Annotated in this window: 55 protein-coding genes and 1 pseudogene (1 of these 56 only partly in view); 22 read left to right on the top strand and 34 right to left on the bottom strand. The window is 61.3% G+C overall.

From position 1 onward, the window contains the following. Nucleotides 1-241, top strand: partial view of a LutC/YkgG family protein gene (locus OKW29_RS09105; RefSeq protein WP_429290809.1) — the final stretch only. The gene continues 359 nt to the left of window position 1, outside the view; only the last 241 of its 600 coding nucleotides appear in the window; its start codon lies off the left edge, out of view; it ends in the stop codon at nucleotides 239-241. A gap of 318 nt (nucleotides 242-559) precedes the next feature. After that, nucleotides 560-709 (top strand): annotated as a pseudogene (locus OKW29_RS09100) (SAM-dependent methyltransferase); the annotation flags it as partial. Nucleotides 710-759: 50 nt separating this feature from the next. On the opposite strand, the gene OKW29_RS09095 reads toward OKW29_RS09100, so the two are convergent. Further along, on the bottom strand, nucleotides 760-1,218 hold the full coding sequence (locus OKW29_RS09095) for an Lrp/AsnC family transcriptional regulator (protein ID WP_187631826.1): 459 nt from the start codon (nucleotides 1,216-1,218) through the stop codon (nucleotides 760-762). Nucleotides 1,219-1,342: 124 nt separating this feature from the next. Between OKW29_RS09095 and OKW29_RS09090 the strand changes: the two genes are divergently transcribed. Then, a complete protein-coding gene (locus OKW29_RS09090) occupies nucleotides 1,343-1,879 on the top strand; it encodes an RBBP9/YdeN family alpha/beta hydrolase (protein WP_429290808.1) in 537 nt (178 codons plus the stop codon). A 167-nt stretch (nucleotides 1,880-2,046) separates the two neighbouring features. Here OKW29_RS09090 and OKW29_RS09085 read toward each other — a convergent pair whose 3' ends face one another. The 5 genes from OKW29_RS09085 to OKW29_RS09065 form a co-directional block, all read right to left on the bottom strand. After that, nucleotides 2,047-2,691, bottom strand: coding sequence for a hypothetical protein (locus OKW29_RS09085; RefSeq protein WP_184062635.1), 645 nt, complete (start codon nucleotides 2,689-2,691; stop codon nucleotides 2,047-2,049). Nucleotides 2,692-3,111: 420 nt separating this feature from the next. After that, nucleotides 3,112-5,382, bottom strand: a complete 2,271-nt coding sequence (locus OKW29_RS09080) for a filamentous hemagglutinin N-terminal domain-containing protein (RefSeq protein ID WP_429290807.1) — start codon at nucleotides 5,380-5,382, stop codon at nucleotides 3,112-3,114. A 509-nt stretch (nucleotides 5,383-5,891) separates the two neighbouring features. Next, on the bottom strand, nucleotides 5,892-7,745 hold the full coding sequence (locus tag OKW29_RS09075; RefSeq protein WP_429290806.1) for an FAD-binding protein: 1,854 nt from the start codon (nucleotides 7,743-7,745) through the stop codon (nucleotides 5,892-5,894). 316 nt (nucleotides 7,746-8,061) lie between these two features. Then, on the bottom strand, nucleotides 8,062-8,493 hold the full coding sequence (locus OKW29_RS09070; RefSeq protein ID WP_090807180.1) for a hypothetical protein: 432 nt from the start codon (nucleotides 8,491-8,493) through the stop codon (nucleotides 8,062-8,064). Between the two features lie 312 nt (nucleotides 8,494-8,805). After that, nucleotides 8,806-9,183 carry an STAS/SEC14 domain-containing protein gene (locus OKW29_RS09065; RefSeq protein ID WP_429290805.1) on the bottom strand — a complete coding sequence of 126 codons (378 nt, stop codon included), beginning with the start codon at nucleotides 9,181-9,183 and terminating at the stop codon, nucleotides 8,806-8,808. Between the two features lie 606 nt (nucleotides 9,184-9,789). Between OKW29_RS09065 and OKW29_RS09060 the strand changes: the two genes are divergently transcribed. Beyond that, nucleotides 9,790-9,966: a hypothetical protein gene (locus OKW29_RS09060; protein WP_167368717.1), complete on the top strand. Its 177-nt coding sequence runs from the start codon at nucleotides 9,790-9,792 to the stop codon at nucleotides 9,964-9,966. Between the two features lie 460 nt (nucleotides 9,967-10,426). Here the strand turns inward: OKW29_RS09060 and OKW29_RS09055 are convergent, their stop codons facing one another. The 5 genes from OKW29_RS09055 to asnB form a co-directional block, all read right to left on the bottom strand. Beyond that, the gene (locus OKW29_RS09055; protein ID WP_429290804.1) at nucleotides 10,427-10,792 is read right to left on the bottom strand and encodes a nuclear transport factor 2 family protein; all 366 of its coding nucleotides are present in this window, start codon (nucleotides 10,790-10,792) and stop codon (nucleotides 10,427-10,429) included. Then, complete coding sequence (locus OKW29_RS09050; protein WP_429290803.1) at nucleotides 10,789-11,151, bottom strand: hypothetical protein; 363 nt, start codon at nucleotides 11,149-11,151, stop codon at nucleotides 10,789-10,791. The genes OKW29_RS09055 and OKW29_RS09050 overlap by 4 nt, the downstream gene beginning before the upstream one ends. A 47-nt stretch (nucleotides 11,152-11,198) precedes the next feature. After that, nucleotides 11,199-12,578 carry an FAD-binding oxidoreductase gene (locus OKW29_RS09045; RefSeq protein WP_221307582.1) on the bottom strand — a complete coding sequence of 460 codons (1,380 nt, stop codon included), beginning with the start codon at nucleotides 12,576-12,578 and terminating at the stop codon, nucleotides 11,199-11,201. A 539-nt stretch (nucleotides 12,579-13,117) separates the two neighbouring features. Then, the gene (locus OKW29_RS09040; RefSeq protein ID WP_429290529.1) at nucleotides 13,118-13,597 is read right to left on the bottom strand and encodes a nuclear transport factor 2 family protein; all 480 of its coding nucleotides are present in this window, start codon (nucleotides 13,595-13,597) and stop codon (nucleotides 13,118-13,120) included. A gap of 301 nt (nucleotides 13,598-13,898) precedes the next feature. Beyond that, on the bottom strand, nucleotides 13,899-15,734 hold the full coding sequence (gene asnB, locus OKW29_RS09035) for an asparagine synthase (glutamine-hydrolyzing) (RefSeq protein WP_429290802.1): 1,836 nt from the start codon (nucleotides 15,732-15,734) through the stop codon (nucleotides 13,899-13,901). A 459-nt stretch (nucleotides 15,735-16,193) separates the two neighbouring features. Here asnB and OKW29_RS09030 point away from each other — a divergent pair, with 459 nt between their 5' ends. From OKW29_RS09030 to OKW29_RS09010, 5 genes are all read left to right on the top strand, one after another. After that, on the top strand, nucleotides 16,194-17,621 hold the full coding sequence (locus tag OKW29_RS09030) for an FAD-dependent oxidoreductase (RefSeq protein WP_429290801.1): 1,428 nt from the start codon (nucleotides 16,194-16,196) through the stop codon (nucleotides 17,619-17,621). Nucleotides 17,622-17,705: 84 nt separating this feature from the next. Beyond that, complete coding sequence (locus OKW29_RS09025) at nucleotides 17,706-18,506, top strand: class I SAM-dependent methyltransferase (RefSeq protein WP_429290800.1); 801 nt, start codon at nucleotides 17,706-17,708, stop codon at nucleotides 18,504-18,506. 375 nt (nucleotides 18,507-18,881) lie between these two features. Next, on the top strand, nucleotides 18,882-19,151 hold the full coding sequence (locus tag OKW29_RS09020) for a hypothetical protein (protein WP_184062652.1): 270 nt from the start codon (nucleotides 18,882-18,884) through the stop codon (nucleotides 19,149-19,151). Between the two features lie 450 nt (nucleotides 19,152-19,601). Further along, entirely contained in the window at nucleotides 19,602-20,960 is a 1,359-nt protein-coding gene (locus tag OKW29_RS09015; protein ID WP_429290799.1) for an FAD-binding oxidoreductase, read from the top strand. Between the two features lie 56 nt (nucleotides 20,961-21,016). Beyond that, nucleotides 21,017-21,472, top strand: a complete 456-nt coding sequence (locus tag OKW29_RS09010) for a thioesterase family protein (RefSeq protein WP_184062656.1) — start codon at nucleotides 21,017-21,019, stop codon at nucleotides 21,470-21,472. 331 nt (nucleotides 21,473-21,803) lie between these two features. Here the strand turns inward: OKW29_RS09010 and OKW29_RS09005 are convergent, their stop codons facing one another. Next, nucleotides 21,804-22,703, bottom strand: coding sequence for an alpha/beta fold hydrolase (locus tag OKW29_RS09005; protein ID WP_429290798.1), 900 nt, complete (start codon nucleotides 22,701-22,703; stop codon nucleotides 21,804-21,806). Nucleotides 22,704-22,728: 25 nt separating this feature from the next. After that, nucleotides 22,729-23,637 carry an alpha/beta fold hydrolase gene (locus OKW29_RS09000; RefSeq protein ID WP_429290797.1) on the bottom strand — a complete coding sequence of 303 codons (909 nt, stop codon included), beginning with the start codon at nucleotides 23,635-23,637 and terminating at the stop codon, nucleotides 22,729-22,731. An 86-nt stretch (nucleotides 23,638-23,723) separates the two neighbouring features. Here OKW29_RS09000 and OKW29_RS08995 point away from each other — a divergent pair, with 86 nt between their 5' ends. Then, nucleotides 23,724-24,110, top strand: a complete 387-nt coding sequence (locus tag OKW29_RS08995) for a MerR family transcriptional regulator (RefSeq protein WP_429290796.1) — start codon at nucleotides 23,724-23,726, stop codon at nucleotides 24,108-24,110. 262 nt (nucleotides 24,111-24,372) lie between these two features. Next, nucleotides 24,373-25,365: an IS5 family transposase gene (locus OKW29_RS08990; RefSeq protein ID WP_187631889.1), complete on the top strand. Its 993-nt coding sequence runs from the start codon at nucleotides 24,373-24,375 to the stop codon at nucleotides 25,363-25,365. Between the two features lie 119 nt (nucleotides 25,366-25,484). Here OKW29_RS08990 and OKW29_RS08985 read toward each other — a convergent pair whose 3' ends face one another. Together OKW29_RS08985 and OKW29_RS08980 are read right to left on the bottom strand one after the other, a co-directional pair. Then, nucleotides 25,485-26,753, bottom strand: a complete 1,269-nt coding sequence (locus OKW29_RS08985; protein WP_429290795.1) for an MFS transporter — start codon at nucleotides 26,751-26,753, stop codon at nucleotides 25,485-25,487. Nucleotides 26,754-26,813: 60 nt separating this feature from the next. Continuing rightward, on the bottom strand, nucleotides 26,814-27,569 hold the full coding sequence (locus OKW29_RS08980; RefSeq protein ID WP_429290794.1) for an SDR family NAD(P)-dependent oxidoreductase: 756 nt from the start codon (nucleotides 27,567-27,569) through the stop codon (nucleotides 26,814-26,816). A gap of 211 nt (nucleotides 27,570-27,780) precedes the next feature. Here OKW29_RS08980 and OKW29_RS08975 point away from each other — a divergent pair, with 211 nt between their 5' ends. The 6 genes from OKW29_RS08975 to OKW29_RS08950 all read left to right on the top strand — a co-directional run bounded on the left by OKW29_RS08975 (nucleotide 27,781) and on the right by OKW29_RS08950 (nucleotide 33,103). Then, complete coding sequence (locus tag OKW29_RS08975; RefSeq protein ID WP_429290793.1) at nucleotides 27,781-28,368, top strand: nuclear transport factor 2 family protein; 588 nt, start codon at nucleotides 27,781-27,783, stop codon at nucleotides 28,366-28,368. Next, nucleotides 28,368-29,453 (top strand): maleylacetate reductase, encoded by a 1,086-nt coding sequence (locus OKW29_RS08970; protein ID WP_429292465.1) that lies wholly within the window; start codon nucleotides 28,368-28,370, stop codon nucleotides 29,451-29,453. Before OKW29_RS08975 ends, OKW29_RS08970 begins: the two co-directional genes overlap by 1 nt. A gap of 10 nt (nucleotides 29,454-29,463) precedes the next feature. After that, nucleotides 29,464-30,330, top strand: a complete 867-nt coding sequence (locus OKW29_RS08965; protein ID WP_429290792.1) for an intradiol ring-cleavage dioxygenase — start codon at nucleotides 29,464-29,466, stop codon at nucleotides 30,328-30,330. A 45-nt stretch (nucleotides 30,331-30,375) separates the two neighbouring features. Continuing rightward, the gene (locus OKW29_RS08960) at nucleotides 30,376-31,185 is read left to right on the top strand and encodes a sugar phosphate isomerase/epimerase family protein (protein ID WP_429290791.1); all 810 of its coding nucleotides are present in this window, start codon (nucleotides 30,376-30,378) and stop codon (nucleotides 31,183-31,185) included. A gap of 36 nt (nucleotides 31,186-31,221) precedes the next feature. Continuing rightward, nucleotides 31,222-32,013 carry an IclR family transcriptional regulator gene (locus OKW29_RS08955; RefSeq protein ID WP_184062670.1) on the top strand — a complete coding sequence of 264 codons (792 nt, stop codon included), beginning with the start codon at nucleotides 31,222-31,224 and terminating at the stop codon, nucleotides 32,011-32,013. A 91-nt stretch (nucleotides 32,014-32,104) separates the two neighbouring features. Continuing rightward, a complete protein-coding gene (locus OKW29_RS08950) occupies nucleotides 32,105-33,103 on the top strand; it encodes an aldo/keto reductase (protein ID WP_429290790.1) in 999 nt (332 codons plus the stop codon). A gap of 634 nt (nucleotides 33,104-33,737) precedes the next feature. Here the strand turns inward: OKW29_RS08950 and OKW29_RS08945 are convergent. Then, a complete protein-coding gene (locus OKW29_RS08945; RefSeq protein ID WP_429290789.1) occupies nucleotides 33,738-34,388 on the bottom strand; it encodes an FMN-dependent NADH-azoreductase in 651 nt (216 codons plus the stop codon). Between the two features lie 112 nt (nucleotides 34,389-34,500). On the opposite strand from OKW29_RS08945, the gene OKW29_RS08940 reads away from it, so the two are divergent. Further along, nucleotides 34,501-35,352, top strand: coding sequence for a LysR substrate-binding domain-containing protein (locus tag OKW29_RS08940; protein ID WP_429290788.1), 852 nt, complete (start codon nucleotides 34,501-34,503; stop codon nucleotides 35,350-35,352). Nucleotides 35,353-35,796: 444 nt separating this feature from the next. After that, on the top strand, nucleotides 35,797-36,867 hold the full coding sequence (locus tag OKW29_RS08935; protein ID WP_429290787.1) for an IS110 family transposase: 1,071 nt from the start codon (nucleotides 35,797-35,799) through the stop codon (nucleotides 36,865-36,867). A 637-nt stretch (nucleotides 36,868-37,504) separates the two neighbouring features. Here OKW29_RS08935 and OKW29_RS08930 read toward each other — a convergent pair. From OKW29_RS08930 to OKW29_RS08920, 3 genes are all read right to left on the bottom strand, one after another. Then, entirely contained in the window at nucleotides 37,505-39,229 is a 1,725-nt protein-coding gene (locus OKW29_RS08930; RefSeq protein WP_429290786.1) for a cytochrome c biogenesis protein DipZ, read from the bottom strand. Between the two features lie 171 nt (nucleotides 39,230-39,400). Next, complete coding sequence (locus tag OKW29_RS08925) at nucleotides 39,401-40,159, bottom strand: alpha/beta fold hydrolase (RefSeq protein ID WP_429290785.1); 759 nt, start codon at nucleotides 40,157-40,159, stop codon at nucleotides 39,401-39,403. An 89-nt stretch (nucleotides 40,160-40,248) separates the two neighbouring features. Next, nucleotides 40,249-40,554, bottom strand: coding sequence for a putative quinol monooxygenase (locus OKW29_RS08920; RefSeq protein ID WP_187631781.1), 306 nt, complete (start codon nucleotides 40,552-40,554; stop codon nucleotides 40,249-40,251). A 109-nt stretch (nucleotides 40,555-40,663) separates the two neighbouring features. Here OKW29_RS08920 and OKW29_RS08915 point away from each other — a divergent pair, with 109 nt between their 5' ends. After that, nucleotides 40,664-41,623 carry a GlxA family transcriptional regulator gene (locus OKW29_RS08915; protein ID WP_429292464.1) on the top strand — a complete coding sequence of 320 codons (960 nt, stop codon included), beginning with the start codon at nucleotides 40,664-40,666 and terminating at the stop codon, nucleotides 41,621-41,623. 310 nt (nucleotides 41,624-41,933) lie between these two features. On the opposite strand, the gene OKW29_RS08910 is transcribed toward OKW29_RS08915, so the two are convergent. Beyond that, nucleotides 41,934-42,206, bottom strand: coding sequence for a hypothetical protein (locus tag OKW29_RS08910; RefSeq protein ID WP_429290784.1), 273 nt, complete (start codon nucleotides 42,204-42,206; stop codon nucleotides 41,934-41,936). A 347-nt stretch (nucleotides 42,207-42,553) separates the two neighbouring features. On the opposite strand from OKW29_RS08910, the gene OKW29_RS08905 reads away from it, so the two are divergent. Both OKW29_RS08905 and OKW29_RS08900 read left to right on the top strand, forming a co-directional pair. Continuing rightward, entirely contained in the window at nucleotides 42,554-42,811 is a 258-nt protein-coding gene (locus tag OKW29_RS08905; protein ID WP_429290783.1) for a hypothetical protein, read from the top strand. Nucleotides 42,812-43,558: 747 nt separating this feature from the next. Then, nucleotides 43,559-43,840: a hypothetical protein gene (locus OKW29_RS08900; RefSeq protein WP_429290782.1), complete on the top strand. Its 282-nt coding sequence runs from the start codon at nucleotides 43,559-43,561 to the stop codon at nucleotides 43,838-43,840. 566 nt (nucleotides 43,841-44,406) lie between these two features. Here OKW29_RS08900 and OKW29_RS08895 read toward each other — a convergent pair. The 14 genes from OKW29_RS08895 to OKW29_RS08830 all read right to left on the bottom strand — a co-directional run bounded on the left by OKW29_RS08895 (nucleotide 44,407) and on the right by OKW29_RS08830 (nucleotide 55,374). Next, nucleotides 44,407-44,892, bottom strand: coding sequence for a cupin domain-containing protein (locus OKW29_RS08895; RefSeq protein ID WP_429290781.1), 486 nt, complete (start codon nucleotides 44,890-44,892; stop codon nucleotides 44,407-44,409). 137 nt (nucleotides 44,893-45,029) lie between these two features. Continuing rightward, nucleotides 45,030-45,791, bottom strand: a complete 762-nt coding sequence (locus OKW29_RS08890) for an SDR family oxidoreductase (protein ID WP_429290780.1) — start codon at nucleotides 45,789-45,791, stop codon at nucleotides 45,030-45,032. A 109-nt stretch (nucleotides 45,792-45,900) separates the two neighbouring features. Then, nucleotides 45,901-46,314 carry an Rrf2 family transcriptional regulator gene (locus OKW29_RS08885; RefSeq protein WP_429290779.1) on the bottom strand — a complete coding sequence of 138 codons (414 nt, stop codon included), beginning with the start codon at nucleotides 46,312-46,314 and terminating at the stop codon, nucleotides 45,901-45,903. Nucleotides 46,315-46,759: 445 nt separating this feature from the next. Beyond that, a complete protein-coding gene (locus OKW29_RS08880; protein ID WP_429290778.1) occupies nucleotides 46,760-47,866 on the bottom strand; it encodes a tyrosine-type recombinase/integrase in 1,107 nt (368 codons plus the stop codon). Further along, entirely contained in the window at nucleotides 47,859-48,833 is a 975-nt protein-coding gene (locus OKW29_RS08875) for a tyrosine-type recombinase/integrase (protein ID WP_429289521.1), read from the bottom strand. Before OKW29_RS08875 ends, OKW29_RS08880 begins: the two co-directional genes overlap by 8 nt. Beyond that, complete coding sequence (locus tag OKW29_RS08870; protein ID WP_429290777.1) at nucleotides 48,830-49,783, bottom strand: tyrosine-type recombinase/integrase; 954 nt, start codon at nucleotides 49,781-49,783, stop codon at nucleotides 48,830-48,832. The genes OKW29_RS08875 and OKW29_RS08870 overlap by 4 nt, the downstream gene beginning before the upstream one ends. A 425-nt stretch (nucleotides 49,784-50,208) precedes the next feature. Further along, on the bottom strand, nucleotides 50,209-50,547 hold the full coding sequence (locus OKW29_RS08865) for a hypothetical protein (RefSeq protein ID WP_429290776.1): 339 nt from the start codon (nucleotides 50,545-50,547) through the stop codon (nucleotides 50,209-50,211). Between the two features lie 3 nt (nucleotides 50,548-50,550). Next, on the bottom strand, nucleotides 50,551-50,802 hold the full coding sequence (locus tag OKW29_RS08860; RefSeq protein WP_090806453.1) for a hypothetical protein: 252 nt from the start codon (nucleotides 50,800-50,802) through the stop codon (nucleotides 50,551-50,553). A gap of 671 nt (nucleotides 50,803-51,473) precedes the next feature. Next, a complete protein-coding gene (locus OKW29_RS08855) occupies nucleotides 51,474-51,911 on the bottom strand; it encodes a hypothetical protein (RefSeq protein WP_429290775.1) in 438 nt (145 codons plus the stop codon). A 266-nt stretch (nucleotides 51,912-52,177) separates the two neighbouring features. Further along, on the bottom strand, nucleotides 52,178-53,281 hold the full coding sequence (locus tag OKW29_RS08850) for a helix-turn-helix domain-containing protein (RefSeq protein WP_429292463.1): 1,104 nt from the start codon (nucleotides 53,279-53,281) through the stop codon (nucleotides 52,178-52,180). A 116-nt stretch (nucleotides 53,282-53,397) separates the two neighbouring features. Next, complete coding sequence (locus OKW29_RS08845) at nucleotides 53,398-53,922, bottom strand: hypothetical protein (protein WP_429290774.1); 525 nt, start codon at nucleotides 53,920-53,922, stop codon at nucleotides 53,398-53,400. A 68-nt stretch (nucleotides 53,923-53,990) separates the two neighbouring features. Next, nucleotides 53,991-54,242 carry a hypothetical protein gene (locus OKW29_RS08840; protein WP_429290773.1) on the bottom strand — a complete coding sequence of 84 codons (252 nt, stop codon included), beginning with the start codon at nucleotides 54,240-54,242 and terminating at the stop codon, nucleotides 53,991-53,993. A gap of 122 nt (nucleotides 54,243-54,364) precedes the next feature. Next, nucleotides 54,365-54,766 (bottom strand): HAD domain-containing protein, encoded by a 402-nt coding sequence (locus OKW29_RS08835; RefSeq protein WP_429290772.1) that lies wholly within the window; start codon nucleotides 54,764-54,766, stop codon nucleotides 54,365-54,367. A gap of 134 nt (nucleotides 54,767-54,900) precedes the next feature. Further along, nucleotides 54,901-55,374 (bottom strand): hypothetical protein, encoded by a 474-nt coding sequence (locus OKW29_RS08830; RefSeq protein ID WP_429290771.1) that lies wholly within the window; start codon nucleotides 55,372-55,374, stop codon nucleotides 54,901-54,903. Nucleotides 55,375-55,398 lie beyond the last annotated feature (24 nt).

The raw sequence follows: 55,398 nt of genomic DNA, 5'->3' as shown, positions 1-55,398 counted from the left end.
ATACAACGTCAATGCACTCGGCTACCTGTCGCAGCATCTGATCGCGTTGCTGGATCCCGCGGATATCGTGGGCAATCTGCATCAGGCGTATCACCGCAAGGAGTTCTTCGAGGCCAACTACGCGGTGCTGATGAGCGGCCCGTCGGCGACCGCGGACATCGAGGGCGTACTGGTTCGCGGTGCGCAGGGTATCCGGTCGCTGACGGTCATACCGGTCGCGAGGCCGGGTACCGCGCGCTAGGGCCGGAGACCTCCATGAACGGTTTAGCCGCTAGCCGCAACGCGATGATACGGTTCCTGAGCCACGGACGGCATCGCCTGCCCTGTCCGATGCCTTCAAGGCCGGCCTCATCTGTGCCGCGCCCGCTGGGGGTTGCTGAGCCACCAGGGCCAGCAGGGCTCCTGCATTTGTTGGCCCACACAGGGCGCTGGCCCCGGTACAGGTTGCCGCTCGCGAGCGCGCGCGGCACATAATTAGGAGGCGCCTCGTATCAACCGCAGCAGGCCTTCACTTGACACTTGTGTGTCGTGCCTTATTTACAAATTGGAGCCAACGAACATGTTCTGGGAGAAGAAGCTGGCGCAATGGGTGGAAGATGTAAAAACCAAGGCGAATTTGCCAGCACGCCTTGTGCTTTAGGATGGTCAGCAACATGACTTCGGGCAGTTTGCCGCGCCCCAGGTCACGTTGCACGTGAAGAGCGCGACGGACTGACTCAGGGCGTGAAGCGGTCATCCAGATTTCTACAAAGCAGCCCGTCAAGTCTGCGATCCGAGGATCGCCTTCGGCGGATAGCTCGCTAGCACGACAGAAGTGGTCACGGGCCCGAATCTGGCAAACGCGTCGATTGCGGTTTCGAGCTGGGCCATCTCTTCAACCACAATCCGAACGATGAAGCAGTCTTCACCAGTGATCCGGTGCGCCTCGACGATCTCAGGCATTGCTTCGAAGGCGCTCAGGCAATGCTTAATCTCAGCATGGGTGGTGCGGATTCGCACGATCGCCGCGATGCCCCGACCGACGAGGCCGGGATTTATCCGCGCCGCGTAGCCCTCGATGACTCCCCGCTCCTCGAGCCTTCTGATGCGGGCGGTGACAGCCGGCTGAGAAAGCCCGATCTGCTTCCCAAGTTCCGTGTTGGTGACACGTGCATTGCGCTGAAGCACCTCCAAGATCCGCCAGTCGAGCCTGTCCAACGTTACCGGCTTAGTTTTCATTTGTAAGCACCCTCAAGCTCAGTCAATTCGTTTGTGTATGACCATCAATCCATTTGATTTGCGATGTTGCCTGAATTCGCGAGCTTTTACACTGGATGCTCATTCACTCATGGAGATCTGGCAGATGGACTACCCCGTTCTTGTTGTTCCTGGCATCGGCAACTCCAGTCCATTGCACTGGCAGAGCGTATGGCAAGCCGCGCATCCGGATTGGCAACGCCTCGCAGTCGAGGATTGGGATTACGTCGTGTGCGATGAGTGGGTAGCGGCGATAGAACGGCAGCTAGCGGCAAACGGGAGGGAGACTGTCATAGTGGCGCACAGCCTCGGATGTCTGGCCGTGGTCCATTGGGCTGCCAGGTACGCGCGGAAGATTCGTGGCGCGCTGCTTGTGGCCGTGCCGGACCCGGCATCACCGGCATTTCCCCGGGTAGCCGCGGGCGGATTCGCGCCCCTGCCATCGGAGCAGTTGCCGTTTCCGACGACCGTCGTATCCAGCACCAACGATCCATACGGCAGCGTGGACCACGCACGCGCCTGCGCAGCTGCGTGGGGCAGCGAACTCGTCGAAGTTAGAGCGAAGGGACATCTCAACGCCGACAGCAACCTTGGCAATTGGCCCGAAGGGTTTCGATTGCTGGAGAAGATGAACAACGGTTGATCCGGTGTTCAACCGCCGGCGTGCCTATTCCAGCATGCGAAGTCGGATCGCTCACGGGTCGCAGCCGCCGACGGTGGAATAGTTCTTCACTGAGCGGCAATGGAAACACCCATCCAGTTTCGGGATGGCGCCGCTGATTGACGACGGCGCGCCAGAAAATGGCTTATTTAGTTTTGGACGTTTTTACCGTAGTCTTCCCAGTACCGAAGCGGATCGCGATATTGTGGATAGTGTAAGTTGAGCCACGCCGACAGTCTGGCCCAGTCGGGATGGTTGGTACCGGTTTGGGCAGACCATATTGACGATCTTTCAAGAACCAGACCGTTCAAGCGATCACGGACAACCAGGCTGCCCAGTCCGCTTGAACTGTTCGTCTGTGATTCAACCAGATACCGCGGCAGAATCCTGAGCTCCGCGTCCTCCGCCCACCCGTATACCGCGCGAACTACGCCGGTGGAATCTCGCAACTCCGTGGGTCCACTTCCCTGCCGAACGGCTGTCCAACCCTCAGGAAACTCAGCGACAACCTCGTTTTTTCCTTCCCTTACCCACTTCGCGTGCCATGCTTTCGCCATCGCCTCGCGTACGTGAGACACCGACTCGTAGCCAGTAGGCAGCTCGATCGCCATCGGAAGAGTAATGAGGTTGTCCTTCCAGAGTTTGGTTTCGTTGTCGACGCGCTCGACTGCGTCGAACGCCCCGGCTTCGAATGGGTTCTCGGGCCGGCCGCTTACTTTCACGTTCCCGCTGGGCAGGCCTTCGAAAAGGCGCTCAGCATCGTGGCGGGTGAGTTTTGTCTTTCCTTTCTTCATGGTCTCACTACAGCAAGGTTGTCTCACTAACATGGAGGCTCTGACGTCCAAAGTCGGGCGCCACGTCCTCTCGCGTGCGCGAACATGCGCGCGATTCTATTCTGCGCCATTTGCCTGTTACCGGCTCGCGGGGTGGCAATGGCGCGGCTTATGCTTGTTCACGCCGCCGGACATCAGATGAATCGAGCAACGCAAGTCAGAGGATGAGCGGACAGGCGATTATCGACTTCTCGCTAACGCTCATTCTATGAGAGCGGCTAACGAAGGATATGGCAGAATCCGGGCAACTGAAAGCCCAAATACGACCCACAGCGGCCTTTCATTCGTCGTCTATTCAATGGCCGTTGTTCGAGCAGAACCAGCCGTCTAATCTTGCGCGAAGAGATGCCTCGGTGCACTGTGTTCCACATCACCGCGAAACTAGTGCACCTCTTGCCAGCGGAAAATGGGGTGCGTGGCGCCCGTCGGCATGGCCCACGCGCCATTCGGTCCGAAGTCCCATCCGACAAAGCTGGCCGGCTGGCTCATCTGGGCCGTAGTCAGCCCGTTTGACGCTGGCAAATTGCCACCGCTCGACGTTTGCCGTGTCGTTTCGACGTTCCAGTAAACGTCGTCGCCAAGGCCGGAACAGCCCCAACAAATTCCGCCGACAAATATTGGCGTCGTGGCCGTTACGGCGCCCGACGCAAACGACTGGGTGATGGAGCCGCTATTGTCGACTACCAACCCCCCCGCGACGCTGTGAGAATAATACCCAGTGACAGAGCCTGTTGCATACGACTGGTCGATCCTCCCATAGTTGTTGTCAACCAGTCCGGCACCCTCGCCACCAGTCGCGACTGCCGCGCTGCTTCCCGAGCGGGCGATGAGCCCGTAATTCGCACCGACGAGCCCCGCAAGCGCTGCGCCAAGGCAACCCATGCAGGTGTTCTCGCCTGAAGTGAAGGTGTTGACGACAGTGCCGTAGTTATCGATCGCCAGGATTCCGATTCCGTAGTAGAACCCTGTGTCCGCCTCGCCCGTGTGAGCGTTGACTCTCATGTCGCGCACGACACCGCCCCGCCCGATATCACCGAACAGAGCATCGAGGTTGGGCGAGAGATTGGAAACCGTATGCCACATGCCGTCGAATTGACCGGTGAACGGTGTCGCAACCGCGTACTGGAGCGTTCCCAGCGTGGTGAATGCAAAGTTGCTCGCGTCTAAATCCTTGCCGAGCGCGTAGTTGCCGCCCATGTTGTTCGCGACGTTCTGCAGGTCTGTCGCCGAATTGACGAGCTGATAGCCGGTTATCTGCGTGACGAGTCCGCTGTAGAGCGGCGCTTGCCAGGTCGCATTGCTGACGAGCGTGCCGGGGCTGAAACTGCCATTCATATCGTAGAGCGCGCTGACGATGCCCGTGCTCTTCGACCAGTCGACCGTGCCGCCGTTGATGACGCTGCCGCCGTTGTCGATGCCCGACGCGTCGGCACGCAAGGTCAGATTGCCCGCACCGCTGTTGGCTATCGTCATGCCCGACGCCACCGAGACGCTGTGATACGCGGCGAGCGTGAGCGAAGCCGGACCGCTCCAGCCCAGGCTCGACGCGACGCCAAGGTCGCCCGTCGCGCCGTTGGCGCCCGTCGTCTCGACGTCCACCGAGGTGCCCGCGTTCAGGCTGCGCTGCAACGTATGCGCGGCGGAGTCGTCGATCGTGAAGTCGGGCGTCGACAGATTCCACTGCCCCGCGTGGACCGCTGCGTGCCTGCCGAAAGTGAGTTGCGCCGCTTGCGTATCGACGGTTCCGCCGCTGCCGTCCGCGTTGTTTGCGGTGATCGTGCCGTACTGTTCGACACGGCCGCTGTCGGCGACCAGCCACACATGGCCGTCGCGGCTGGCCGTGCCCGTCGCGCGGATGCGCGTGCCGCTGCCTGCGAGCGCATACACGTTGCCGTCAGCAGCCTGCAGACTGATCTGCGCGGCGGTTATCCGCCCCTTGTTGACGACCGTGCCCTGACTGCCTGTCTGCACAAACACCTGCCTGCTGCCGGCCGAGTCCTGCAGCAGTACCTGCTCGCCCACGGCCAGTTCCGCCGTGCCGTTGGGCGCTGCGACGGTGCCTGCGTTGATGACGTCGTGTCGCGCAATCAGGAATACATCGCCGCCGCCCGAACTGATCTTGCCGAGATTGATCACGGCTGCGTTCGAGTTGCCTGACAGCGTGAGCGAGCCGCCGCCCTGTATGAACGCGTCGTTGCAGATGTCCAGCGTCGACGCGACGAAACGTCCGCCGGTGGTAATAACGCCCGATGGCCCGACGACGATGCCCTGCGGATTGATCACATAGACGCTGCCCGTCGCACCGAGCCTGCCGACGATGGCAGAGGGCGAACCGCCCGTCACCCGGTTCAGCGTCGCGCCCGAGCCGTTGTCGAACGTCACGCTGTTGGTTTTGCCAATCGAAAAGCTGTTCCAGTCGATCACGCCGCGCGTCGAACCTGGTTGTGTGATCACGAGGCTGTTGCCCGCGCCCGCTATCGTGCCCGTGCCGGCGACGTAACGGCCGCCCTGCGGAAGGCTGCCCGCCGCGAACGCCACGGGTGTCAGGGACAGCCCAGTCAGCGAAATGCCAATGGCGAGCCAGATGCGTCGGTTTGACTGTTGACGATGGGGTGCGCATCGCGCGGACCGAGGTTGTGCTGGACGTGACATACAGCCCCCTTTCCGCATGCATGCGGAACGGCCACCAACGACCCGCATAGCCGACCGGAGACGCGTGAGTGGCGGCGTCTGAAGAATAGCCAGTTGGCGTCGCGCATGCGTGCCCATATCTCAGCGCTTCGCGCCTTCCTATCGGACTTTTGTGCCACCTCGCTTGGTCAGAACGCGGTAACCACAAGGGAAACAAGGGAAGGTCCAAACCAAGGCTGTAGACATACCGAACCCGAAGAAGGCGGACCAAGAAGATCAGTTGTGTTCCGGTGGCCAATGGCCGCTGGCGGCTGCAGAACCGACGTCTAAATGTCTGGTCAACAGCAGCGGCGAATGACAGTTCCTGGCCGGGTCCTGCCCGATGCGGTCGGCGGGAGTCGACCGGATATAGCCTTTCAACATTCACGTTAGCGGCCTGTCATGACCGAATGGTGCTGGGAAGCCTCAATACGAGATTTCGAAATGTGATTTCCGCTGAACCATATGTGCGAGTTCGAAGGTCGAGTCGTTCAGACGATTTTCGTGAAACCGTCGGCGCTCCAGCGTTCGCTCCCTACGCCGTGATGAACGAAGAACAAACCATCGGGATCATACTGATCCTTAATGGCGAGCAGCCTGCTGTAATTTGAGCCCCAGAAGGACCGCTGCCAGTCCGCGTCGAAAAAATTGCTTTCCGCCACGTAGGAACCGGCGTCTGGAACCAGCTTGCGCACCTCGGCCATTGCACGTCCGATGGCCTGCCGGTCCCGGCGCGCCAGCGCGGTGTCGGGCTCGTGGCCCTGAATGCCCGGATACGCGGGCGGCCCCTCCGCCCCGGCGATAAGCAACGCGAAGGCGTCCAGCGCGGCCGGGTTCGTGGCTGTGTTTCTCGCGGCAGCGACAGCCTCCGCCGGTGCACCCGCCAAGCCCTTGTTGACGTGCAGCGACACGCTCCATTGACGGGTCGCCGCAAACAGCGTGTCGGCCAGGGTTTGACGCCGGACATCTTGCAGCAAGGCCGCGGGGAGCCACGCGGACTCGTAGCCGTGTAGCACTTGTCCCGCCTCTCCGCGATTACCCGACCAAAAGATATTGTCGTCGGGTGCGCCCGGCCGGTCGTCGGTGCTGATGAAGCCGAGGAGCTTCTTGAACAGGGTTGGAGCCCAGAAACTGCGGGCCGAGATGGCGACAATCTTCAGTGGCGAGAACTCGACCTTGAAATCGTCCGGGGACGCGGCAAGCGTATCCATGAACGGCTCCCAGATCGCTTGCGCTTCACTGCGACTGAGCCCCTGGAACACCATCGAGATAGTGAGGACGTTGTCGCGGCGAAATCTGATCTGTTCGCCCCAGTGCGGGTTCATCAGGTTCTGATTATAGAAGTCGATGATCACGCCAATCAGCCGGCGAAACGCAGACGTCGATGTCGCCTTGATCGTCATGTTCACCGCGCCGAAAGTCTCGGGCAATTCGTGAACCCGCAGCGTCAGCCGGGTGACCACGCCCAGGCTCCCGCCGCCGCCGCCTTTCAGCGCCCAGAATAGATCGGGATTCGTGCAGGCATTGGCGATCCGGACCGCGCCATCTGCCGTCACAACTTCCGCTTCGAGCAGGCTTCCCGCGGCCAGTCCGTAGGCCTTGGAAAAGCTGCCGAACCCGCCGCTTTGGATCAGGCCAGCCACGCCGACCGTCATGCAGCCGCCACCTTGCACGTAACCGCCCGCCTTGGTAGTGACCGCATCGTAGACGTGCGCCCAGAGCGCGCCGGCACCGGCCGTGACCGCCCTCACCGGTGCCGCATGTCCCTCGCATCCTGTGCCGACAAACGCGTCCTGCACGGTGATGTTGTTCATTTTTCGCGTCCAGACCAGCAGAGAGTCCGGCGCATTCGATGTGCCTTGATAGCTGTGGCCGCCGCCCTTCACCACGAGGCGGAGATTGTTCCGACGTGCGAAGTTAACGGCGACGACGACGTCATCCGTGTTGCGGGCAGCCACCGCGTAGACGCTGGGTGTCGATGTCCACGCGTCAACCCAGCCGAGGGTTTGCGTTAGGCCCACCTCGTCGCCGAGAAAATAGGGGTTCTTGAGCTCCCTGAATAGTTGCCTGCAGTCGTCACTATCGGGCGCGTTCAGGCAAGCCACCAGGGGCGATTGCACTTTCACCAGTGCATTGCCGACCTGCTGGCTGAGTTCGTTCCAATGCGCCTCGGACGGCCAGCCTGGATCGCCCGGACGCACGCGAGTGAACGCTCCGGATACCGCCGCTTGCGCCGAAGCGAGCATCTGTTTCCGGGCACCATGCAAAAATGTGATTCCGACCGCAGATTGCAAAATACGTCGTCTTTTCGAGGACGTGGTTTTGTTTGAAGGTTTCATCGGCATGCGTGAAATCTCAATATGGTTGCAACCCGGATGACTGAGAAACTGGCAGAACTCTTCGAATAACGGGGTGACCGGAAGACGTGCATCAAGCGTTCGAAGTCCGCCAACCGTGCACCGCAAATCGTTAGCCCCCAGCCCACCGCCGGACAGATTTTCAACGACTTAGCCTTCGGGGTCGATTGGCCGAAACCTGTCCCACGACGACGCGCTGAGCTCGACCCGCAAGAGGTTAAGGCAACTTGGAAAAAGGCAACGACGTGCGCGGCGAGGCGACGTATGTCATCGCTGGCTCGTGTGTTGGGGGGTGTGCGCGTAATCAATGGTACGTCGTCGTAGACGACTGCAGCTTCGTCAGCACGCCGCGTTTGAACTGGAACCAGCCTTGCGAGCTTTGCATCACGACTTCATCGCCTTGCCAGAACACGCGCTTGACCGTCATGCGCTTACCCGAGCGTTGCACAAGCGGCGGATGGTGGCGAAAGTCGTACAGCACCGGGCCGGAATCAGTCTGCACGAGCGTGCGCGTGACGCTGTCATTTGCATTGCCTACGTCGTCGAAATGCGTGAGCATGCTCGCGCTAAAGCGATCGAAAATTTCCTTGTCGAGCATCCCCACGAAATCGCCGTCGACGCGCACGAATTGCAAGTTACCCGAGGGCGTGACGAGCGGGCCGGACGCGTTGCTTTGCGCATGAACGCAAGTCACGAAAGAGGTGGCTGCGAGCCCAGCGAGGAACAGTCGTCTCATGTTTTCCTTTTAGATTCAGCGGCGTCTCCGACGACGGAGCACGACCCGCAATCTTTCCTTGGGAACATTGTCGTCAATTTTGGCCGAGACGTCGAAGGTCTTTAACTGGCCGACCTCTGCCAGATGACGCCACGGGCCTGAATTCGCGAGCTGCGTCTCGCGCGGAAGGCCGAGGCCGACCGCTTGAGACACTCGTGACTGACAGCAATAGGGAATCGAAAATGGTGCAATGAGGTTGTTCCGGCAAATTCATCTTCCGTAGAAACGCCTTGTACCGCAGATGGATTTCAGATTTTTACCAGCGGATGTTATTCATCGACTAACTCGCTTAGAGTCCGTGATCCAGCGTCTCGCGGTAGGCAATTCAGCAAGCGAGAACAAGCGGACATCGCCATGAAAAAAGGGTTTTAGCATACCAACCATAACCCATAGCCATGCGAGATCCGTAACCACTGCGATGTGGCTGAAATCGTGCCAGTGCCTCAGCCCGAACGCGCCGTCATCCCAAAGCGCTCCAACCTCAAATCCCGTGAACTCTTTCCCGACGACATAGAGCATCTTGATCGGCCCCTTGCCCATCATCGCCTCAGCCTTGGGTATGAGTGTACTTTTGTAGTCGTCGTGCGTAACCTTGCCCGTGGCTTCGATCGCGAGCACATCTTGCGGTAACCCATCGATGAATTTGAACATCGCCGTCCCCCATTGGTTCTCCGCAGTGCAATTCGGTGCCTGCGGCCGCGATGATGCGTTCCTATTGTAGGCTCATGAGCGACCGCTTCGGGTAACAGTTCTCGCAGGGTCAGTGACCGCTCATGGCCGGCCGACAAGAGGCGCACACGAATGCGCAGCCGGCAACCTGCGTCCACCGCTTAGCGTGCTTTATTGTCGGAATTATGAAGCCGCCCCTTCATGCGCGGCCGGGGTGCCGGAGCCGGTTCGGCATCAGCCGACCGTTCCAGCAGGCTCGCGATGTCGTGATCGATGGCCGAAAGGATGCGTTGCTTGGGGTGCCCGTCGAGATTCGGTTTTTTTCGCCCCGACGGCATGCCGTGTCCCGCCCCACCCGGGAAGGGACGCACGAGTCCCGATTGGATTGAAGGTTAGAATCCCGCGCGTGTGCGCCGCGCGCTCGAATAATTACCTGTGGGCACACACCGGAACGAGCGCATGGCAATCGTCAAGGGCACGCCCGGGTTCGCCGAGCGCCGGGTCGCGGACTTCGACTACAGCATGTTCAGGAAGGCGACATAACCGCCGTGCCGTTTCGGACTAGAATCCTCTGAGGAGGAGTCAGTGATGTCAGCTCTCAAGCGCATCGATCCGGGCCATTCCGCCTATCAGGCCGCGCTGAACAGGACGACCCGCTACCCTGCGGAGCACGTCACATTGACGGCTAGCTCAAGGAAGAGGCTGCGCCCCTGTGTGCCGCATCGAAAGGTCGGGCGCGGCAAGGTCGGCATCGGCGGCAAGTAGGCATCCGCAACCCTTGTATGGCGTCGGGCTTTAGAAGGTGGCTTGACGTGAATTGGCTGTCCGGCGCGAGCACGGATGAGACGTGGTTCGTGACCGACAATCTTGCGATATAGGTAGCCTGCCCCGCATTCGGTGATACTGGTCACAGCTGGGCAGGTACCTGCCAGCGGAGGCGGGACAGGTCGTCCAGAAGCGGCGTTTCGAATGTCGCTGATCGACCCACTACGGACATAGAAACCGGCGCCACCTGTACGGCGCTTCCTTGGCAGAGGCGACGCCAGGATGTCAGCGTCTTGGCGCGAGTCATTGGCCCGACATTCTGGGCGGTCAAAGCACCCGCGTACGCGGTCCATCGTAGCGCCGGTCGTGATCGGCTATTCCAGTCATCGTTCAGGACATCGAGCGGGTGGTGCTGAAGGCCGGATGAGGCGCCGCACACGAGAAAAGCGCGCGGCCGTCCTCACAGCGCCGGGGGCGGGCCAAAGAAACCGACGATATGGGCAATGCGTCCCGTGGTGTCGAGTTCGCCGAAATCGCGCCCGTCGACGGCAACGGTTCCGTCGGGCAACATCATCTGCCAGGTGAAATGAATCTTGCCATGGTGCTGGTCGGCCCTGCTGGTGCGAACGAGTCTTGCGCCCGCATAGGCCCGATGGAAGCCGGCGATATGGGTATGGAGCGCTGCGCGGCCTGGCGGAACGGCACTCGTCGGATCCTCGTAGACGCCGCTATCGCCCCAGGATTTCTCCAGCAAAGCGGTGCGCGCCACCTCGTCCTTCTCGTTCCATGCGGCGCAATACGCGCTCACGATTTCGTCGAGCGTCATTGTTGCCTCCGGTGAAAGTATGCCAGCCGCTCGCGCGGCCACTTGTCTTGCTGCAGGCCGCGCCGTTGCGCCGCACGTGCGGACGATTCTGCTTCCGTTCTTGCCGCTTGCGCAAGCGGCACCAGAGGTGGCGCCAGGGCTTGCAGCCGTAGGTGGGCAAGAGAATGCTCAACCTGGATCTGCGAAGCGTTGGTTACGTCCAACGTCAGCGCCGTCACGCGTGGGTCAGTATTTGGAAGTGCGCCCCGAGTGCCCGCAAAAACTCTTTTCGCTCCTCTATTGAGAGCTTCTTTGACAAGGGCCTCACCGACGCCGCGGTTGGCGCCGGTGATCAAGGCTGTCTTCTCCGCGATATTCATAACGTTCTCCCTTTAGTTGGTTGTCGTGCGCTCTTGGGACATCCATGCTAGTCGGGCAACGGAATGGCGGAGGCGAACACGCCGTCGGGATCGAAACGGCGCTTCAAGGATCTCAGCCGGGCACCGTTGCTGCCGTAGGCATCCCGAACCTGTTCTCGATCACGTGGTACCAGAAAATTGGCGTAGCCGCCTGGCAACGCAAAACGGGCGAGGCCTTCCCAAAGCTCCTGCGCCCATTGCCGGTGCTCCGCGCCGTTACCCGCGTCGGGCTTCCAACCGGCGATGATCTCCACCATAAAATGTTCCCGGCGCAAGCCGAAAGCCATCTCCTCTGCAGCGATACGCGTGGCCGCGCCGTGGGCGTGGTGCCAGTTGACCATAGAATAGGGCGACGTCTTGCGGGCGACCGCCGTGATGATCGCATCGACGGCACCGGGCGTGAGCACGGGCAGTGAGCGCGTCCGGGTCTCCCAATGGCAGCCGTCTGCCGCATCCACCGCCGCGTCGAACAAGGCAAGCATGTCGCCGTAGGTCGTCGGCCCGACCTGGGCAAGCTGAGGTGTACCAAGGGCTTGCAAGTCACGTATGATCTGCTCGCCCCTGTGCTTGTCGCCATTCCACAGCGGCAACAACAATAGCGTGGGCTGGCCATCCGGGCCGGACGGCATTCCCATAGATACACCGAGTTCGTCAGGCATGGTGGCCGCAAAGGCCGCGTAGCGGCGCAGCACCGATTCGGCCTCGCTCCAGGAATACACAATTGGCCCCGCGAGCATGTGACGCATCTCGTGCAGACGGAACCGCAGAGACGTAACCACGCCGAAGTTGCCGCCGCCGCCCCGGATCGCCCAGAACAACTCCGGCTCCTCATCGGGACCGGTGGCCACGAGCCGCCCATCCGCAAGCACCACCTCAGCGCCAAGCAGGTTGTCCGCTGCCAAACCGTATCGACCGTTAAGAGGGCCATAGCCACCACCCAGGGCCAAGCCGGCTACGCCGACTGCACCGCAGTTGCCCAATGCCGCGACTAAGCCGTGGGAGCCGGCGGCCACGGCCAGGTCCTTGGTCGTGGCGCCCCCTGCGACTGTCGCGACTCGCGAGTGCGGGTCCACGACTACTTGCCTCATCCTGGCGAGGTCAATGACGAGTCCATCCGGGCACAAGGCACGGCCTGCCCAGTCGTGCCCGCCGCCGCGCACCGAGAGCGGCAGGCCATTGCGACGCGCGACACGCACGGCCGCCTCGACGTCCGCGGACGTCTCACACACTGCAAATAACGCAGGCTGGTTCTCCACTGCTCCGTTCCATATCCGCCGCGTGCGAGCATAGTCATCGTCGCCGCGCAACACGACTCTTCCCTGCATCATGGCGCGCAGTTCACGCGCCGCGGTCAGCTCCGAAGCAGTATGTGTGGTCGCTACACTCATCAATTACTCCTCGTATGATTTCGCGTTACGATTGATTCGCGAATTTGGGGTACCTACCGGACGCCGATAATCATCGAATCCGGGCCGAGCAGCGGCTCGACCCGAACCTCCCGAAATCCAGCGTCGACAGCGTTCCGGATGGGCTGGTCTTCACGACGGGGAGTTTTCTCTACCAATCGAACCCGTCCATTGGCGGCCTGCAATCTCGAAGTGCATGTGAGTTGACCGGTCACATCGATACAACACCTTGTGGGCTGTCGTCATTCCATAAGCGGTACTGGGCGTTGCCAACAAAAAGTACGTAGGACTTACGTATGAATGTCACCGAGATATTGATCAAAAGCCGCAACTCGCAGCCAGCTGGTCATCCAGGTCGACGACCTGATCACCTTCGGCCTTCAGTCCGGGCCCGACGTCCAGGCGGCGCAGATTGGCGACGGCAAGCTGGTCGACGCCCAGACTGGGGAGAGTGTCCTCCACACTGGCCCGAAGTTGCTCCGGACGTTGATCCGGCCCGGTGATCCGCCTGGCTATTCGGCTCAGGACGGGGACGCAGCTTCGATTCCGGCAACCGGTTTCCAGTTCGGCAGGGGCGTCACGTAGTGCAAATCGAATCTGCGCTCCGTGAATGCCCAGTGGCCGTCACGGCGCTCGAACCGGTCGTGATAAAGGCCGCTGATCTGGACCGGCCCCATCTCCGCATGGGTAACCAGCGCGTTGAGCGCCACCTTGCCCGTGGCGAGGTCGCCGTTAATGTCGATCAGTGGATTGGCCGTCCAGTGATGCATGTACGGGATCTGCGCCCAGTTCCTGTGAGCTGACTCGATGATGGCATCGATACCGGTACAGTTGCCGAACGCGTCGCCCAGTAACAGACTCGCATCGCTATGCCAAATGCTGCGCAGCAGTGCCTCATCGCGAGTGTCGAACGCCTGACTGTATGCGGCGATGAGCCGTTCCAGCGCGAATTGGCTTTCGAGTGCATCGATCCGTGCAGCGATATCCTGGGTAGTCGCCATGTGTCCTCCTTGAACGTTTCATTGGCTGGTGATACAAGCAGTCCTCTTCACGTCGGGCTCTCCCTCGACCTCCTTTCACTATCGCGATACGCCCAAGCGCCATGTCGATGCAGCTGACCACACGTCGGATCAGTGTTTGCCGAAGGCGAATGACATGTATCGGCACCCTTGATCGGAGCCGCGATTCCTTGATGCGTCTGTTTGCCCTCTACGAGGCGAGCTTATCGGCGTGTGTTGTGTCGGCCAGCAGGGACGGCGGCAGAGCGCATCCGGCGCTAAAATCTCATAGCGCCACCTCGCCTTATACGAGTTCCACGTTGTACCTTTCCAGCCAGTCCGACATCGCAAGTGCGTGATCGATGTCCGATCGTTCCCAACCAATACTGACTTCGTTCAGCGGTTGATCGATCAGCTCGCGGACCGCGTCCAGGTTGAAAGTCTTTGCCGTGCGCGGCGTCGACTTCGAGATCACGCTGTCCATGCAGGCACGCAAAGCGCGTTCATACGCTGGGTCTTGCGTGGCCGGATAGGGGCTTTTCACGCGTGTGAGGATGGCTTCCGGCACGACGTCGCTGGCTGCTGCGCGTAGCAGGCTCTTCTCGCGTCCATCGAACGTCTTCATGCTCCATGGGGTGTTGAACACATACTGCATCAGTTCGTGGTCGCAGAAAGGCACACGCACTTCGAGGCCTACCGCCATGCTCATTCTGTCTTTCCGGTCCAGCAGGATCGGCAGCCAGTTGACGAGATGGAGGTGGCAGATCTCACGCATACGCTTCTCGACGCCGGACTGGCCGACATGCGGTACAGCGCGGAGTGCCTGGGCGTAACAGTCGGCCTCATACTCCTTCAGGCGAAGCTCCTGTGACAGGTCCGGCGACAACAACGTGTCGAGCCTCGACGGCACAACCTGCATCCACGGGAAAGCGTCGAGGTTGACGGTCTCGGGCGTGTGGAACCATCTATAGCCGCCGAACACTTCGTCGGCGGCCTCGCCGGACAATGCGACCGTCGAATTCTCGCGTACCGCCTTGAAGAGCAGATAGAGCGATGGGAACAGATCGCTCCCGACGAACCATGCCGAGTCGAGCGCATCGACGACGGCACGCCGCACCTGCATGTTCGCGAGCTCGCGATTGTTCAACACGACCTCCGTGTGCCGCGTCTTCACCTGCTTGACGAATTCACGCACGAACGGCGTATCGGCGGTGTCACGGTACGCGTCCTTGACGAACTTCTTGCCATGATCCGCAAAATCTACCGAATAGGAGTGCACCGCGTTGCCGCTTCGTTGTCGCAATATCCGATCAGCCATCGCCGTGACGAACGATGAATCGAGCCCGCCCGAAAGCAGGCTGCAAAGCGGCACGTCGGCGACGGTCTGCTGGCGCATGATCCGGTCGAGGTGTCCGCGAATCGTTTCGATCGTGACGTCTAGCGAATCGGTATGCTCGTGTCCCTCGAGCTTCCAGTAGCAGCGTTGGGCGATGCCATTGCGAGACACGCGAAGCACGTGTCCAGGCTTCACTTCGTGCATGCCCTCGTATACCGCGTCGCCGGGCATGCGGAACATGCTGATCACGTGCCGCAAGCCATCTAGCCCGACACGTGGGACAATTTCCGGATGAGCCAGAATCGCTTTCGGCTCGGAACCGAACAACACGCCGCGGCCGAACGGCTGATAGAACAGCGGCTTCACGCCTACACGGTCGCGCACCAGCAACAACTCTTCTTTGCGCGCATCCCAGATCGCGAACGCATAGATTCCAACCAGGCGATCGGCGAACGATTCGCCCCACTCGAGGTAGCTTCGCAGCACGACTTCGGTATCGCTTCTGCTCGTGAAGCGATGGCCTTGCTTTCTCAACTCATCGCGTAGTTTAACGAAGTTATAGACTTCGCCGCTGTAAGTCAGGCATGCAATCGGCTTACCTTCGTCGGTAGCTTGCATCGGTTGCGCCCCGCCTTCCAGATCGATGACGGAAAGCCTGCGGTGACCGAGTGCCGCATGGCGGTCGATCCAGATACCCTGTGCGTCGGGGCCGCGCAGTGCCATGGTGTGTGTCATCGCCTCAATGATCGGTTTTTGCTCGTTCAGGTCGCGGTCGTAATCTACCCAGCCAGCGATTCCACACATCGTGCATCTCCCTTGCAATCTGAAAGACATGCAACAGGCCGATCGTCATCTAGCTATCTGAAATCAAACGGATCCAGACGAAGCGGTTGCATTGCTTCCTCGGATAACACCTCACAGGATAGAAAATTCCGCGGTATTTGGCGGATAGGTAGATGTCTGGTTCTGTTGATGATGTTGTGACACTCTGCTGGAGACAGAGCATTTGCAAAAGCGGCCAGAAGCGGTCATGCGCCTCCTGTTTCTTGACGGTCTTCCGGCGCACTCAGTCTTCCTTTGTTGTAGACGGCTCCCTGAAAACAGCATCGCGCCCTTCTCCCGCGGCACGGAATAAAGGCACTGCTACGGCTGTTTTCTAGCTAAGTCCGCTGAGTCGCGGACTGTCCCGCTCACAAGAATTCATCGTGGTGCACGTTACGCCGAGCAGGTGCTTTACTTCCAATTAACGTCGCAGGAGCTAGGATGCCGAATCGTTTTTCAGGTGAACGCGCAGTTGTCATTGGCGCAGGAATGGGCGGACTGCCCGCAGCACAGGCGCTTGCCCACTACTTCAGGGAAGTCGTCGTGCTCGAACGGGATGCGCTTCCGTCCGACTCGACGCCACGGCCTGGCGTGCCGCAGGGCACGCACCCGCATGGGCTGCTTGCCGGCGGCTTCAAGGCACTGTGCGACCTGTTTCCGGGTTTTTCATCCACACTCGTGCAGGCAGGCGCCCACTCGGTCGACTCGGGTCTCGAGGTATACCTTGAGTATCCAGGACAGGATCCGTTTCCGGCTCGCAGTCTCGGTGTAGCAACCTTTACGATGACGCGTCCGCTGCTCGAGCTTGCCGTGCGTCGTCGTGTGCATGAACGCCCGAACGTCGTCTTTCGCGACGGGTGTCGCGTCGTCGCCATCGGCGCCACGCCTGACGGCAATTCGGTCGCTTCGGTTTCGTACAAGACCGGCGGGGGCAAGCTGGAGAGATTGCCGGCCGACCTCGTCGTCGATGCGTCCGGACGCGGCAAGCCTACGCTGGACTTACTTGAGGCTACCGGCCGACCCATGCCTGAGGAGACGGTCATCGGCGTCGACTTCGGTTACTCGACCGCGGTCTATACGATTGCGCCCGATGCGACTCCCGACATGAAGGTCATGTACACCATGCCCAAGGCGCCGGAAGAAAGCCGTATGGGTATCGTGCTTCTGCGTGAAGACGGCAAGTGGTTCGCGGCACTCGGAGGACGAGGCACAGACACGCCGCCCGCCGACGGCGACGCATTCGCCGACTACGCCGCAAGCCTGCCGACTGCCACCGTGTATCACGCGATCAAAAACGCCACCCTGCACGGCCACATCGAACAGTTTGCGTTCCCTGAAAGTCGGCGGCGTCACTTCGACAGCTCCAACGACTTTCCTCGCGGACTGATCCCGATCGCCGATTCAGTGTGCCGTTTCAATCCGGTCTATGGACAGGGAATGAGCGCCGCCGCGCAGGAAGCTGTCGTGTTGCGAAATCTGCTCGCGGCGCACGCCGGCGATGCCGATCCGCTTGCCACACTCAGCAGTGAGTTCCTGTTAGCGATCGAGTCGATTGTCGAGAACCCGTGGACGCTGGCTGCGTTGCCGGATCTGGCCTATCCCGACGCGCGGGGCAAACGCCCGGCCGATTTGGAGAAATCCATTGAGCACCATATTGCGGTCACCCAGGCGGCGCACCAGGATCCTGATATTCATAAACTGCTTATCGAGGTGTTGAACCTGTTGAAGCCGGTCAGCGCGTTAAAGGCGCCGGAGGTCATGCGCAAGGTGACGAGTGAAGAGGTCAAAGCGTGTGTAGGGCCACACGGCGCGCGGCGCAGCGAGCCTTCCGCCTCAGGCGCAAACCCAGGCTACGCAGATGCAAGCTAATCAGATGTCCATAGCGAAGGTCGCAGACGGGTTGCGTCCCGCCGCAGTGCCATACGTCAACCCAATTCTGACAGGAGCGCGTTCATGACCGAAGACATGCCGGACTTCAACTCATTGGCGAACCCGTATGAGCGGTTTGCTGAACCACTGACCAGCCGTTTTTGCGAGCGGGCAGCGGCTTTATCTGGCGTAGGCAGTAACGAGCAGGTGATCGACGTGGCGACCGGTACGGGCGCACTTGCGCTGATTGTAGCGGCTATGGGGGCCCGGGTTCTTGCCACCGATATCGCGCCTGCCATGGTAGCGCGGACCAGCGAACGATTACGTCCGTTCCCGGAATGTGAGGCGCGAGTGATGGACGGCGCTTCACTCGACGCCGGTGACGCGAGTTTCGACGCGGCGTTTTCGATCTTTGGCGTGATGTTGTTTGCGTCGTGGCGGGCGGGTTTGGCTGAGATGGTGCGCGTCGTGCGGGCCAATGGGCGGGTCGTTGTGGCAGCCTGGCCAAGCCGGGTTGGCGCCACGCCGATGGTGATTCTGGATGGCGTGTTCAGCCGCGTCTTCCCCGGCCGATCGCTGTGGGGCGAAAATGGCCTGAATGAGTGGTCGCAAACGAGCTTGCGAGGCGCCGTGATTGAAAGTGGCTGCTCCGACGTCACCGTGACGGTTTGCGAGACGATCCAAAGTGCTGCTTCGGTCGACGCCTTGTTGGAGGAATTCGGCCCATTATTTCACTTCGCGCCGAACTATGCGGCCTTGACAGACGAGCAACACGCGCGGCTCCAACCCGCTCTGAAAGCGGCTTTCCAGGCGTATGCAGAGTCGGACGGCTCAATCAACCTGCCTTCATCGGCGCTCATCGCAGTCGGGCGCAAGTCGAAATGAGGTGATGCCTGTGCGGACAAACTGCTCGACCTGCTCTTGTCGCAGATGGCTGCACAGACCAAACATTGGATATTGGCTGGACACTTTGTTCCCGGGTCGTGGCGGGTGTCGGGCGCGAGCGCGCTGACTGTCGACAGCTACGGAGCCTTGCCGCCTTGGTGACTTATCCCGGTCGCCGCCTGATCGGGAGTGCCTCTTCTGGCATGAGGGAGGCGCTGTATCGCTTGCTTACACCAAACTATCGTGTAGTGCCTGAAGCCGAACTAGTGCCATGAGTTGGAAATTCGCATACGACACTTTGGCCAGCCATTCGTAGCCCCTAACAAAACGGGGAGCTAGCTGCATCAACGAGATGCGAAGTTGAAGGAGCGGTCGATGAGTACGATAAAGAGCTCTTTACGTCTGCTGGTCGAAAAATGGCTTGGGCCGACTGCGGCCATGTCGGCCCGGGTGACCCGGTTCGGCCGCATGAACTCAAATCAGCGGCGCTATGTATGTGTGGAGGCATTGCGGCCAGCAGGCACATTGGCAATCTATTTCTTCCTCCACGATGACGGTGTGTGGTGCGTGTTTCCACCTGCGGTCGAACGTCCTGCGATGAGCGTTCATGATTTGCAGCGGGATTGCGGCTCGCTGCTTGTTTAGCGAATTTATAACTCATGACATTAGCAATCTATGGCTGCGCAAAGATGCAAGACCACAAACCGTTCACTCCGCATAGTGGACGTGCATTTTGGGGAACGCAAGTAATCCGTTGCGACAGCAGAAATGCCGATGGTTTGCATCGCGACCACATCCGGTCTTGCGAAATGAGCTTCGGCATGCTCCACGAGGTCGCTAAATATTGGGGCCGTCGACTCGCTGGATCGAGCGCGGTGATTGTCAACGGTTCACAGCAACGAGTCGAACGTCCGGAGTTGGCCGCACGCGGTCCAATGATGCCCCCAGGGGAAAGCGGTAACATTGAAAGAGACCGGACGGCCTCGGCACGGGGACAGCCTGTTGTCGCCCCTCAATGGATTCGGACCCGCCACATCGCGCTCAAGGCGGCACGGACCCTGCTACAACTTTCGGAACAGTGAGCGGGAGAGTTCAATGAATGCTAACCACACAAGCGCTGACCTCCTCAGGTTGGCTGAAGTTCTCAGAGAAGTGGGATTCGAAGTCGTCGAACCGAGCGACTGGGCAAATGTTTCGCCGCGCTGGTGGAACGGCGCGCTTTGCCCACGGCCATTGCTCCTGGCGCGCTGCGATACCACCGAGAAGGTGAGTCGTGCATTGCGCGTAACCAACGACGCTCACGTCCCAATATCTATCTACAACGGCGGGCAGGACTGGGCCGGTCGCTCACTCCGCGAAGGCACCGTCATCCTCGACATATCAAGGATGGCGAAACTCGCGATCGACGCCGATAGTCGCGAGGTCATGATCGGCGGCGGTGTCACGGCAGCCCAACTCAATCAGGCTGCGGGCGAGCATGGCCTCGCGGCAGTGATCGGCAATGACGGCGCGGTCAGCATGACCGGCCTCGTCCTCGGTGGGGGGTACGGCCCGCTCATGACACGCTTTGGCCTGGCCTGCGACAGCCTTCTGTCCGCGGAGGTCGTGCTGCCTGACGGGAGGATTGTCGTCTGCGACGCGGAGCGCAACGCCGATCTGTTCTGGGCCTTGCGAGGCGGCGGTGGGAACTTCGGCGTCGTCACCGCCATGCGGCTGCGCCTGTACGATCCCGGAACGGTGCTCAGTGGCACGATAGTCTTCCCTTTGGCAGACGCGCGCGCGGTGTTGGCTCGCTTTGCGGACGTGGCAAGTCAGGCACCCGCCAATCTGTTCGCCTCTGCCGTCCTGTCGCCTGTACCTGATGGCAAACCGGTCGTCGTGTTTTCCATGGTCTGGTCAGGCGAGGTGGCAACCGGCGAGGCAATTCTGGCCAGGGTCGGGTCCGTGGGAACTCCGCTTCTCGTCAAGGCCGTTCCGATGCCGGCGTCAAGCCTCTTGTCTCTCACCGACGGGAAGCTCGCGCAAGGCCGCGGTTACGAGGTCGCGACCAGATGGTTCGACGCGCTCGGCCCGGCCACAATCGACGCTCTTGTCTCTGAGTTCGAGGCCCGTACCTCGCCGCTCACGTCAATCATCATTCACCACTGCCACGGAGCAGCAACCGACGTCGCTCCCGAGGATACCGCGTTTGGGATGCGCAAGCCTCACTTTACGGCCTTGATCTATGCGACCTGGACGCCTGAGAGGGATGACGCTGAACCCCATCGGGCGTGGGCACATAGGCTCAACGCGGCGCTTAGCCCGACAGCACTCCCGGGCGGGTACGCCAACCTGCTACCCGACACGTCCGCAGAACAAATCGCGCGCGCCTATGGACCTAACGCCGCGCGTCTAGCGAGCGTTAAAGAGCAATTCAATCCTTCAGGCGTTCTTAAGGCCATTCCACTCCCGTGATGCGAACACAAGACCGGCAGGAAGATATCACGTAACACCTATTGTAAGGCCACACTATGTTCGAGACGGAACTCTTCGCCGGCTGGGGCGACATGGATTTCAACTCACATATGCGCAACACCGCCTATCTCGACAAGTCGGTCGATGCGCGGATGCTGTACTTCGCGAAACAGGGTTTTTCGATGTCCGAGTTCATGAAGCTCCGTATCGGACCGGTGGTGATGAAGGACGAGATCGAATATTTTCGCGAGATCCATCTGCTTGATCGGATAACAGTAGGCTTTGCGCTCGCTGGCCTGTCTGCCGATGGAAGCCGTACGCTGTTGTGCAACGAGTTTCTTCGCGAAGGCAAGCTGGTGGCCCGCGTGACCTCAGCGGTTGGTTGGCTCGATCTGGAAAAGCGCAAGCTGACGTGTCCACCTCCCGCCCTGCTCGATGCGATGCATGCATTGGACAAGACCGAGGATTTTGTCGAATTGCCGAGCAGCGTAAACCGAGCGCAATCGAGTTGAGCCCTCGGCTCCGGTTCCGTCGGAGTTAAGTCCTGGTCCGGTCAGGCAACGCGCGCCTTTGGAAGACCAATGACCGTTTGAAGAGTGGAACGGACGTCTGAACGGCCGACCGGCGCTACGCCGAATGACACTTTGCGGGCGCTGTCCGACCCTTCTCGGCCGTTCACTGACCCGGCCTCCTTATTTGCGCTTTTGGAGCTGAAGCAGTCATTCGCTCTATAGACTGCTTGCGGGCGCGATATCGATGGATCACGTTATCGTGATTGATCTACTTTCGGGATCTTGCTGCCCATCGATCTCCGAATCGTCAATGTCTTCACGGTAGCCAACGCTAAACCTGTCCGACCAAAAAATTCTCAAGGGACGTCAACACCTCATTCGGCGCATCCTCGGGCAGCAGATGGCCGCCGGGCAATCCCTTGCCCGTCACGTTCGCTGCCCATCGGGACCACGCGTCGAGGGGCAGAGTGCTTCTCGCCTTCTGTTCGCTCTCGCTCCACAGTACCAGGACCGGACAGGCCAGCCTTCGGCCTGCAGCCAAATCGCTCGCATCGTGCTCCAGGTCCTCGGAAGCAGCGGCGCGATAGTCTTCGCACATGGCGTGGCGCACGTGCGGATTCCTGAACGCGCTTCGATAAACGTCGAGGGCCAAAGGATCGATCCGCTCCAGACCGCCCGCCATCTTCGCCAGTGCAGTGTCGAGATAACCGTCCGGATCAGCCGCGAGCATCCGCTCCGGGAGATCGCCCGGCTGCGCCAGGAAGAACCAATGCCAGGCGTTCAACGCGAATGTCTTGTCGATAGTTGCGAATGCATCGAGCGTCGGTATCACGGTGAGCGAGGCATACGCGGCAACGCGTCGAGGATGGTCGAGCGCAAGCCGGTATCCCGCCCGAGCGCCCCGATCATGCCCGACCACTGCGAAGCGCTCGTGCCCGAGCCGGCCCATCAGCGCGACGAGCGCGCTGGCTACGCGACGTTTGGTCCAACGCGGCTGATCGTTGCGGGTCCGGCTGTCGCCGTACCCCGGCAGATCCGGCACGATGACGGTGTGCGACCTCGCGAGCGTCGGCGCAATGAATCGCCACGCGACGTGGGTTTGCGGGTAACCGTGCAAAAGCAAAACCGGCGATCCGCTCCCGCCGATCCTGCCGCGAAACGAGACATCGCCCGCTTCGACGTCGAGCCTCCCGAAGCCCGGAAAGAAGTCCTGCTCGACTCCATGCGCCATGCTCATCTCCTCGTAAAACGTGGCTTCATTGCTGCGACGCTGACCTGACAAACTCCACCAGATCGCGATTGAAACGCGCGGCTTCCTCAATGAACGGCGCGTGACCCGAGTCCGCGTACACCTTGCTGACGATGCGCGGATTTAGTGCGGTCGCGCGAGCCAGCGTCGCATGCGTGTTGACCAGCGCGTCGTGACCGCCGTAGATGAAGAGCAGCGGTACGCGCGCTTTGCCGAGCCCCTCTGCAGCGAACACCGTCATCGTCGGCACTTCTTTTTGCATGTCCCACGACGCCATCGCGGCGTTCGCGAGCAGCCGGTCAAATGTATCGGCGTCAGGCCGATGGTTGAAACACAGGCCGACGAAGGTGCGCTCACCGTCGAGATGCGTCTTCAGATCCGGCGAATTCATGTCCAGATAAACATCAGGATGGTCGACGATCTGAACCGGCGCGAGCTCGACCACGCCGTCGACATACACAGCACCCGCGACCGCGCGATCGCCATACTTTGCGAGGTAGTTCGATATCACCACACCGCCGAGCGACCAGCCAACCAAGACGGGCTTGCGCGCGTGTGAGCCCTGGATCACCGCTGCGAGGTCGTCCCCCCAACGGTTTCCGTCGTGATATGGCTCCGGGCCGGACGGCTTATCCGACAGACCGTGGCCGCGCAGATCGTACGTAATGATCCGGTATTGGCGCAATTCGGGGCTCTGCACCTGCGCGTCCCAGTTCAGGCGGCTGCCGAGCAGCCCATGCACCAGAATGATTGGCGGACCGTTCGGGTCACCGCTTTCCTGAACCGCCAGCTTCACCCCATCCGTCGATGTAATCATATAGCTGGTCGGCGCCGCGATCGCGTCGGGTGCAGACGCGAGCAGTGTCGCCGCAGAGAACGGGGAAATCAAAAAGTGAGGGAACGTTCGTAAGCTCATTGTCTTTCCCGAGAGAGTGTCAGTGCGCCTAGTCTCAACCCTTACACTGATGTGAGAGTCAAGCGAATTGTGTTAGTCTGCTCTTCATGAAAGACACGCCTTCACAGGAACTGCTGACGATCGGACAACTCTCGCAACTCACCGGCGCGAGCGTGCGATCGATCCGACATTACGACGAACACGGTCTGCTCGCCTCGGTACGTGCGAGCAATGGCTATCGCATGTTCCCCGAGAGGGCAGTCACGCAGGTCAAGCAGGTTCAGCGCATGATCGCGACCGGTTTCACCATCGACGACATTCGCGGCTTTCCCGACTGCATGCTTCTGATCGAAGGCGCCCGCTCTTGCGATCAGATCACCGACGTCCAGCGGGTAAGGCTCGAAGCCATCGATCGCCAGATCGCGGACCTCGAAAAGCGGCGCGCTCGGCTCATCAAGACCTTGCTGGAAGGTGCGGTGCCGCCCGTCGACTGACGCGAACCGCGGCACACAGAGATCGCCGTCAAACAGGAACATTGGATGCGGTTTTCTTCCTGCGAATGTCCGTACGCAGGCTGTCGTATTCCTCCTGACTGATCGGCGATGCATCTCGTTGCCCGAGCGCGTTGACGGGCAGCCGATAAGTTTCGCGCGCCGTCCATGCGCCTAGGGAAACGCTGATTAATGGAGCTCGGCGGTCATCGCTCACGTAGCCGAAGACGTTATAGAAGGCAGCTCACAGAACGGACTCACGAGGATGAAGAGGCAGATCGGCTTCGCGGAAGCGGAAATTGCAGGCAAGAAGCGCGTGACGAGGCGCCAACGCTTCCTGGCGGAGATGGAGCAGATTGTGCCGTGGCAGCGTTTGCTGTCTGCAATCGAACCGCATTACCCGAAGGGCACGCGAGGCCGTCCGCCGATTGGCTTGGAGCGAATGCTGCGGATCTATTTCCTGCAACAGTGGTACGGGCTGTCGGACGAAGGGCTGGAAGACGCGCTGTATGACAGCATTGCGCTGCGCGCCTTCGCCGGCATCGATCTGGCAGTCGAGAACGTTCCGGATGCGACCACGCTGCTGAAATTCCGGCGCCTGTTGATCGAGCACGAACTGACACGGAAGCTGTTCGACGAGATCGGTATCTCGCTGTGTGAGCGTGGACTGATGATGAAGGAAGGCACGCTGGTTGATGCGACGATCATCGAAGCGCCACCGTCGACCAAGAACGCCGGGAAGAGCCGTGACCCGGAGATGCATCAAACGAAGAAGGGAAACGAATGGCACTTTGGGATGAAAGCCCACGTTGGCGTGGACGCCGATTCGGGCTTGGTCCACAGTGTGGTTGGCACGGCGGCCAACGTGTCGGATGTGTCGCAAGCCCATTTGCTGCTGCACGGCCATGAAGAGGAAGCGTTCGCCGACGCAGGCTACATTGGTGTAGACAAGCGTGATGAAATGAAAGGCAAGGCAGTAAATTGGCACGTCGCTGCCAAGCGCGGAAAGATCAAGGCGATGCAGGACGGGCCGCTGAAGGACCTGGTGACTGCGCTTGAGCGAACCAAGGCGCAAATCCGTTCGCGCGTTGAGCATCCGTTCCATATCGTCAAGAACCTGTTTCACCATCGCAAAACCCGATACAAGGGCTTGGCCAAGAACACGGCGCAACTGTTCAGCTTGTTCGCTCTGGCGAATCTGGTGACTGCGCGAAATCTGTTGCGATCGGTTCATGGGAGCAATCCGTCATGCGTATGAAAAATGAGAGAAGAGGGGCTCGTTTGCGAGCCAAATTCACCGAAATGAGCGTCGATTCGATTCGTTATCCAGAAAATTTGACGCGTCTTGATCTGCAAGCCGATCCGACAGTTCATTAATCAGCGTTTCCCTAGCGCGCCGATGCCGCAGACGATCAGCGTGATCGTCCCCACGATTAACGGAATGTGCTGCGTGCCGGGCGGCACGGCGGCTGCGATGAACGCCGGCAGGATTGCGGTAATGGCCGTGCCGATGTTCTGGCCGATCGCCATGGCGGTAACCCGGATACGTGTCGGGAACAGTTCAGGCATGAAGCTCGGATAGACCGCGTTGAAGCATTGATACACCACGCCCCACATCACGATCGCGATGACGATCGCCAGCATGGCATTGTGCAGACTGATCGCATAGAGATACGCATAAGACAGCAAGCCCGAGGCAAGCGCACCGAATATGATGAGTGGCCGGCGTCCCCATCGATCGGAAAGACTGCCTGCGAAGGGAATGAAGAACATCGCAGTCAGATTGGCGAGCAGCGGAATCCAAAGAAAGAAGCCTTTCGAAAGACCGATACCGTAAGCGGTCTGCACCGCATAGGCCGCGCCAAAGATCGAAGTCACCGCCAGGATGATCGCAATCAATGCGATTGCCGCGATGCGGACGATATCCCGCCAGCCATCGCGTAACGCTTCCTTGACGGGCGACGCGGGAATCTGCCGATGTTGCGTTTCATCGACAAAAGCCGGCGTCTCCGACACTTTCCGCCGGATTACATAACCGGCTACCAGCACGAGCACACTCAGCAGGAACGGTACGCGCCAACCCCACGCCAGGAACTGCTTCTCGGGCAGATAGTATGCGAGCGGCATGAAGATGGCCGCAGCGAACACCTGGCCGGCGGTCACGCCCTGCATCGCATAACTCGCAAAGTAGCCGCGACGGCCGAGCGGCGCATGCTCCAGCACGAGGGAACTGGAACCCGATATCTCCCCGGCGACCGCGAAGCCCTGGATGAGGCGCAAGATCACAAGCAGGATGGGCGCTGCGAAGCCCACTTGCGCAAATGTCGGCAGAACACCGACGGCGAGCGTCGACAACCCCATCATGAACATGCAGGTGAGAAGCAGGTTCTTGCGGCCATGCGTATCACCACGACGGCCGAGCACAAATGCGCCGACTGGTCGTGCGAGATAGCCGACGCCATAGGTCGCAAGCGACGCGGCGATCGCAACGCGACTGTCTTGGGAAGGAAAGAAAAGTTGCGGAAAAACCAGCGCGGCGGCTTGCGCGTAGATGAAGTAGTCGTAGTACTCCAGCGCAGAGCCGATCCACGCGCTCGCGGTAGCGGTTCGTGCCTGATTGCTGCTCTGTAGATGCGTAGATGCCATCTCGTCTCCTGCGTGTGTCTTGTCGATGATCGCGAACAGGGCTCGCGTAGCGTTGCGCGCTCAATATGTCGCGCGTCCGCCTGACAGGTCGAAGGTGAAGCCGGTCGTGAAGCTGCATTCGTCGCTTGCGATCCACGCCACCATGGCGGCGATTTCCGGAACGGTCAAAAACCGCCCCATCGGAATACGCGCTTTGCTGGCCTCGATGTGCTCCTCCGTCATCTCCCGGAAAAGATCAGTTTCGGTGATCGCAGGCGCGATGCCATTGACCGTGACGCCCGTTCCGGCCAACTCCCGCGCGATCGATTTCGTCAGACCGATGACACCCGCCTTCGCTGAGGCATAAGCGCAAATGTTCGGATGTCCTTCTTTGCCGACGATCGACGCCACGTTGACGATGCGTCCCGCGCCGCGTCCGCGCATGTGTGGCACGGCGAGGCGGCAGGTGTGGAAGACGCTATTCAGATCTACGGCGAGGACGCGGTTCCATGCGTCGACCGGATAGTCTTCGATCGGAACGACCGGTCCGTTAATGCCGGCGTTGTTCACGAGTATGTCGACATGACCGAACGACTCGAGCGTGGCAGCGAACGCGGCCTCAACGGAACGCGCGTCGGCAAGATCGACGGCCTGAACAAGCGCCGCGAACGAGTCGCCGCCTGTTTCGAGCGATGAACAATCGATATCCCAACAGGCGATCCGGCAGCCTTCGTCCGCAAGACGCTCTGCGACACCGCGCCCGATGCCACGCGCGGCGCCCGTCACGATGGCCGTGCGTGATTCAAATCTTCGTTGTTTTATCGATTGCTTTTCCATATCCGTTTGTTCCTATATATAACGTAGTTCCTATCCTAGAAACGATATTCCGGCTCGTCAACGGCAATCCCACCATTCATTCACATAGGGGAACAAACTAGGGAATGTCCCGGTTCGCGATAAAAACCGCTTGACCGCGCAGCGTCATGAGTACCAACATAGAAACTGATTTCTATACGTGAACAGCGAGGAGCGATAGATGGAACAGGCGATGATTGATCGAGTGACGATCCACGAGACAATCGAAAACTGGGCCGTATGGCGAGATGCGGGAGACTGGGAGCGTTTCGCGACGCTCTGGCATCCGGACGGCCGCATGATGGCGACGTGGTTTCAGGGAAGCGGCCGCGAGTTCATCGAAGTGACGAAGGCCGGTTGGGCCAACGGCGTGAGCATCTTGCATTTTCTGGGCGGCACGTCGATCGAAGTGAGCGGCTCGCGTGCCGTCGCGCAGACCAAGATGACCATTTCGCAGCGGGGAGAAGTCGAAGACACGTTATGCGACGTCGTGTGCACCGGCCGCTTTTACGACTTCTTCGAGAAGGTCGACGACCGATGGCTGCTGTTGCTTCGACAGCCCATCTACGAAAAGGATCGTCTGGATCCGGTCAAGCCGGACGCCCGTCCCGTTCTCGATGCGGCGCTGCTGGCCGGGTTCCCCGTCGGCTATCGGCATCTCGCATATATGCAGACCCGAATCGGCTACAAGGTCAAACGCGACATGCCGACACTGACGGGCCCGGAGGTAGAAGCGCTCTATGCGCGCGGCCGCCAGTATTTGCAAAACGGAGCGCTATGATGGAGGACATCTCGCCGATGCGCTTCGATTACCAGGCGCTGCCGGCGCGCGTGCTGTTCGGCGCGGGCAGGCGTCGGGAAACGCCTGAAGTCGCCCGGCAACTGGGCTGCGCGCATCCGTTGATCGCCTCCACACCGGAACAGAAGGATTTGGCCGATGCCATCGCGTCGTTGTTCACCGGTTTGCGGGCGCATATCTTTCCCGAGGCCGCGATGCACACGCCGTGGGACGTGACATCGCGTGCACTCGCGGTCGCTCGGGATGCACGTGCCGACTGCCTGATAGCCGTGGGCGGCGGCTCAGCAATCGGCCTCGCGAAAGCGCTTGCACTGCGCACCGGCCTGCCCCAAATCGCGTTGCCTACTACGTACGCCGGCTCTGAAGTCACACCGATCATTGGCGAAACGCAGGACGGCGAGAAACGCACGCGTCGTACGCTCGACGTGTTGCCGGAGGCCGTGATCTACGATGTCGAACTAACCCTGACGCTGCCCGCGCGCTTGTCGGCGACGAGCGGTCTGAACGCGATGGCTCACGCGGTGGAAGCGCTCTATTCCGTCGACGCCAATCCGGTCACGTCGATCATGGCTGAACAGGGTATCGCGGCCCTCGCCGGTGCGCTGCCCGAGATTCTCGCCAATCCCGCCAGTCGTGATGCGCGCAGCCGCGCCCAGTACGGTGCGTGGTTGTGCGGAACGTGCCTCGGCTCCGTCGGCATGGCGCTGCATCACAAAGTCTGTCATGTGCTGGGCGGCACCTTCGATCTGCCGCATGCCGACACCCATGCGATCATGCTTGCGCACGTCGTTGCCTACCAGGCTGGCGCGGCGCCGCATGCAATGCGCCGCATCGCACACGCGCTTGAAGCCGATGACGCATGGTCTGGGCTGCACGCGCTCGCTGCAAGGCTGCACGTTCCCCAGTCTCTTGCGGAGATTGGCATGCCGCACGATGGCATCGGGCGCGCGGCCGATCTGGTGCTACAACAGGCCTATGCGAATCCGCGCACGCCGGGCTATGACTCGATCAGGGCAATGCTCGAAAGGGCATGGCGCGGCGCGGCACCACAACCCGATTCGCTGTGAGGAATACGCGATGCGCAATTTCGACGAAGACAACATCACTGCAGCGGTCATCGAGCGTCTTGCGGGAAGCAAGAGCGAACGCGTGCACCAGATCAGCGACGCGCTGGTTCGTCATCTGCACGCGTTCGTGAAGGAGATCGAGCCCACCGAAGGCGAATGGGCCGCCGCGATTCGCTTTCTCACGCAGACGGGGCAGATGTGCACCGACACCCGGCAAGAGTTCATTCTGCTCTCCGACACGCTCGGTGTATCGATGCTGGTGGACGCGATCAATCATCGCTATCCGGGCGACGCGACGCAAACTACCGTGCTCGGTCCGTTCTATGTAGAAGAAGCGGCTATTCTGCCGCTCGGCGCTTCGATCACCGATGGCGAGCCGGGCGACCCTCTGCTGGTGGAGGGCACCGTACGCGAGCTGAACGGGAAACCGATCGCGGGCTCACTGATCGAGACGTGGCACGCGGACAGCCACGGCTTCTATGATGTGCAGAAGGCGGCGGGCAAGGAGGACCTGCACATGCGCGCGCGCTTCCTGACCGATATGGAAGGCGCATTCTGGTATCGCTCGATCGTACCCGCTGCCTATCCGATTCCGAACGACGGCCCGGTTGGCCGCATGCTCGATGCGCAGGGGCGGCATCCGTACCGCCCGGCGCACGTGCACTTCCGCGTCAGTGCACCCGGCTTCCGGACCCTCGTTACGCATGTGTTCGTGAGCGGCGACATCTACCTGGACTCGGACGTCGTGTTCGGCGTGAAAGACGCACTGATCGAACCACTGGTACGGCTCGCACCGGGTCTGAGTCCGGCCGGTCATCTCGTCGATGTTCCGAGTGCCCTGCTTGCCTATGATTTCGTGCTGCCGCCGCGGAACTGACCGCTGTGCGCCACGAGCCATTTTCTATGTTACGGACGTGTTCCGATGCATGAACTGTCGCTGCATCATCTGACCATCCTTGACGCGCATCCGCTGCAGCTCGTCGATGCGGCCGCCGCTGCGGGATTTGAGTTTTGCGGCTTGCGGCTGGTCGCGCCCACCGCCGCCGATGCGATCGTGGATGTTGCGAACCATCCCGCACTCATCCGCGAGTTACGCGCGCGACTCCACGCAACCGGCGTCAGGCTGCTGGACATCGAGGCCATCTGGCTGAGTCCGCAGACGGATGTCGCGTCACTACTGCCTGCACTCGAAGCGGGTCGTATGCTCGGTGCGCGGCACGTGCTCTGCGTCGGCAACGACACCGAACGCGCTCGCCTGCGGGACAACTTCGGCCGCCTGTGCGAAGCGGCCGACGGCTTTGACCTTTCGGTCGGGCTCGAAGCGATCACATACTGCGCGGTGGGGACGCCCGCCGACGCGCTCGAGGTCGTGCGAGACAGCGGACAGCCGAACGCGCGAATACTCATTGACGCACTGCAGTACTTCCGTGCGGGCGCGACGTGCGAGCAGATCGATGCAATCGACCCGGCGCTGATCGAATACATCCAGATTTGCGATGCACCGAGCGCCGCACCGCAGTCCCTCGAAGCACGGCGACAAGAAGCGAGGACGGCCCGGCTGCTGCCCGGCGATGGTGAATTGCCGCTGCGCGAACTGCTGTCGAGACTGCGGTCCGATCTTCCACTCGCCGTCGAGGCGCCGACGCTCCCGCTGCGTGGCCTGCCGTTCGAAGAACAGGCGAGACGCATCCATGCACGCATGCGGACGTTTCTCGCTGGTCCAGTGTCCTGATGCTAGTATGTTTCCATATGTAAACAGGAGCCGGATATGCTGTTGGAAGACGAATCGAATGCAGTGGTCAAATCGGCGGATCGCGTGCTCGACGTGATCGAGTTGCTCGCGAGATGGGGACGCGAGATGTCCCATACGGAAATCGCGGAAGCGCTGGATATACCGAAGAGTTCGCTGACCAAGCTGCTCAAGAATCTTACGGCTCGTGGTTTTGTCGAATTCGTCCCTGTCACCAAGGGTTATCGCCTCGGCGAAGCGCTAATCCGGCTTTCGCAGCAATCCACGCATAGCCGCTCGCTCGTCAGCTGCGCGCAGCCGGTGCTGGCAGAGATCACACAGCAGACGCTGGAGTCGTGCGCGCTCAATCAGATCAAAGGCGATCAGGTGGAAGTCGTTGCGACAGTGACCAGCCCGCAACGGTTGGTATCGCATCTGCGACTCGGCGATCTTGCACCGCTGTATGCAGTGTCGGGTGGAAAGGTGATTCTCGCGTTTCTTCCGGATCAGATGCGTAGCGAGTACATCAAGACCGTGAAGATGCAAGCCATCACGCCGAAGACGATCACATCAAAGAAGGCGCTGCTTGCACAGATCGAAACCATCCGACATACCGGGGTCGCCTATTCGATGGACGAATACACGCCGGGCATCGTCGGCATCGGCGTGCCAGTGTTGTCATCGTCGGGCTTTCCGCTCGGCTCGCTGAACGTCGCGATTCCGTCGGTGCGCTATTCGGAACGTGTCGGCGCGCGGGCCGTCGCCGTTCTCCAGGCCTCCGCGGAGCGCGTGCGCCGCGATTACATCGCCGCAAACGAACATACCAGGTAAGCCTACTGACACATTTTCGGGGGCTCGTCTTTGTGGTCGCCACAAAATCGTTGGCGATTGTCACAACTGTTTATCAGGGATACCGAATTTAATGACCGCGCGAATTTCAGAGCCGAATGGAACTGTTCAGTTTCCCCGGGTGGGAGTCGGAGCCGGCAGCCTCGCAAACGCGGCGGGCGAGCAGGCGTTCTTCAACATGATTCATGCCGCATGGGCGAGTGGCGTTCGATATTTTGATACCTCGGCAGCTTATCTTGGCGGTGTAAGCGAGCAACGGCTTGGCGCGGCGCTGGCAGCGTATCCGCGAGACGAGTTGTACGTATCGACCAAGCTCGGCAGGTACTTGAGCCAGCCTGGCGCAAGCTCCTTGCCAGGTGGTAGCAACTTTTACCTGGACTACACGTACGATACGACGCTCCGATCGGTCGAGCGCAGCCTGTCGCGACTCAATGTCGATCGTCTCGGTGCAGTTTTTATTCACGATCTGGATCCCGGTTTTGCCCGGACGGCGTATCGCGAGGAACTCAAAACGGCCGTCGAAGGTGCGTTTCCCGCGTTACAGCGCCTAAAGGATGAAAAAGTGGTCGGCGCGATAGGCGTCGCCAGTATGGACTGGCAGGCCTGCCTGGACTTCGCCGAACTGGCCGACGTAGATGTCGTCATGCCGGCGGGAGAGTACTCGTTGCTTCGCACGCGCAGCACCGCATTGCTGGATCACTGCGTCGAGAAAGGCATTGCCTGGATCGCGGCGTCGCCATTCAACTCGGGCATTCTCGCGACCGGTTCGCGTCCCGACGCCTTCTACAACATGCGGCCCGCGACGCGGCTAGCCCTGTTGCAGACGGAAGGACTCGAACGCATTTGCCGGCGCCATCACGTATCACTGGCTACCGCTGCCCTGCTTTTTCCTCTGCGACATTCTGCGGTCAGCACGATCGTTTTCGGGGCAAAGACCGCCGATGAATTCAAGCAGTCCTTCGCCCGTCTCTCTGAAAATCTTTCGGATCAGTTTTGGCAGGAGATGGACGCATTCCTGATCGAGACGAAGGATTGGGAAGGACGATTAAGCGGAGGTTGCGAGGGAGCTTAATCGCTTCCATTCGAGAAGGACACCGGTCAAGACGCTGTTTGCCGCAGCCCCGTCGACGGCGGCGCTCGCCAACCTGAGGCGGTGACTTTACGGCCTCTTCGGTCTCATGTTCGAGGCTCCGTAGCGGGCCTCTTCGCAGTCGCTACTTTCTCATTTCGGTTCCCCCCGACTGAACAACACGCGCTGGAATGTCTCCTTGCAGATGACATCCCGACGTTAGGACGAGTCCCCCTGCGGCAAGGTGAACGGCTGGAAATGGCCGACTGTACTCGCTCACAGAGGCCGCCCCTAAGCCGCCGTTGAAGTTTTCAACGGCAGTTCTTCGGAACGTTCATCGAACTGGGGCTATCGGCCATCTCCAGCCATTGGCCCGTGGCCTAACGAGGACATTCGAACGTCCCATTCACATCGGAAACGGCCATAGGCCAGGTATCAGTTGAGTCGCCGCATAGCGTCGCCTACGGAAATTCGCCGTGGGACCGGTCCGGGCAGTGGGACATTGACCCATGGGCAACGAATGTCCGCGATTCGATTTGTAGCGGCGGCCTATCCACTGCGCAAAACAGTTGTTACTCAACGGAATGAATATCGGCGGAATGAACCGTGACGCAACGCGTTGGTGGTCCGGACTAGTTCAGCCATCAACCGAAGCTGAAGCCGCGTCTACCAGCGCCACTGCCTGTTCGCGCGCAGCCTGTCTGCCCGCGTGATCGACTTCAGGTCCAAAGAGCGTTTTCTCGACAATGATCGATTCGATGTCGGTGATACCGATGAGGCGCAGCCACGCTTCAAAAATCGGCCGCTGAAAGTCGAACGACTCGGCGGGCGTGCTCGACTGCTTTGAATAGTCGAGGCCTCTCGCATAGATCACGACTGCTTTCTTGCCCTTCAGCAATCCCGCTAACCCACGCTCGTCGAATGAGAAGAGGATGTCCCGGTGGGACACGGCGTCGATGAAATGCTTGAGCTTGTATGGGATGGAAAAATTCCACAGCGGCACGGAGAACAGCAGCGTATCCGCGTCGTGCATCCGCTGCGCTAGCTGCCGGAAACCTGCCCACGCTTGCTGCTGGCCTTCGCTGAGAGGCGTGCCGCTCAAGTCCGCGTATTTGGCATCGAGCGCGTCGCCGTCGAGTTCCGGCAATTGAGTCGCCCACAGGTCGAGCACGTCGATCCGATGATCCGGATGAGCGTCGCGCCAGGCCTCCAGATATGCGTGCGCAACGTCGAGTGATGCGGACCGCGACTTGCGCGGGGAGGATTCGATATGCAGCAAGGTCGACATGGAACGACTCCTGATGGTTGATGAGCCTCATCAGAACATAGTTCGATTCAAAATATAAACGAAGTATCATCGCGGTATTCAGTAGCATTCGCACTGTATTGCGGGGGCATCTATGTTCGATACCGTTTTGCTGCGCTCTCTTGTGGCCGTCGTCCAGGAAGGAGGCTTCACGCACGCCGCGGCCCGTCTGAATCTGACGCAGTCCGCGGTCAGCGCGCATCTGCGGCGTCTCGAAAAACAGATCGGCCGGGACCTGCTCGTGCGCACAACGCGCTCGGTCACGCTCACAGTGGACGGCGAACTGCTGCTGGGTTACGCGCGCGCCATCCTCGCGCTTAATCAGGACGCGCGGGCGCAACTGCTTCGCGGACCGAGTGAGGGCACGATCCGCGTGGGTCTGTCGGAAGACCTCGCCAATGTCAGACTGATGCATGTGATGCAGGCGTTCGCCGTGCGGTACCCGCGCATCGCGTTCAGCATCAGGGTCGGTATCCCGGGCGAACTGCTTCAGGCGATGGATCACAGTGAATTGGACGTGGTGATTGGTGGACGCTGCCACGATGCGCGCTCCGGACGCGTGCTCTGGCGCGAGCCGCTTGTGTGGGCCGGTGCGGATTGGGCGTCGCTAACGCCTGGCGTACCGGTGCCGATTGCGCTGCTGCCGGAACCCTGCCCGTATCGTGAGGCCTCACTGGCCGCGCTTGCCCGCGCTGGCGTGGATTACCGGATCGTGCTGGTGTGCCCGAGCGGCGCTGGCCTGTGCGCCGCTGCGCACGCGGGCTTTGCGGTGACACCGATCGTGCATACACAACTTGCGCACGGCTTGCGTGCGATCGCGCCGGATGCCGGCCTGCCGGCACTGCCCGATGTCGAGTTCACGATGTTCGCGGCGCCGGGCGCATCGGCAAGGGTTGTCGATGAACTGGGCAACGCAATCGTGCTGGCATTCGCGCACAAAGGATGACCACGGTCATCGCGGCGGCAGGTTTGGGATTTTCACGGCCAGAGGCACACGCATCCTCATCGGTTCACTGAGTTTCAGTGGCAGCTCGTGCCCACGGACGCGTGCCCCGGAGATATCCGGGCGAAGCGCGCATGCAGGATGGGGCTGGTCACACAGTTGACCAGCGGATAGAAGGTGAGTGCAGACCTCGAGTCTCACGAGCGCGATGATCGGTCTCAGATTGGACATGTAAAGGCGTGATGGGTCTTCAATGCAAACAACGCTTACTCGTCGCGAAAGTGGCAATTCATAAATCGGCAATCCAGTTGTTTGCCAAACCGCAAGCGGCTTGACAAACAACTGCTCAGAGAAGGGACTTCCCCAACCTGAGGTGACATTGAAGTCGCACGGCATCGAGTGCCAGGATTGGGGTGTCAGCCATCAATCTGAACAGGAGGGGAAGTCGTGAACCAGCTTACTACCGTCGGTATCGACCTGGCAAAGGATGTGTTCGCGATCTGCGTACTCGACGCCACGGGTGCGGTGCTGCACCGGCGCGTGCTGCGACGCGAGGCATTCATCCGATGGGCCGAACAACTGTCACCGTGCTGCGTCGCGATGGAAGCCTGCGGTTCTTCCCACCATTGGGGTCGCTGGTTTGCCGCGCGTGGTCATACGGCCCGGCTTATTCCGGCGGAGTTCGTCAAGCCATTCAGGCCGGGAGGCAAGAACGATGCAGCCGATGCTGAGGCCATCGCCGTTGCGGCGCGGCAGCCGACGATGCGTTTTGTGACGATCAAGTCCGTCGAGCAGCAGCCGATCCTGGCGTGGCATAGCGTGCGTAATGGCTGGCAGGAGGAACGCACGGCACTGCTGAACCGCACCCGCGGACTACTGGCAGAATTCGGAGTGGTGATTGCGCGTTCTGCAGACCGCTTTCTCAGAGCCTTGCCGCAGTTGAACGAAGATGCCAGGCTGCCTGATCCGGTGCGCTCCATGTTGCTCGAAGTGCGCGAGCAACTCGCCGCGCTGAACCTGCGGCTCGCCCGCTGCGACCAGCAGATCACCACTCACGCCAGAAGCAGTGACGTTGCAAGACGCGCCGGCGAACTGCTCGGCGTCGGTCCGGTGACCTCCAGCGCCCTGGCTGCGACCGTTCCCGACGCAAAGGTTTTTCGTAATGGACGGCAGTTCGGCCCCTGGCTTGGCCTGACGCCACGCCAGCACAGTTCCGGAGGAAGGACGCGGCTGGGACATATCAGCCTCAGAGGGAACGTCTATCTGCGTACGCTGCTGGTTCAGGGCGCCCGAAGTACGTTGCAATCGGCGCTGCGTGCCGACCCCACGCACGCGAGCCGCCTGCAACGATGGATCAGGCAGCTCCATGAACGCAAGGGCTTTCACAAGACGCTGATTGCGATAGCAAACAAGCATGCCCGCATGCTGTGGGCGATGCTTGCGAAGGATGAGCGTTACGACGCCGATGCGTGGCAACGGCATCCGCTGCATCCACCGTTACCGCCCGCTGCTGCATGACCTGATTGACCTGAGATTCAACTACTGCTCGACGCGATAGCAAAACGAGGTCGGACCGAACGGGAGAAGAACCCGAGGATTCTGTTGGCGAGTCATTACCGCATGAGGCTCAATCCCTCATGCCTGTTCGCCGGTTTTCAAATAGGGTTCTCCTGGGCGGCTCATATCGTGGCCCGCCCGATACGTCTCGGGCAACAAGGCCGTTTGCAAATACGCAGTCTGTTCCTGGTATTGCTTTCGACACGACAGCGGCAGCCGACTTGAGGACAGTGAAGTGACTACGCCAACAGGCCCACCTGCAAGTAGGCATCCATTCTCTGTGTGCATCGAAAAAAATCGAACCCCGCTCTTGACTCTCGGGGGAAGTCCTTGCAAACAGTATCCGTTTGAAACCTGCCATTGAAGTGGCGAGGGATCCAGTGACCGGATGGGGTCGACTTGCGACGATCATCCGCAGCGGGCCGGCAAGCGGTTCTCAATTCAGCTATCGGACCGGGTTCGCCCATGAACGGTCACTGGCTGGCGGGTTGGCCCGGACGATCAATCATCGGCTCGACTCAGAATACGGCCATTCGGCCTGCAGTCGCATGCGTGACGGCGTTGGTGCATAGAGACGGGCATTGGGCAACCGTGGGACTCAGCCGAACGTGAACGCGTAAGCCAGCACGCCAGGCGCCAGGAAGGTGATCTCGAAGGTGCGTTCGCCGCTGCCGTTGGCCTGCCGCACGAGCTGGTAGAGGCGCTGCCCGGTGACCGTGCCGTTGCCATACGCATCGATGTCCGTGCCGCGGTCGGCGCCCGGCGCCTTGCCGTCGATCAGCACGCGAAAGCGCACGGGCTGGCCGTCGCGGCCGGGCCCCAGCACCAGATGCAGGTCACGGCCACGGAAGCGATAAACAATGCGTCCGTTAGGGCTGTCAAGCCGGGCACTTTCGTCGCTAACCAACCAGCGCCCGTCGAGCCCCCACTGGTTGGCCGTCAGGGTCGAGGGCGCGTGATACGTGGCAGTCTCGTCCTGCGCCACCGGGCCACCGGCGAAGTTCTGCGCGCGTGCGTAGCCAACGTAGGTTTCCGGCGAGCGACTGGAATCGCCTGAGCCGGCGGCGCCCTGCGCGCCCTGAACGTTGGGTTGCACGTAGCCGCCAGGCAGGTCCTTGTGGCCGGCCTCGGCGAGCAGTCGGCGGATCACGTCCTCGCTTTGCTTGTAGTCGCCTTCCCCAAAATGGTGGTGACGAATATGCCCCTGCGGGTCAATGAAGTAATGCGCAGGCCAATACTCGTTACTGAAGGCCTTCCAGATGGTGTAACTGTTGTCGAGTGCGACCGGGTAGTCTACGCCCAGGTCCTTCACGGCGTGGGCGACATTGCCCGGATCCTTCTCGAATGCGAACTCTGGCGCGTGCACGCCGATCACCACCAGGCCGTAATCCTTGTACTTGTCAGCCCAGCTTCGCACGTACGGTAGCGAGCGGATGCAGTTGATGCAGGAGTAGGTCCAGAAATCGACCAGCACCACCTTGCCGCGCAGCGACTGCGCCGTGAGCGGTGGGCTGTTGAGCCACTGGGTGGCGCCATCGAGCGCGGGCAAATCGCCTTCCACCGGCAGCGTATCGCCGGCCTTCACAGCGATCTGCACGAGCGGTGCAGGACGCGCCGCGTCGATCAGCTTCTGTTCGATGCCCCCCGTGCTGGCCAGCGACACGCGTGTCAGCAGCCCGGTATCCAGCCCCAGCGCGATGACGGCCACACCTGCCAGCACCAGCACGCCCAGGGCGCGGCGCACCCATTCGCCAGCGCCCAGCGAGCGCTTCATCAAGGCGAAGACGCGTCCGCCAATCAGCAGCGCCAGCGCGAGCGAGGTCGCCGCGCCCCCCGCGTAGGTGAGCAGCAACAGCGTCGTCTGGACGCTGGCGCCCTTGAGAGCGGCGCCCGTGAGCAGCAGGCCCAGGATCGGGCCGGCGCAGGGCGCCCACAGCAGCCCTGTGGCCACGCCCAGCCCGGCCGCCGAGAGCACCGAATCGTCCTGGCTCCCGGTGTGCTCGGTGAGCTTGTTGCCGAGCGCCACGAACGGACGGGTGATCCATTCGGCGACGCGCTCCGAGAGCAACGTCAGGCCAAGCACGGCGAGCGCGGCCAAGGCGACGAAGCGGCCGTACTGGTTTGCGCGGACGGCCCAGCCGCCGCCGACAGCGGCCAGCGTGGCGACCACGGCGAAAGTCAGCGCCATGCCCACCAGCATCGGCAGTCCATTGCGCGCAAACGGGCGGTCGGCTCGCGAAAATACGAAAGGCAGCACCGGCAGGATGCACGGACTGAGGATGGTCAGTGCACCGCCGAGGTAGGCAAGGATCAGTAATAGCATGGTGGCGACATCCGTGAAGGGTTAGGGGTATGTGCCGAGCTGAGCGACATCCACCCGCGATTGCCGCGATTTGACAACCAACGTGGGTATCTGCGATGGGGGCGGGCCGACTGGCGACGGTGTCGGCCGTCGGCGCGAAGCCGACAGGTGCCCCATCGAGACGATTACCGGTCAGTTCGTCGACTTCGCGGCAACCTCAATCACTCGCGCGACCGCGGCCGGCTGAGAGATAAAGACAGCGTGGCTTGCGCTCACTTCGGTCACCTTGGCACCCGAGCGTTGATACATCCAGCGCTGAAGCTGGGGGCTCACCATATGATCCTGGGTAGTCAGGATGGCGTAGCTGGGCTTGGTTCGCCATGCCGCCACAGAGACCGGTGCGCCCAACGCTTTCTCGGCGAGTTGATCCTGCGAGTCCGCCAGGAATTGCGCGTCCGATGGCGAGATGTCCGCTGCAAAGTTCTCACGGAATTTCGCCGGCGGGAGGAAGAAATACTTGTCCGGCGTCGCTCGCATCGCATCGTTGGGCGCAGCGAACTTCTGCAACAGCTGACCGCTGGCTTCGCCGGCGTCGGGTTGCAGTGCGGCCACATAGACGAGCGAGCTGACCTTCGGGTCCGCACCTGCCTCCGTGATCACGGAGCCGCCATAGCTATGGCCGACCAGCACAACCGGGCCCTGCTGCTGATCAATGACGCGCCTGGCGGCATCGACGTCTTCTGCAAGGCCCGTAAGCGGCTCCTGCACGATCGCCACATGGTAACCATCCTTGACCAGGATGTCGTGGACGGCCCGCCAGCCGGAGCCATCCACCAGTGCGCCGTGAACAATGACAACATCTTTCGCAGCCGCCTTTGCCTCGGCGTGAGCCATCGTGGCGCCCAGGGCAATCAGGGCGGCAATCGCCAGGTTCTTTCGCAGTGCAAACATTTTACTCTCCAGGATTGTCTGTAGTTGCCCGTCGTTTCGCGCAATCACACTTGACGGGCGAGGATTGATCGGTGATAGATAACCGGGAATCAGGCCAGCTCGTTCTTCATCGCCAGAACGTCGATCAGCTCGACCGACGGCGGACTTGCCAGCATCTCCTCGACTCGCGTCATCAGCGAGTTGGCCATGTCGCCGGCAAGGTGTGCCTGGCGATCCTCTTCGCTCGCGAAGGCGTCGAAGACGCCGAACGTCGTCGGCGAGAGCTTCAGGGCGAACCAGATCGGTGTGGTCGCCTCCCGATTCGTCATCTCCAGGCCGGCGTCGAGGAAATCTGCTACCGCCTGCTCCTTTCCCGGCCTGGCTTCAAGTCGTACGAATAGTGCTTTCTTGATCATCTTTGCTCTCCAGTTTGCGCGCGACGAGTTCACGCGTTGGTCCAGACTTTACAAACAGAGCGCCCTTGGAGATACTGTCTCAATCGACAATTTTGGTATCGATCCTGCCATGCGGATTTTTGTCCTTGCGCTGGAGGGGGTGTTCGACACCGGCCTCTCCACCGTGCTCGATGCCTTGACGACGGCCAACGAACTTGCGCGCGCGACCGGGATGGCCACACCGGGCTTCGAAATCACCGTTGCGGGGATGCGGCCAGAGGTGCGCACCGCGCTCGGGCTGCAGGTTCCCGTCCGCGACACGACAGACGGACCCGCCCCGGATTGGGTTGTTGTACCGGCTCTCAACAGGACGACGACGGACCTGCTCGTGCCTTCGCTCGGCCGGGCCGACGTGATCGATGCGCTTGGTGCATTGCGCGCGTGGCACAGTGCCGGCGCACATATCGGAGCCGCCTGTACGGGTACCTTCGTGCTGGCCGAAAGCGGCTTGCTCAATGGGCGTGAAGCCACCACCACCTGGTGGCTCTCGCCGATGTTCCGGCAGCGTTACCCTGAAGTGCACCTGGATGCGCATCGCATTATCGTTCCCAGCGGCAGCACGGTGACGGCAGGGGCCGCTCTGAGCCATCTCGACCTTGCGCTCTGGCTGATCCGCAACAACAGCCCTGAGCTTGCGGCGCTCGTGGCCAGTTACCTCGTATTCGATTCGCGGCTGTCGCAGTCTGCCTATGCGATCTCCGATCACCTGGCCCATTCGGACCCGCTCGTCGAGCGTTTCGACCGCTGGGTGCGCGAACACCTCGACACGGCAATCGCACTCGACGACGTCGCGGACGCATTGGCGACGAGCAAGCGGACATTGACGCGACGTCTGAATGAAGTGCTCGGTAAAACGCCCGTCGAGTATATTCAGGATCTGCGGGTCGAGCGCGCCGTTCATCTGCTGAAAACGAGCAAGGCCAGCGTGGATCGCATCGCCGAGCAGGTCGGCTACGCCGACGGCGTCACCTTGCGCACGCTGCTGCGGCGGCGCATAGGTAAGGGGGTCCGCGAGTTGCGGGCGTCATGAGTCTTATCGACTATTGGAGTATGCCGGTGGTCGTGCTCGACCGATCCCACCGGGAGGATTTGCCAGCTGAAGCGAGGGGTCGAATGACGGCTTCGCCCTGGAAACGGCTATCATTCAGAGTAAGCAGGTAAGACCGCTTCGGGTCGACGGCTGCCCGATCGCGATCAACGGCGGACCACACGGCCTGATCTATGTCGATGACCGCGCTTGCTTAGCAGGGAACGTAACGTCCTCCGGGGGCTCAAATAGCATGGTAGCGTTTGGTTGTTGCTGCGGAAGGAACCATTGAGGTGCCGGGAACGTCGTCGTTCTATTGGCCCACACCCTGATGTGCTGCCGCAATGGCAGCATCACGCTCTTTTTTGGCTGCTCCCTTTTTCTCATCGAAAACTTTTTGTGCAGCGGCCACGTGCTTGTTATAGACACGATTGGCTGCGGCCACCTGTTGGTGCATCCTCACGATTTCGTCGGGATGCTCTGCAACCGCCGGCGCACTGGTTGCGGAATTGTCTTGAGCCCAAACGCACGGGTTTGAAAGCACTGCAACGAAAATGGCCGAAGTGGTGACCACAAGAAATTTCATGATGAACTCCCGGGGATATTGCGGATATGTCGCCGTCCAAACGTCGACGGAGTTTTCACCCTACTCGGCCAGGCGGGTGAGACCAATGGGACCAAAGTCCGATAGCGGCCCCGGAACTCCGTATTCCCACCGCGCTGGAGCCCGGCCCCATTGAAACCATATGCGCAGCGAGCGGCCGACAACGCTCACGTCAAAGGCGATGCGCAGCCCCTCTCGCGGCATGGTCCTTGCGCGACTGTGCAAACGCTCGGTTTCGGAAGATTGAGGCGGGACTTGTCAGCCGCCGGACTGGCAGCGGGCTAACCTGCCATTAGCGACAGTTCAGAAGCCACAGGCGTGGAATATCGGTGGCGGTGAAATGTGACACAAAGGAGAAAAATCGGTGCCGACAAGAACGATTAGCAAGGAAACACACCTACCGTATTGAACCGATCCGACTGGATGAAGGCGGGTACACATTTGAGATCGTCCATATTGACCATCATACTAGAGACGCGATCAAAGAAGTGCGGCACGAACCGGGAATCGCTTACGCGACAGAAGAGGCCGCCATGGACAATGGACTTCATGTGGCGGCAGAAATGGCTGAACAGCAGGACGACTGAGCTCCATAAATTGTCGGGCCTGGCGGCGGGACACCCGACCGCCGCCCCACGGACGGAATTCAGGAATGCTTCCCCCCGCCCTTGAAGTGACCGGGCCGTGCCGCTCGTTGAATACGATGTTCGGCTCGCCCGTATGCGTGGCCGCTCCGCATCCGGTAACGGACGACCAGCGAGCGAGCTTCTATGGCCGAGTGGGGCCGCGTGCAGCCGATCGCTGTCAGGCAGAGGTCGGCCAAGAGCGGTCTGTCGGCATTTACGCTCCGAAGTAGTCGAGTTCGGGCGCCGCGCGCTGAAGATCTGCGACCGAGAGCGTTATGCGCTCGCCTGTTGCAGATACTGCTCCATATCGTTGCACGGTCCTTAGAATTCGGCGTTTGTTCAACTCGAACGCGAGTCGCACCTGCTGTACAGTCTCATTGCGAGCGCCAAGCTCTTCGCAAACGACTTCAAATGGCAGCGCGAAGGCGCAGTATCCCAGCCGAACCCATAGGCGGAAAACCACACTGCCGAGTCGGCGCAAAGAATGGGGGCGGTAATGACAGTACGTTGCTGATCCATCGCATTTACCTGCGTCGACGATAGGTTGACATCAAAGTGTTGCACAGCGACCTTACAAACGCGGGATTCTGTCGACGCGACGTTACCACTCCGCCGAGATGATTGCCTTGTAGCAGAGGGTGATTTTGCGAATCGGGGCTGAATCGAACGGGTTGTGTCCTTCGGTTCCCCAACAGGCAGGACCCGGCCATGAAGCGGCGTTCGCTTGTGCTGGCGACTGGACCTTTGGACGACCGCTTCACCCTAGACAACGGACTTACGCGCATTGATCGATCAGAATCAACCTACCGCGCTCGCGCTCCCCCCGACGATTTGCAGCAACTGACGATCAACGGCTCGCAGGTGGTCAGGTTCAAGCGCGGTCTGGCGAATTCCGCAACGCGTTTCTCGCCGCGCCCCGTTAGAATGGCTCCGCTTCTGCCGGATAACCGCACGGAACACAAAAATGCCAAGCCTGACGATATTCGCTGATCCACCGGACGACTGGAAAGAATACGTCCGATCCCAAGATCGGCGAGACCACTCAAAGCATTCAAGTCACCAGCAAACTCGCTCCGTTTCAGACGAAAATTTTCCCCGAGCGACCGGACGCGGAATACATCGAAGTCAACTTTGTCGCGGGTCGGAAAGACCAGCATCCCCGGTTAGGCGTTTTCCGGGACGGTACGCACGCATGGGTTCCAGTGGACGTTGCGGCGCTCGGCTGGATCAAGGAGCAATGGACGCTGGGCCGGAGGATCGAAGTCAGACTCGTGACCGAATGCTCGTGTAGTCTCCGGCGCATCGCGCCGCGATTGTGCTCGTTCGCACCATGGCGACACCTTCGCTCAACAATACACATCTTCGTACCGTCCGTCGGCTTGCCGCCATTCATCCAGTTTCATACGCTCTCCCAACCTTGCTGCGGCCGATCACGCTCGAAACCCGCAACCAGTTGGATTACAGACAAGCCTTGCCTGAGTAGCGGCAAGGCTTGTCTGTAACCACAACGGTCCTCCCGAGTCATGGCAATCGCCATCTCACGTGCAGGCCGGAGCCTAACGGCGGTGGGCTCCAATGATGAAAGCAGCCACGGTGGCCGGCACGCCCCCAACCACGCGCCAACGGTGGCGAGTTCCGTTCTGCACCACGACATCGCCGGGAGACAGCAACACCTCCACGCCATCGTCGAGCTCGACTACCACGTTGCCGGAGAGCACGACCCCGAAATCCGTCGAGTCGGTCCTGTGCATGCCGGGTTCGTCGCCGTTCTCCACGTGCATCCCGGGGAGGGGTTCTGGTGCAACCACGTCGAACTCCGGCGAGTACGTTGCTATGACGAAGCGGATGCCACCTACGGGTGGAAATGGACCAGGCGCCGCCGGATTGTCCCCCGGGTTCGGGTAGGTTGCGGGCTCATCGGCACCCCAGAGGAAGGCGAGCTCTCCAAGGCCAGGGATGAACACCCCATCGATTTCCTCGTCTCGCGCGATAACAGCCCGCCCCTTCGCGTCGTGGCCGGTGACTACCTTGCGTACTTGCATTTTCTGTCTCCTTCTCGTCCTGCTTGCTGATGGTCACGTTCCGGATGATCAGGCGGCCGGTCTGTCCCCGATTGGCGGTGCGAGCCGTCCCTTGCCTGAGGGGAAACAGGAACGGCCTCGACTCTCTGCAACGAGGCTCAGGCGCCCACGGCCGAAATGGCCGAGACCCCGCCGTCGATCAGGAAGTCTGCCCCGACGACGTACGCAGAATCGTCCGACGCGAGGTAAGCTGCCAGCTTCGCGATTTCCAACGGATCGGCGATCCGCTTGCTTGGATTGTTGGTTCCGAGGACGCCCTTAACCGCATTGCCCTGCTCTTCGCCTGCGAAGCGACCAAACATCGCCGTGTCCGTCGGGCCGGGGCTTAGGGTATTTACGCGAATCCCGCGGTCCACGAGTTCGGCGCTAAGGATTCGAGCGAGATGAACCACCGCAGCCTTGCAGGACGAGACGGCCGAGGTGGTCGGCCACCCCTTGCGCGCGCCAACGGACGAAGTGATGATTACAGATGAGCCTCGCCTGAGCAGCGGCAAGGCCTTTTGAATCGTGAAGTAAGCCCCTTTGAAATCGGTGCCTATCACCTTGTCGAAGCTTTGCTCCGTCATGTCTTCGAACGGCAGGAACACGCTGTAACCCGCATTTACGAAGACGCCGTCCAGGTGCCCAAACTCCCGCTTGATCGTGGCGAACATCGTGTCGAGTTCGGCAAGACTGCTGACGTCCGCGCGCATGACGAGACTTCCGGCTCCAAGCTTCTCCTGAGTCGCCTGCAGCGTCCCCTCATTCAAGCCGCAGATGGCGACGCGCGCGCCCTCTCGGTCGAATTCCTGCGCTGCGGCCAGCCCGATCCCGCTGTTGCCGCCGGTGATAAGGATATTTTTGTCCGTTAGCCTACCCATTGTCGTCACTCCTTCAGGTTAAACATATCCGTGTCGGTTACAGTTTCGGGCAAATGTCGTCACGCCTTCAGGTTAAACGTGTCCGTGTCGGTTACAGCTTCTGGCAAATTTAGTTGACGCCGCGTACCAGCTCCGCGAGGCTCGTTTTGCTGAGAGCCTGCTCAACGGCGTCGTTCGCAGCGTTGAAGATTGGGCCAAGCCTTCGTTTCATCGCGCAGGCCACCGCGCATCCCTCATGCACCTGGCTGCGCATCGCAAAAATTCCGCTCTCGTTTTCAACCGCCTTGTAGATCTGACCGAGTGTTATGGCGGATGCCGGGTGTCGGAGACCGACGCCGCCGTGGCGGCCTTGGCGAAGAGCGACCAGTCCCGCTTGCTCGAGGAACTTGAGGATCTTCCGCACCACGACCGGGTTGGTCTGGAGGCTTTTCGCGATAGCCTCCGAAGTCGTCCCCTCGTCGCCGGCGTAAGCAACGAAACTCATGATGTGAACGGCACTCGCCAAACGACTGTTCGTACTCATAAAAAGAACTGTAGCAGTTACATTTATGGCCGTCAAGCTGGGGTCCGGGGAGCATAAGAACGGGTGTGATTTTTTCCATAACTGTTCCGTTGATCCCCAGACCTGGTCTAGGTGTACGACCAACTAATACTGCCCCGTTCGCGCGAAGAGTCTTCATCGCGATGGGTTCTTCTTGATATCTTCCCGACCGTCGAATCGGGACGTGACGTTGAGTTCACTGACTGCGAAGGCCGAACACTTGCCGGCTCAGTCGACTGCTCGAAAGGGCCGTTGTCCCCCGAAAGCGGCCGTCGAAGGCGCGCCGGGTTGTAGGGCGGGTATGGGTCGGGAGTGTGAGTTCGCTGATGCAGGAAGCGGCCGCTCGGCCGCTCGATGCTGCCACTGTCGGCAATCCGTCCCACTGCCGACGTACAACCACGTCCTCTCCAACGTCGGCATTGGCCGATTATGCCAAGTCGTTGATTATGGAAAGTAGCTGGCCGGCGCCCCCCAGAGAGCCGATGGGCAGCGGCCAGTTCGAATTCCAGCCTTTGCATAATTGCAGTGCCTTCAGGAAGTTGATCAGCGAGTCCGGTGCCCGATAGCGCTGAATTCCGGTCTGCGGTTCGTGAAGCCTGGCCAGAGCACGTTCCTTCATGTTGAGATCGGCTTCGACATAGTGGTGCGTCGTGATGGGGCTCTCATGTCCGAGCCATAGTGCAATGACGCTGATGTCGACACCTGCCTGAAGTAAATGCATGGCGGTGGCGTGACGGACGGTATGAGGCGATACATGTCGCTTTGCAAGGCTGGGGCAGGTTCCGGCTGCGTTCCCGGTAGCCAGTGTTAGCCTCAATGCAACATTGGCTCTCGTCATTGCATGGCCATTCCGGTTCGGAAACAGCGGCGATGTGGGTTGGAATTCAGGATTTACCTTCAGCCATGCCCGTATCGTCTTCGCAGTTGACCGCCACAACGGGACGCTGCGCTGCTTTCGTCCTTTGCCACGCAAATGGACGCAGGCAGAACCCTCGTCCAGGACCACGTCGCCAACTTTTACCCCGATGATCTCCGAGACACGCGCTCCGGTGTTGTACATCAGCAGGAACAGCGCATGATCGCGTTGGCTTAGCCAGGAATCATCCGGCTTACCGATCACAGCCAGCATCTCTTCGCGCGACAGATAGCTAAGCGTTGGGCGCTCGAAGCGCTTGACTGGAACGCCCAAGGCGCATTCGATCACGTGCAATGACGCTACATCGCGATGCGCTGCGAACTTCAGGAACGAGCGAAGCGCCGCAAGTCGCGCATTGCGACTGCGCACGCAATTGTGCCGCTGGCGTTCCAGATGATCGAGGAAGCCCATGATCAGTTCCGGCGTCATATCCGCCAGTGTCATCGTGGCTGGCGACTTGACCAGGCGCGCCTCGGCGAACTCAAGGAAGAGGACGAAGCTGTCGCGATAGGCGACTATGGTATGTGCACTAAGCGCTCGCTGCTGGGTGAGGTATTCGGCGAACCACGCTTGCACGAGCGCTGCAAACGAAGGCGGTGCCTTGGATCGCCTATTCATTGCCGTCTCCCGCGACATCGGCGAAACGCTCGAACCTGGCGCCGGCGACGGCCATCAGTTCCGGAACTGCCGTCAGATACCAGTACGTGTAGAAGATTTCCGCATGGCCCAGATAGGTTGATAGCGCCAGCATCATCTGCTCGATGTCGGTGCCCTCGGCATGCCAGAGCATCATGCGACGCACCGCAAAGGTATGTCGCAGATCATGAAGCCGGGGCGCTGCGTGGGCACCACGATTCACCCAGCCGAGGCTGTCACGCAGCGCGTTGAAGACACGTTGAGCCTGTCGTTCACCAAGAGGTTGTCCCAACCGCTGACCACGGCTGCTGACCAGGAACGACATGCTGGGGTTCGTGGCAACCTGCCGTTCGCGCTGCCGCCGGTACCGCGCTAACGCGGCAACCGTGCTCGTATGAATGGGCAACTGTCGTGACTTGGCGAACTTGGTCTGCCGCACAGTCAGCATCCCGCGCTTCAGATCGACATCGGCATCGCGTAGGTGGATGGCCTCCGAGATTCGCAACCCTGTTGAGGCCATCAGGCCAAACAGGGTCTCATACGTCGCTGGGCGCAGACTCCCCTTTGGCCCGAGCCGACGGGCCGCAGCCAGCAATGCAATGACTTCCTCTTCATGGAAGATGTGCGGGGCGACGCGTGCCCGCTCAGGGCCGAAGACCGGTTCCTCCGGAATCTCAGTGTCAGGCTCGAACTGCCTCAGGTAGCGGGCGAAGTGGCGAACAATCGCTAAACGTGCAGCCCAGGTAGCAGGGGTGTCATGGTGCCATTTATCCTGTCGCGCCCAATCCGCCATGAGCTCTGTCGTCAGCGCTCCACGATGATTCAGGCTCGCGACATAACGGGCGAAGCTGGCTAATAGCGTGCTCCGCGAGCGCAACTCGAAACCCAAACGGTGCCGTTCGGCAAGGTAGTTGTCGATCCTCTTCTGCAAGCTGACCCGTGCGCTCATGATTGGCTCCCGGGCCACGGCAGGGCAACAGCCGCCAGCTTCGGCGTGTCGAGCTTGGCGTAGATCAGGGTGGTATTGAGCGAACGGTGGCGCAGCAGGTCGGCTACTTCCTTGAGCGAACTGCCGTTCTCAACCAGGCGGCATGCCAGGGTATGTCGAAGCGCGTGAGCACTGTGGTGTGGCAAGCCGATGCGACAGCAGGCCCGTTTGATCACCTTCTGGATCGCCCTGGGCGTAATCGGCTGGTCTCGCTGCGCCACCTGCCGGACGAAGATCGCCGGATGGCCGCTCATCGGACGCTCATGTTGCAGATAGTCAGCGAGTGCCTGCCCGGTTTCCATCGGCAGCGGTAGTACGTCCTGCCGCAGCGACTTTGTGCCCCTCAACGTCGCTGTGCCTGCGCGCCAGTCGATGTCGCTGATCATGAGTTGCGCGATTTCGGCAGAACGCAGCCCCATGTCCAGCGCCAGACGGACAATCGCATAGCTACGCTTCGGCCAGCGGCGAGCGCCTGCAACCGCGCCCAGGAGGTACTCAACTTCCTCTGGCGCGAGCGCGCGTGGCAGCGATGCGAGCTTCCAATGGACGGGATTCAGGATGACGGCGCTGAGCTTGCAGACCTGGTCGCCGCACGTCGCCCGGTAACGCAAATAACTGCGTAAGGTACAAGCCAGTTGAGAAGCATAGGAGGCCGAGCCTCCGGCCCCTGACTGTGACGAAAGGAACCGACGAATATCGTCAGGGCGCAGCTTTCTCGGATCGACTGCGCGCCGCTCGAAATTCTGTCGCAAGAACAAACCGACTATGCAGAGTTGATTACTCCGTGTTGTGGCTGCCAGTCCCCGCGCATCGTGCAGATACGCATCGTAGCGGCGCAATTCGTCAGTAATGTGAGCCGGAAGTGGTCTACAAGACCGGGCCCTGGCTTCGTGCAAACTGGTTGGCTTCATAACGGTCCCCTGACGTGGAACCGTTACTCCAGATCAACGCTGAAATTATGTCGAGTTCCCGGCTGAACCGCCTGCTGCCGGCCCCTTGTTTGCCGGGCCTCGTCGGCAATCGGCTCGGCTACTTTCCATAATCAACGACTTTGCATAATCGGCCTTATGCGAAGCTTTCCATAAGGCCGAGCTGCTGCCTCTGAGGCGCCGTCATGAACGACCGGTCCATCTTGTTACCTGCGCTTGAACTCCCAACGTCGCACCGGCGGCGATGCGGTCGACAAGACTCGTTCAGCGATAAGGCTAACCTGTTCAACCGAAGGTAACGAGCCGCCTGAGTGTCGCGACGGTGAGTTCGGGATGCCCCGTGAGAAACGGCAATCCATGATCGGCAGTCTGAGCGACGCGCGGAGCCGCATGGGGCGGTAAGCCCTCTAGTCGCGCTCGTGAAATTCCCCGGGATTCATCCTGTCGACAGATACCGGCGCATTGGGTCGGGGCACGACGCCCTTCAGGGCTTGCATTGAGCCATCCGGTGCGGACGGCGGATCGACGCGAAGCCAACGCCCCAGCGTATCGCGGACACACTGCTGGCAAAGGTCAAGGCTCACATGGGCGCCGGCGCCGAAAATCGAGCCAAAGCCGCCACGCCAATCGAGCGACATCTTTTCGTACCACTCCCACTGATCGTCAACGGGCGTCATGCGCCGGCCGCAGCGGTCGCATGTGCAGGCCGCGACCTCCTGCACCGTCCTGTCCCGGTATTCGCGCATGACCTATCCTTTTCCCCAGTCAGAATTTTCCCAGTCCGGCGGCACCAGACCAAGCTGCTTCGCGGTGTCGACCGGCAGGCGCAACAGCACCGCGCCCGGGCCGCGCTCCATGTTGCCGAGCATCGTGACTTCAGCGGCTACACCGTCGAGCTCGAGATACACGACGTCGTCCGGCTCAAGAATCTCGGTGTAGAGATCCCAGCCGGGCTGATCACCCTCTTTCGCCTGATACCTGATGTGGTTCCTGGTACTCATGAATCCCTGTCCCTTTTGCGAGCGTTTGGCCGATGCCCTGATTGTCGGTGGCCAATCGCGCAGATACTGGATGCGGTCCGCGGCGTCACTGACAGCCGCCTCTCATTTCACTGTTCATCATGCGATCCCGGCTGGCCAGAAAGGTTCGCAGGTGCGCCGGCCTTATTCCTTCTTCCCGATGGAGCAGCCGATCTGAATGCGGCCATGACAGACTCGAGTCGATAACCGCAATATGCTCCAGGGAGCGCCGTTGTCGCAATCTCCGATGCCCGGCGTATAGGGTGTATGGCGAGAAGCAGGTTGGCCGAGCGGCCGTGCTGCCTGACGCTTATAAAATTTACAGCGCATTCCAGAACGCCATCATCGCTGATCACTGACCGTGCACCGCACTCGGGTTCCGGAGAGCCTTTCACTATGGAACAATCGATCCCGTTGCTGCAATGGCGGTGCAGGAATGGGAGCGAGAGAACGGTGCGTGAGAACTGTCAGGCATCCTGCGGGCAAAATACCCGCTCATCTTCGACGTCAACCCGGCAGTCGCTGATGATCTGGATGCCATCCCAACGGTTTTCTCCCTGTCGGGTTTCGAGTGCGGCGACGGCTGGTTCGATCTGATCGACATGTTGTGCGAGGCTGCAACCTGCTACAAAGCACGGCGCACCGCTCTGGCATCAGCGCTGGCCGTTGAGAAAGTCGAACCAGTCATGCGCGAAAGCACAGCCGTGGTCAGGAATGCCCGAACCGGCCAGTTTCCTGTCGAAGTACGTTCTGGCAGGCTCGGGAATCTCATCCAGACGCACGTAACGGTAGCCTGCGTCATTCACGTGAACCGTCACCTGCGGTGACGCGGGCCGCGGTGGCAGGGCTTCGCGGCCCTGATTCAGCGCAGCGGCAACACAGCGCGCAACGAGATCCCATACGCTGCCCGTCCATCTCGGATAGCCGCGCACCGTGGCCCGCTCGCCGACCTGCCCGAGCACCGCATCGTCCAGGGCCACCCTGTAGTCCGCGAGTGCGCCGCTACTCACGCGCGCGATGTCCGCCGTCGCGATGACCCGCTTTCCGTCTTCCCGTCCACCGGGCAGCAATTCAATGGTGATTCGAAGCATTCGCCTTTCCTTGTGATCTTGTCATCCGGTACCGCAGTTGCGCGGACGCGCATCGGGTCGAGGTCCCGAACCTGCGCCGCGATCGCCTGCCCCCCAGCAAATCGGGCCGTCCCGGTGGCTCCGCCCGGACAGCAGAACGCCCCGTCAGAACTTCCAGTACCCATCGAGTGGAAGCCCCTGCTGCGCCACGCAGGCGTTCTCGCTTTCGATGGCTTTCGCGTTCTCCTTCCGCGATACCCCGCCCTGCCGGGCCGGCGCGAGGCTGGCTACGCCCCTTGCGCCACTTGCGACCTGTTGAAGGCCGGTCGCGTGCCTTCGCAGACGACGTCCGCGGCCAGCGAAGGGTTCGCCGCTTTCGCCGGCCTGCGGGTGCCGGCCACCGCCTTGCCAGGATCCGCACCGGTGATCCGCCGGGACAGTATTTCGCCGGCGAATGCCGCAGCGCGTCCCATGGACAGCGACGGCCCCAGCAGGTCACGCATGCGACCATCGGCAACCGCGGTCGTGAACGAAAAGCCCGCCGCGCCCACCGCCAGCATGTCATCCAGCACCGGAATCCTGAAGGCGAACCCGGCTGCGCGCGCGACCATGCGCGCCACCGTCTGGCGGGCGTGCGACGGATCGATCCCGTATGAGACGGCGAGGTCGACCAGTGGCCGCCGATGCGCGCCCACCCCATAGCGGTGGGCCAGCAGGTCGGCGTCGCGCGCGGCCTTTGCATCGAGCGGCTGCTCCGGTTGGAGCAGGTTGCGTCCGCGGGTGGCGAGGCACGCCGCGACGCGATGGATGGCAGCCTCGAGCGTTTCAGTGCCGATCGTCACGCGCCAGCGGCCATCGCCTACCCCGGGATGCGACGCCGGCGGCGCCAGCAGTTGCCCGGGCGCGAGCAGCAGGGCGCGCTCCCAGCCGCGAAGGCGCGCCACGGTGAGCGCCTTCGGAAACGTCCCCTGTTCCCACTGCAACAGCGTGGGACGGGACACGTGGCAGGCGCGCGCCACCTCCGCAACGCACAGGCCCAGTTCACTGCGCAGCCGCCGCGCGTGAGGGCCGATCTCGCGGCACCGGGCGGCGGGGATCCGTGACTGGGGATCGCTGTCTGCGCGGGCGACGGCATCCGCTGCATTGAACACGGGGTCCGGCAACGGTTGCGTTTCAGGACCGAGCAGCCAACCGGGCGGCACCTGCAGGACCGCCTCCAGCGCGTTCACGGTGGCGGCTGCGACGGTGCGCGGCCACCTTCCCTTCTCCCGGTGCACCAGGGTCGGTTTCGCCACCCCCGCCCTGACCGCGAGATCGTCCTGTGTCATCGCTGATGCCTTGCGTCGGTCCCGCAGGCGCCGTGCTATCCGCGGTACATCGGATCGTGGCATCCACACACGCATCCCGGCCATCCTGATCCCCTTCATGAGGCTGTTTCTGTTTGAGCGAAGAAATGCGTCCGCCCGTCCGGAGACCGGACGACGGCCCGGCCGGCAGCCGCCCGGCTTCAACCGGTACACGCATAGGCATTGGCGCGCGCGTCATGCAGCGCATGGTGCTCGCCGCCATGGCGTGCGTAGTAGGCGGCGCGTCGCTCCGGGTTGCGCGTGCCCGCGATGTTCCCGAGCCGCCAGCCACGCGGCAGCGGGCCGCCCAGCAGGAACCGCAACAGGGCCAGGTCCGTCTCGTAGTCGTAGCACAGCACCGGCCCGGAGTCGCCCGGCACCGCCACGAGCCATGCGCGCAGTGCCTCGCGCAGCGCTGCAAACGGCATCGCGCGCCCCTCGAACTGGCCGAGCTGCGGCAGTACCACGGCACGGACAAAGTCGCTGCACAGCGCCGGATCGAAATCGGTCCGCTCGCCGTAGAACTCGTACCCGTTCTCGCCCACGAGGGCGAGACTGAGCAGCTGGCACTGCCGGAAGTCGGTGAATTCCGTGTCGAGGAAATACCGGTTGTTCCAGCCGGCCTGCGGCTCGAGTTCGGCCGGCAGTGGCCAGCGCAATGCGCCGTGAAAGTGTGTATCCGTCATGTCCGCTACTTCGTCATTTTGCCGTCGGCTCGTCCCGTGTCATCCAGCGCGAACCCGCCCGAGGCTGATCAGGGTTTGTCGCCGTCCTCCCTGCGCGCGGCTAACCCGGCCCGCACCTCCGGCCCCGGCACCATGCAGTGTTCGCGCGCGCCGCGGATCCGCCGCAGCGGCCCGGCGAGCACCGTCACGTGTGTGGGAAACGGGATCGGGACGGCCCCGGTCACGTCGTCGCGGGTCGCACGCACGAAGCGCCGCAGCCGCGCGCGCAGCGCTTCGGAGGTTTCATCTGGAAGCTCTATCGCCCGCTTGCGTCTGCTCATGTCGATCCCTTCTTGAAGCCGCAGCCGATGCGCCGGTGGTGCGCTGGCCGCGATAAGTAGCGGATTATCACGGCCAGCCCTCCGCCGACCGGTGCATTGCCGCGAGCCGCGCCTGCAGTTCCCTAAACACGGCCGGCGCGCTGATCCCCAGCACCGGAGCAGTCCTTACCAGATGGTTCCGGCACACGGCCGGCCAGCCGCGGTCCGTCGTCAAGCGCAAGCCACGCGGCGGGCTGACGCCGGCACACGTCGCCCCACACCTGCACGCCCCACGGCACAGACCGGAACCACACCGGATCCATCCGGCCGTGGAAGGTCGCGCGCACCACCCGCTGGCGCAGTGCCAGCGGCAGGCGGCGCGCAACCTTGCGCGCACTGCGGAACACGCGCACCCGGCTCGTCGACAGCACGATGCGCAGCGCGGGGTGCGGCTCGAGACAGCGCGCCGGCAGCGCCGCGTGTTCAAACAGCGCGTGGCCCGGCGGACTCGCGACAGACGGCCCGGTGCCCGGACGGCGCCACATGTCCTCCGGGTGAAGTACCCTCCATGGAAATCGCGATACAGCACGAGGCCACCACGCCGGCGCGGCAGACTGTCCGACTCCTGAATGGCCATGGCCGGCCTTACGCCCCAACGCGCGCCCACAGCTGGCGTCGCTCAGCCGCTGGCCGGGGTGCGTGCCGCTTTCGCCCGCCAGAGCCGCCTGCCGCGCGCCGGGCGCGTCGCCAGCGCGTACGGCACCGAGAACGTGCGGCCAGTCGCCGTCGTGAACCGGGTCACCGTCACCAGTCGCTCGCCCCGGCTGTACTGTTCGGGCTCGGTTGCCCTCACCCGGGTCTCGCTCAGCGGTTCGAGCGTCCACTGGTCGACCTCCCGGGCCAGCTTCGTGCTCAGCACGGCCGCGTCGCGCAGCACGACATCCCCGCCCGCGAACTGGTCAAGCGACTGCGCGCTGCCGGTCAGGTCCATCATCACAATCGTCGGCACGGCCCGCGAACCCCGCGGCGAGACCCGGAGGATCAGTACATCCCGCGGCATCAATTGCGAGATCACCCCCCACACCCCTGCGCCACCAGGCTCAAACGGCACTGCCGACGAAGGCAAACGGTTCTTTTCACTTGTCACAAACATTCAACCACAACCTCAAACGCTTTC

This window comes from Paraburkholderia sp. CI3 (genome assembly GCF_050436505.1).
In the GTDB taxonomy this organism is placed as follows: domain Bacteria; phylum Pseudomonadota; class Gammaproteobacteria; order Burkholderiales; family Burkholderiaceae; genus Paraburkholderia; species Paraburkholderia tuberum.
The sequence above is the reverse complement of the archived record's forward strand: the minus strand, read 5'-3'. Positions and strand labels throughout refer to the sequence as shown.

What these genes read in the sequence shown, in the direction of transcription:
- OKW29_RS09095 (WP_187631826.1), bottom strand. Translation starts at nt 1,218, where the DNA reads ATGAAAACTAAGCCGGTAACGTTGGACAGGCTCGACTGGCGGATCTTG.
- OKW29_RS09090 (WP_429290808.1), top strand. Translation starts at nt 1,343, where the DNA reads ATGGACTACCCCGTTCTTGTTGTTCCTGGCATCGGCAACTCCAGTCCA.
- OKW29_RS09085 (WP_184062635.1), bottom strand. Translation starts at nt 2,691, where the DNA reads ATGAAGAAAGGAAAGACAAAACTCACCCGCCACGATGCTGAGCGCCTT.
- OKW29_RS09080 (WP_429290807.1), bottom strand. Translation starts at nt 5,382, where the DNA reads ATGTCACGTCCAGCACAACCTCGGTCCGCGCGATGCGCACCCCATCGT.
- OKW29_RS09075 (WP_429290806.1), bottom strand. Translation starts at nt 7,745, where the DNA reads ATGCCGATGAAACCTTCAAACAAAACCACGTCCTCGAAAAGACGACGT.
- OKW29_RS09070 (WP_090807180.1), bottom strand. Translation starts at nt 8,493, where the DNA reads ATGAGACGACTGTTCCTCGCTGGGCTCGCAGCCACCTCTTTCGTGACT.
- OKW29_RS09065 (WP_429290805.1), bottom strand. Translation starts at nt 9,183, where the DNA reads ATGTTCAAATTCATCGATGGGTTACCGCAAGATGTGCTCGCGATCGAA.
- OKW29_RS09060 (WP_167368717.1), top strand. Translation starts at nt 9,790, where the DNA reads ATGTCAGCTCTCAAGCGCATCGATCCGGGCCATTCCGCCTATCAGGCC.
- OKW29_RS09055 (WP_429290804.1), bottom strand. Translation starts at nt 10,792, where the DNA reads ATGACGCTCGACGAAATCGTGAGCGCGTATTGCGCCGCATGGAACGAG.
- OKW29_RS09050 (WP_429290803.1), bottom strand. Translation starts at nt 11,151, where the DNA reads ATGAATATCGCGGAGAAGACAGCCTTGATCACCGGCGCCAACCGCGGC.
- OKW29_RS09045 (WP_221307582.1), bottom strand. Translation starts at nt 12,578, where the DNA reads ATGAGTGTAGCGACCACACATACTGCTTCGGAGCTGACCGCGGCGCGT.
- OKW29_RS09040 (WP_429290529.1), bottom strand. Translation starts at nt 13,597, where the DNA reads ATGGCGACTACCCAGGATATCGCTGCACGGATCGATGCACTCGAAAGC.
- asnB (WP_429290802.1), bottom strand. Translation starts at nt 15,734, where the DNA reads ATGTGTGGAATCGCTGGCTGGGTAGATTACGACCGCGACCTGAACGAG.
- OKW29_RS09030 (WP_429290801.1), top strand. Translation starts at nt 16,194, where the DNA reads ATGCCGAATCGTTTTTCAGGTGAACGCGCAGTTGTCATTGGCGCAGGA.
- OKW29_RS09025 (WP_429290800.1), top strand. Translation starts at nt 17,706, where the DNA reads ATGACCGAAGACATGCCGGACTTCAACTCATTGGCGAACCCGTATGAG.
- OKW29_RS09020 (WP_184062652.1), top strand. Translation starts at nt 18,882, where the DNA reads ATGAGTACGATAAAGAGCTCTTTACGTCTGCTGGTCGAAAAATGGCTT.
- OKW29_RS09015 (WP_429290799.1), top strand. Translation starts at nt 19,602, where the DNA reads ATGAATGCTAACCACACAAGCGCTGACCTCCTCAGGTTGGCTGAAGTT.
- OKW29_RS09010 (WP_184062656.1), top strand. Translation starts at nt 21,017, where the DNA reads ATGTTCGAGACGGAACTCTTCGCCGGCTGGGGCGACATGGATTTCAAC.
- OKW29_RS09005 (WP_429290798.1), bottom strand. Translation starts at nt 22,703, where the DNA reads ATGGCGCATGGAGTCGAGCAGGACTTCTTTCCGGGCTTCGGGAGGCTC.
- OKW29_RS09000 (WP_429290797.1), bottom strand. Translation starts at nt 23,637, where the DNA reads ATGAGCTTACGAACGTTCCCTCACTTTTTGATTTCCCCGTTCTCTGCG.
- OKW29_RS08995 (WP_429290796.1), top strand. Translation starts at nt 23,724, where the DNA reads ATGAAAGACACGCCTTCACAGGAACTGCTGACGATCGGACAACTCTCG.
- OKW29_RS08990 (WP_187631889.1), top strand. Translation starts at nt 24,373, where the DNA reads ATGAAGAGGCAGATCGGCTTCGCGGAAGCGGAAATTGCAGGCAAGAAG.
- OKW29_RS08985 (WP_429290795.1), bottom strand. Translation starts at nt 26,753, where the DNA reads ATGGCATCTACGCATCTACAGAGCAGCAATCAGGCACGAACCGCTACC.
- OKW29_RS08980 (WP_429290794.1), bottom strand. Translation starts at nt 27,569, where the DNA reads ATGGAAAAGCAATCGATAAAACAACGAAGATTTGAATCACGCACGGCC.
- OKW29_RS08975 (WP_429290793.1), top strand. Translation starts at nt 27,781, where the DNA reads ATGATTGATCGAGTGACGATCCACGAGACAATCGAAAACTGGGCCGTA.
- OKW29_RS08970 (WP_429292465.1), top strand. Translation starts at nt 28,368, where the DNA reads ATGGAGGACATCTCGCCGATGCGCTTCGATTACCAGGCGCTGCCGGCG.
- OKW29_RS08965 (WP_429290792.1), top strand. Translation starts at nt 29,464, where the DNA reads ATGCGCAATTTCGACGAAGACAACATCACTGCAGCGGTCATCGAGCGT.
- OKW29_RS08960 (WP_429290791.1), top strand. Translation starts at nt 30,376, where the DNA reads ATGCATGAACTGTCGCTGCATCATCTGACCATCCTTGACGCGCATCCG.
- OKW29_RS08955 (WP_184062670.1), top strand. Translation starts at nt 31,222, where the DNA reads ATGCTGTTGGAAGACGAATCGAATGCAGTGGTCAAATCGGCGGATCGC.
- OKW29_RS08950 (WP_429290790.1), top strand. Translation starts at nt 32,105, where the DNA reads ATGACCGCGCGAATTTCAGAGCCGAATGGAACTGTTCAGTTTCCCCGG.
- OKW29_RS08945 (WP_429290789.1), bottom strand. Translation starts at nt 34,388, where the DNA reads ATGTCGACCTTGCTGCATATCGAATCCTCCCCGCGCAAGTCGCGGTCC.
- OKW29_RS08940 (WP_429290788.1), top strand. Translation starts at nt 34,501, where the DNA reads ATGTTCGATACCGTTTTGCTGCGCTCTCTTGTGGCCGTCGTCCAGGAA.
- OKW29_RS08930 (WP_429290786.1), bottom strand. Translation starts at nt 39,229, where the DNA reads ATGCTATTACTGATCCTTGCCTACCTCGGCGGTGCACTGACCATCCTC.
- OKW29_RS08925 (WP_429290785.1), bottom strand. Translation starts at nt 40,159, where the DNA reads ATGTTTGCACTGCGAAAGAACCTGGCGATTGCCGCCCTGATTGCCCTG.
- OKW29_RS08920 (WP_187631781.1), bottom strand. Translation starts at nt 40,554, where the DNA reads ATGATCAAGAAAGCACTATTCGTACGACTTGAAGCCAGGCCGGGAAAG.
- OKW29_RS08915 (WP_429292464.1), top strand. Translation starts at nt 40,664, where the DNA reads ATGCGGATTTTTGTCCTTGCGCTGGAGGGGGTGTTCGACACCGGCCTC.
- OKW29_RS08910 (WP_429290784.1), bottom strand. Translation starts at nt 42,206, where the DNA reads ATGAAATTTCTTGTGGTCACCACTTCGGCCATTTTCGTTGCAGTGCTT.
- OKW29_RS08900 (WP_429290782.1), top strand. Translation starts at nt 43,559, where the DNA reads ATGAAGCGGCGTTCGCTTGTGCTGGCGACTGGACCTTTGGACGACCGC.
- OKW29_RS08895 (WP_429290781.1), bottom strand. Translation starts at nt 44,892, where the DNA reads ATGCAAGTACGCAAGGTAGTCACCGGCCACGACGCGAAGGGGCGGGCT.
- OKW29_RS08890 (WP_429290780.1), bottom strand. Translation starts at nt 45,791, where the DNA reads ATGGGTAGGCTAACGGACAAAAATATCCTTATCACCGGCGGCAACAGC.
- OKW29_RS08885 (WP_429290779.1), bottom strand. Translation starts at nt 46,314, where the DNA reads ATGAGTACGAACAGTCGTTTGGCGAGTGCCGTTCACATCATGAGTTTC.
- OKW29_RS08880 (WP_429290778.1), bottom strand. Translation starts at nt 47,866, where the DNA reads ATGAATAGGCGATCCAAGGCACCGCCTTCGTTTGCAGCGCTCGTGCAA.
- OKW29_RS08875 (WP_429289521.1), bottom strand. Translation starts at nt 48,833, where the DNA reads ATGAGCGCACGGGTCAGCTTGCAGAAGAGGATCGACAACTACCTTGCC.
- OKW29_RS08870 (WP_429290777.1), bottom strand. Translation starts at nt 49,783, where the DNA reads ATGAAGCCAACCAGTTTGCACGAAGCCAGGGCCCGGTCTTGTAGACCA.
- OKW29_RS08865 (WP_429290776.1), bottom strand. Translation starts at nt 50,547, where the DNA reads ATGCGCGAATACCGGGACAGGACGGTGCAGGAGGTCGCGGCCTGCACA.
- OKW29_RS08860 (WP_090806453.1), bottom strand. Translation starts at nt 50,802, where the DNA reads ATGAGTACCAGGAACCACATCAGGTATCAGGCGAAAGAGGGTGATCAG.
- OKW29_RS08855 (WP_429290775.1), bottom strand. Translation starts at nt 51,911, where the DNA reads ATGCTTCGAATCACCATTGAATTGCTGCCCGGTGGACGGGAAGACGGA.
- OKW29_RS08850 (WP_429292463.1), bottom strand. Translation starts at nt 53,281, where the DNA reads ATGCCACGATCCGATGTACCGCGGATAGCACGGCGCCTGCGGGACCGA.
- OKW29_RS08845 (WP_429290774.1), bottom strand. Translation starts at nt 53,922, where the DNA reads ATGACGGATACACACTTTCACGGCGCATTGCGCTGGCCACTGCCGGCC.
- OKW29_RS08840 (WP_429290773.1), bottom strand. Translation starts at nt 54,242, where the DNA reads ATGAGCAGACGCAAGCGGGCGATAGAGCTTCCAGATGAAACCTCCGAA.
- OKW29_RS08835 (WP_429290772.1), bottom strand. Translation starts at nt 54,766, where the DNA reads ATGTGGCGCCGTCCGGGCACCGGGCCGTCTGTCGCGAGTCCGCCGGGC.
- OKW29_RS08830 (WP_429290771.1), bottom strand. Translation starts at nt 55,374, where the DNA reads ATGTTTGTGACAAGTGAAAAGAACCGTTTGCCTTCGTCGGCAGTGCCG.